General features: G+C 39.6%; 41 protein-coding genes and 1 pseudogene (1 of these 42 running past the window's edge). 21 read left to right on the top strand and 21 right to left on the bottom strand.

The genetic code is table 11. From position 1 onward, the window contains the following. Positions 1-298 (top strand): annotated as a pseudogene (locus tag LEP1GSC202_RS19375) (hypothetical protein); the annotation flags it as partial. Next, positions 279-3485, top strand: a complete 3207-nt coding sequence (locus LEP1GSC202_RS19370; RefSeq protein WP_015679451.1) for an efflux RND transporter permease subunit — start codon at positions 279-281, stop codon at positions 3483-3485. The pseudogene LEP1GSC202_RS19375 and the gene LEP1GSC202_RS19370, both read left to right, overlap by 20 nt. Positions 3486-3518: 33 nt before the next feature. On the opposite strand, the gene LEP1GSC202_RS19365 is transcribed toward LEP1GSC202_RS19370, so the two are convergent. The 3 genes from LEP1GSC202_RS19365 to argB are packed head-to-tail and all read right to left on the bottom strand — an operon-like array spanning position 3519 to position 6755. After that, entirely contained in the window at positions 3519-4109 is a 591-nt protein-coding gene (locus LEP1GSC202_RS19365; RefSeq protein ID WP_015679243.1) for a hypothetical protein, read from the bottom strand. 15 nt (positions 4110-4124) lie between these two features. Then, a complete protein-coding gene (locus tag LEP1GSC202_RS19360) occupies positions 4125-5870 on the bottom strand; it encodes a SpoIIE family protein phosphatase (protein WP_015679346.1) in 1746 nt (581 codons plus the stop codon). A 6-nt stretch (positions 5871-5876) separates the two neighbouring features. Further along, positions 5877-6755 (bottom strand): acetylglutamate kinase, encoded by an 879-nt coding sequence (gene argB / locus LEP1GSC202_RS19355; RefSeq protein WP_015679416.1) that lies wholly within the window; start codon positions 6753-6755, stop codon positions 5877-5879. A gap of 20 nt (positions 6756-6775) precedes the next feature. Between argB and LEP1GSC202_RS19350 the strand changes: the two genes are divergently transcribed. Beyond that, positions 6776-7585 (top strand): carbon-nitrogen hydrolase family protein, encoded by an 810-nt coding sequence (locus tag LEP1GSC202_RS19350; RefSeq protein WP_015679427.1) that lies wholly within the window; start codon positions 6776-6778, stop codon positions 7583-7585. A gap of 2 nt (positions 7586-7587) precedes the next feature. Here the strand turns inward: LEP1GSC202_RS19350 and LEP1GSC202_RS19345 are convergent, their stop codons facing one another. Both LEP1GSC202_RS19345 and alr read right to left on the bottom strand, forming a co-directional pair. Beyond that, positions 7588-8481, bottom strand: coding sequence for an alpha/beta fold hydrolase (locus LEP1GSC202_RS19345; RefSeq protein WP_015679300.1), 894 nt, complete (start codon positions 8479-8481; stop codon positions 7588-7590). Positions 8482-8489: 8 nt separating this feature from the next. Then, on the bottom strand, positions 8490-9620 hold the full coding sequence (gene alr / locus LEP1GSC202_RS19340; protein ID WP_015679289.1) for an alanine racemase: 1131 nt from the start codon (positions 9618-9620) through the stop codon (positions 8490-8492). A gap of 55 nt (positions 9621-9675) precedes the next feature. Here alr and LEP1GSC202_RS19335 point away from each other — a divergent pair, with 55 nt between their 5' ends. The 5 genes from LEP1GSC202_RS19335 to LEP1GSC202_RS19320 all read left to right on the top strand — a co-directional run bounded on the left by LEP1GSC202_RS19335 (position 9676) and on the right by LEP1GSC202_RS19320 (position 14929). Further along, a complete protein-coding gene (locus LEP1GSC202_RS19335; protein ID WP_015679360.1) occupies positions 9676-10878 on the top strand; it encodes an aminotransferase class V-fold PLP-dependent enzyme in 1203 nt (400 codons plus the stop codon). A gap of 147 nt (positions 10879-11025) precedes the next feature. Continuing rightward, on the top strand, positions 11026-11970 hold the full coding sequence (locus LEP1GSC202_RS19330; protein WP_015679440.1) for a bile acid:sodium symporter family protein: 945 nt from the start codon (positions 11026-11028) through the stop codon (positions 11968-11970). A 34-nt stretch (positions 11971-12004) separates the two neighbouring features. Further along, the gene (rpmG, locus tag LEP1GSC202_RS19810; protein ID WP_081431684.1) at positions 12005-12166 is read left to right on the top strand and encodes a 50S ribosomal protein L33; all 162 of its coding nucleotides are present in this window, start codon (positions 12005-12007) and stop codon (positions 12164-12166) included. Positions 12167-12174: 8 nt separating this feature from the next. Next, positions 12175-12639 (top strand): TraR/DksA family transcriptional regulator, encoded by a 465-nt coding sequence (locus tag LEP1GSC202_RS19325; protein ID WP_015679276.1) that lies wholly within the window; start codon positions 12175-12177, stop codon positions 12637-12639. Between the two features lie 211 nt (positions 12640-12850). Beyond that, entirely contained in the window at positions 12851-14929 is a 2079-nt protein-coding gene (locus LEP1GSC202_RS19320) for a hypothetical protein (protein ID WP_015679385.1), read from the top strand. Here the strand turns inward: LEP1GSC202_RS19320 and LEP1GSC202_RS19315 are convergent. After that, positions 14926-16161, bottom strand: a complete 1236-nt coding sequence (locus tag LEP1GSC202_RS19315; RefSeq protein WP_015679316.1) for a methyl-accepting chemotaxis protein — start codon at positions 16159-16161, stop codon at positions 14926-14928. The genes LEP1GSC202_RS19320 and LEP1GSC202_RS19315 overlap by 4 nt on opposite strands. A gap of 75 nt (positions 16162-16236) precedes the next feature. Between LEP1GSC202_RS19315 and LEP1GSC202_RS19310 the strand changes: the two genes are divergently transcribed. Both LEP1GSC202_RS19310 and LEP1GSC202_RS19305 read left to right on the top strand, forming a co-directional pair. Next, a complete protein-coding gene (locus tag LEP1GSC202_RS19310; protein WP_015679415.1) occupies positions 16237-16641 on the top strand; it encodes a hypothetical protein in 405 nt (134 codons plus the stop codon). A 25-nt stretch (positions 16642-16666) separates the two neighbouring features. Further along, positions 16667-17038, top strand: coding sequence for a PAS domain-containing protein (locus LEP1GSC202_RS19305; protein ID WP_015679238.1), 372 nt, complete (start codon positions 16667-16669; stop codon positions 17036-17038). A gap of 1 nt (position 17039) precedes the next feature. Here LEP1GSC202_RS19305 and LEP1GSC202_RS19300 read toward each other — a convergent pair whose 3' ends face one another. From LEP1GSC202_RS19300 to LEP1GSC202_RS19290, 4 genes are all read right to left on the bottom strand, one after another. After that, positions 17040-18449, bottom strand: a complete 1410-nt coding sequence (locus tag LEP1GSC202_RS19300; protein WP_015679236.1) for a non-ribosomal peptide synthetase — start codon at positions 18447-18449, stop codon at positions 17040-17042. Positions 18450-18512: 63 nt separating this feature from the next. Next, the gene (locus tag LEP1GSC202_RS20330; RefSeq protein ID WP_244147784.1) at positions 18513-18848 is read right to left on the bottom strand and encodes a DUF4842 domain-containing protein; all 336 of its coding nucleotides are present in this window, start codon (positions 18846-18848) and stop codon (positions 18513-18515) included. Beyond that, positions 18734-20278, bottom strand: a complete 1545-nt coding sequence (locus LEP1GSC202_RS19295) for an LruC domain-containing protein (protein ID WP_244147783.1) — start codon at positions 20276-20278, stop codon at positions 18734-18736. Before LEP1GSC202_RS19295 ends, LEP1GSC202_RS20330 begins: the two co-directional genes overlap by 115 nt. A gap of 169 nt (positions 20279-20447) precedes the next feature. Next, positions 20448-21176, bottom strand: a complete 729-nt coding sequence (locus LEP1GSC202_RS19290) for a ubiquinone/menaquinone biosynthesis methyltransferase (protein WP_039929619.1) — start codon at positions 21174-21176, stop codon at positions 20448-20450. A gap of 16 nt (positions 21177-21192) precedes the next feature. On the opposite strand from LEP1GSC202_RS19290, the gene LEP1GSC202_RS19285 reads away from it, so the two are divergent. Continuing rightward, positions 21193-21657, top strand: a complete 465-nt coding sequence (locus LEP1GSC202_RS19285) for a MotA/TolQ/ExbB proton channel family protein (protein ID WP_083930054.1) — start codon at positions 21193-21195, stop codon at positions 21655-21657. Beyond that, positions 21654-22049, top strand: a complete 396-nt coding sequence (locus LEP1GSC202_RS19280) for an ExbD/TolR family protein (protein WP_039929600.1) — start codon at positions 21654-21656, stop codon at positions 22047-22049. Before LEP1GSC202_RS19285 ends, LEP1GSC202_RS19280 begins: the two co-directional genes overlap by 4 nt. Here LEP1GSC202_RS19280 and LEP1GSC202_RS19275 read toward each other — a convergent pair. Beyond that, a complete protein-coding gene (locus LEP1GSC202_RS19275; RefSeq protein WP_015679334.1) occupies positions 22046-24040 on the bottom strand; it encodes a PAS domain-containing sensor histidine kinase in 1995 nt (664 codons plus the stop codon). The two genes, LEP1GSC202_RS19280 and LEP1GSC202_RS19275, sit on opposite strands and share 4 nt — an antisense overlap. Continuing rightward, positions 24037-25170 carry a PP2C family protein-serine/threonine phosphatase gene (locus tag LEP1GSC202_RS19270; protein WP_083930053.1) on the bottom strand — a complete coding sequence of 378 codons (1134 nt, stop codon included), beginning with the start codon at positions 25168-25170 and terminating at the stop codon, positions 24037-24039. Before LEP1GSC202_RS19270 ends, LEP1GSC202_RS19275 begins: the two co-directional genes overlap by 4 nt. A 74-nt stretch (positions 25171-25244) precedes the next feature. On the opposite strand from LEP1GSC202_RS19270, the gene dinB reads away from it, so the two are divergent. The 3 genes from dinB (at position 25245) to LEP1GSC202_RS19255 (ending at position 27862) form a co-directional block, all read left to right on the top strand. Next, positions 25245-26327, top strand: coding sequence for a DNA polymerase IV (gene dinB, locus LEP1GSC202_RS19265; protein ID WP_039929598.1), 1083 nt, complete (start codon positions 25245-25247; stop codon positions 26325-26327). Between the two features lie 3 nt (positions 26328-26330). Next, on the top strand, positions 26331-27032 hold the full coding sequence (locus tag LEP1GSC202_RS19260; protein WP_015679369.1) for an alpha/beta hydrolase: 702 nt from the start codon (positions 26331-26333) through the stop codon (positions 27030-27032). 71 nt (positions 27033-27103) lie between these two features. Continuing rightward, the gene (locus tag LEP1GSC202_RS19255) at positions 27104-27862 is read left to right on the top strand and encodes a DUF547 domain-containing protein (protein ID WP_015679304.1); all 759 of its coding nucleotides are present in this window, start codon (positions 27104-27106) and stop codon (positions 27860-27862) included. A gap of 68 nt (positions 27863-27930) precedes the next feature. Here LEP1GSC202_RS19255 and LEP1GSC202_RS19250 read toward each other — a convergent pair whose 3' ends face one another. The 3 genes from LEP1GSC202_RS19250 to LEP1GSC202_RS19240 form a co-directional block, all read right to left on the bottom strand. After that, the gene (locus tag LEP1GSC202_RS19250; protein WP_015679251.1) at positions 27931-28347 is read right to left on the bottom strand and encodes an OsmC family protein; all 417 of its coding nucleotides are present in this window, start codon (positions 28345-28347) and stop codon (positions 27931-27933) included. A gap of 46 nt (positions 28348-28393) precedes the next feature. Continuing rightward, positions 28394-29029, bottom strand: a complete 636-nt coding sequence (locus LEP1GSC202_RS19245; protein ID WP_015679389.1) for a peroxiredoxin — start codon at positions 29027-29029, stop codon at positions 28394-28396. A 119-nt stretch (positions 29030-29148) separates the two neighbouring features. Next, a complete protein-coding gene (locus tag LEP1GSC202_RS19240; RefSeq protein ID WP_015679442.1) occupies positions 29149-31938 on the bottom strand; it encodes an adenylate/guanylate cyclase domain-containing protein in 2790 nt (929 codons plus the stop codon). Between the two features lie 173 nt (positions 31939-32111). Between LEP1GSC202_RS19240 and sthA the strand changes: the two genes are divergently transcribed. From sthA to LEP1GSC202_RS19220, 4 genes are all read left to right on the top strand, one after another. Beyond that, positions 32112-33515: a Si-specific NAD(P)(+) transhydrogenase gene (sthA, locus tag LEP1GSC202_RS19235; RefSeq protein WP_015679353.1), complete on the top strand. Its 1404-nt coding sequence runs from the start codon at positions 32112-32114 to the stop codon at positions 33513-33515. A 123-nt stretch (positions 33516-33638) separates the two neighbouring features. Further along, positions 33639-34136: an RNA polymerase sigma factor gene (locus LEP1GSC202_RS19230; RefSeq protein ID WP_083930052.1), complete on the top strand. Its 498-nt coding sequence runs from the start codon at positions 33639-33641 to the stop codon at positions 34134-34136. 7 nt (positions 34137-34143) lie between these two features. Beyond that, entirely contained in the window at positions 34144-35181 is a 1038-nt protein-coding gene (locus tag LEP1GSC202_RS19225; protein WP_015679436.1) for a FecR domain-containing protein, read from the top strand. 79 nt (positions 35182-35260) lie between these two features. Then, a complete protein-coding gene (locus LEP1GSC202_RS19220) occupies positions 35261-35800 on the top strand; it encodes a HAMP domain-containing protein (RefSeq protein ID WP_015679347.1) in 540 nt (179 codons plus the stop codon). Positions 35801-36175: 375 nt separating this feature from the next. Here LEP1GSC202_RS19220 and LEP1GSC202_RS19215 read toward each other — a convergent pair whose 3' ends face one another. The 5 genes from LEP1GSC202_RS19215 to LEP1GSC202_RS19195 form a co-directional block, all read right to left on the bottom strand. Then, positions 36176-37372, bottom strand: a complete 1197-nt coding sequence (locus LEP1GSC202_RS19215; protein WP_015679384.1) for an integrase core domain-containing protein — start codon at positions 37370-37372, stop codon at positions 36176-36178. Positions 37373-37762: 390 nt separating this feature from the next. Then, the gene (locus tag LEP1GSC202_RS19210) at positions 37763-38038 is read right to left on the bottom strand and encodes a hypothetical protein (RefSeq protein WP_015679229.1); all 276 of its coding nucleotides are present in this window, start codon (positions 38036-38038) and stop codon (positions 37763-37765) included. 110 nt (positions 38039-38148) lie between these two features. Then, positions 38149-38478 carry a hypothetical protein gene (locus LEP1GSC202_RS19205; protein WP_244147782.1) on the bottom strand — a complete coding sequence of 110 codons (330 nt, stop codon included), beginning with the start codon at positions 38476-38478 and terminating at the stop codon, positions 38149-38151. A gap of 22 nt (positions 38479-38500) precedes the next feature. Further along, positions 38501-40555, bottom strand: coding sequence for a S8 family serine peptidase (locus LEP1GSC202_RS19200; RefSeq protein ID WP_015679395.1), 2055 nt, complete (start codon positions 40553-40555; stop codon positions 38501-38503). A gap of 19 nt (positions 40556-40574) precedes the next feature. After that, positions 40575-42080, bottom strand: coding sequence for a choice-of-anchor D domain-containing protein (locus LEP1GSC202_RS19195; protein ID WP_039929596.1), 1506 nt, complete (start codon positions 42078-42080; stop codon positions 40575-40577). A 302-nt stretch (positions 42081-42382) separates the two neighbouring features. Here LEP1GSC202_RS19195 and LEP1GSC202_RS19185 point away from each other — a divergent pair, with 302 nt between their 5' ends. Further along, entirely contained in the window at positions 42383-43123 is a 741-nt protein-coding gene (locus LEP1GSC202_RS19185; RefSeq protein ID WP_015679382.1) for a lysoplasmalogenase family protein, read from the top strand. Here LEP1GSC202_RS19185 and LEP1GSC202_RS20415 read toward each other — a convergent pair. Next, complete coding sequence (locus LEP1GSC202_RS20415) at positions 43091-43987, bottom strand: methylated-DNA--[protein]-cysteine S-methyltransferase (protein WP_015679419.1); 897 nt, start codon at positions 43985-43987, stop codon at positions 43091-43093. The genes LEP1GSC202_RS19185 and LEP1GSC202_RS20415 overlap by 33 nt on opposite strands. Before the next feature lie 118 nt (positions 43988-44105). On the opposite strand from LEP1GSC202_RS20415, the gene hrpB reads away from it, so the two are divergent. Continuing rightward, positions 44106-45838, top strand: the 5' portion of a protein-coding gene (gene hrpB / locus LEP1GSC202_RS19175) for an ATP-dependent helicase HrpB (protein WP_039929617.1). It continues 745 nt past the right edge of the window; only the first 1733 of its 2478 coding nucleotides appear in the window; it begins with the start codon at positions 44106-44108; the stop codon falls past the right edge of the window.

Genomic DNA, 45838 nt, shown 5'->3' with positions numbered 1-45838 from the left:
GGATTCAAACCTCAAATGTTTGTCCAAGGATCTTATGAAATCCAAAAAATTAAATGTTTTACGGATTCCAAAAGATTCCATTTTGCCAACTGGTAAGTCGGATTTGGTGTACCACAAAACTGGCCAAAATCAATTTGTTCCAAAAAAAATTAAAACTGGTTTTTCTTCTTCCGAGTGGGTCGAAGTCATCGACGGTCTCAAAGAAGACGATGAAATTGTTTCAAAGGCAAGTTTCCTTTTGGATTCTGAATCAAAATTAAAGTTAGGTGGAGACAAAAATGATCAGCACAATCATTAAATTTTCAGCAAATAACCGTTATTTGGTTCTTATCTTCACATTGTTTTTAGTGTTTTTGTCTCTATTTGCAATGAAAAACATTCCTTTGGATGCTTTGCCAGATATGTCTGACACACAGGTGATCATTTATTCTAAATGGGACCGCAGTCCCGATATCATCGAAGACCAAGTAACCTATCCAATTGTCAGATCATTACTCGGTGCTCCTAAAGTAAAAGCAATCCGTGGGTTTTCTGATTTTGGATATTCCTTTGTGTATGTGATTTTTGAAGATGGAACGGATTTGTATTGGGCACGTTCACGAGTGAATGAGTACATTTCTCAATTGCAGAATAATTTACCAACGGGTGTGAATTTAAGTTTAGGACCCGATGCAACAGGTGTTGGTTGGGTGTACCAATATGTTTTGGTTGATGATACAAACCAAATGGATTTAGCAGAGATTCGATCCTATCAAGATTTTAAATTGAAGTATTTATTTAATTCGGTTCCAGGTGTTGCGGAAGTGGCAACGGTTGGTGGGTTCAAAAAACAATACCAGATTCAAATTGATCCGTTAAAACTCCAAATCTTTGGCATTGATATGGATAGGGTCATTGATACGGTACGAAAATCCAATGATGATGTTGGGGCAAGGTTACTCGAAATTGGTGGAGCCGAGTACATGATCCGTGTGCGTGGTTATGTGCAATCCAAGGAAGACATCGAACAAATTTCGTTAGGGGCAAGTCCTTCTGGTACCCCCATCTATTTGTCACAAGTGGCAAAGATTGTGGATGGACCAGATTTACGTCGGGGTGTTGGCGATTGGAACGGTGAAGGAGATAAAGTTTCAGGGATCATCATCATGAGGCATGGAGAAAATGCTCTGAAGGTAATTGAATCCATCCAAGAAAAAGTGAAATCCATCGAATCTTCTTTACCAAAAGGATTAAAGATCATACCAGTTTACGATCGTTCGGTGCTCATCAAAGAAACCATCCATTTGTTAAAGGAAAAGTTAACGGAGGAGATCATTGTTGTATCCATCATCATCCTGATTTTTTTATGGCATATTCCTTCTGCCATCGTACCAATTTTAACGATACCCATTGCCGTACTACTTTCATTTTTGCCAATGTATTTAGCGGACATTGGTTCCAATTTGATGTCTTTGGCAGGGATTGCCTTATCCATAGGTGTGTTAGTTGATGGTGCCATCGTAGAAGTGGAAAATGCGTATAAAAAATTGGAAGAGTGGGAGGCAAGTGGTCGTATCGGTGATTTTCATGCAATTCGTTTGGAAGCTCTTTTGGAAGTGGGACCATCAGTCTTTTTTTCACTTCTCATCATTGCAGTGGCATTTTTTCCCATTTTTACATTGGTGGACCAAGAAGGACGACTCTTTCGTCCACTAGCGATTTCCAAAAATTTAACCATGGCAATTGCTGCGATTCTTGCCATCACTGTGGATCCAGCGTTTCGTATGTTATTTACGAAGATGGATCCGTTTACTAAATTCACTCCAATCCTCAATCAACTTTTCACACATATCTTTGTTGGAAAATACTATTCGGAGAAAAACCATCCCATCAGCAAACGATTGTATGCAATGTATGAACCAATTGTTAAAAAGATTTTGGTACATCCGAAGAGAACTATCCTTGCGGCTGTTATGTTGTTTTTTGCCACAATCCCAATTTACTTTCAATTAGGAACTGAGTTTTTACCACCGCTGAATGAAGGATCCATTCTTTATATGCCAACCACTCTTCCTGGAATCAGCATTGGAGAAGCAGAACGAGTTCTCAAACTTATGGACCAAACTTTGGTAAAAATTCCAGAAGTTTCATCGGTGTATGGAAAGGCAGGTCGGGCAGATACCTCCACCGATCCATCTCCAATTTCCATGTTTGAAATTGTAGTTTTGTTAAAACCAGAATCAGAGTGGAGGTCTGGGCTTTCCAAAGAAGATCTGGTTAAAGAAATGAATGAGAAGTTAGACATTCCAGGATTTTCCAATGCTTGGACGCAACCTATACGCGCCAGGATCGATATGTTGTCAACGGGGATCAGAACTCCAATAGGGATCAAAGTACAAGGGGAAAATTTGGAGGAAATCCAGGAGGTTGGGATCCAAATTGAATCGGTGTTAAAAAAACAAAATGGTGTTCGGTCCATTTTTGCAGAAAGAACATCAGGTGGATATTACATTGATATCAAAATCAAAAGGGAACTTGCTGCAAAATATGGACTAACCGTTGAGGACATTCAAAAAACCATATTATCTGCATTAGGTGGAGAGAACATATCAACCACAATCGAAAAACGAGAAAGGTATTCGATTCAAATTCGTTACCCCAGAGAATACAGAGATAGTTTGGAGATGATTTCAAAGGTTCTGATCCCGATAAAAAATGGAGGGCATATCCCTTTGAGTTTTCTTGCCACATTGGATTACAATATTGGGCCCACTATGATCCGAGATGAAAATGGATTTTTAACAGGTTATGTGTATTTGGATACCACTGAGTCCGATTTGTTAGGGTTTGTGAACCGAATGAAAACCATTGTGGATACGGAAGTCCAAATTCCAAAATCAGTGTTTTTGGAATGGAGTGGCCAATATGAAAACATCATCCGTGTGCGTAATCGTATGATGATAGTGGTTCCCATCACACTTGTCTTGATTTTCTTTTTATTGTATATCAATACGAAGTCTGTTACGAAAACTGCGATTGTATTAACAGCAGTTCCGTTTTCGATGATAGGAGCTTTTTGGTTTTTATATCTTTTGGATTACCAAATTTCTGTTGCGGTTTGGGTGGGAATTATCGCCTTACTGGGATTAGATGCGGAGACGGGAGTTTTTATGCTGATGTATTTGGACCTTTCCTATGAAAAACACAAATCTCAAAATCCAAATTTGACAATTCCAGAACTGAAATTAGCCATTATCGAAGGCGCTGTACATAGGATTCGCCCAAAAATGATGACGGTTTTATCTGGTTTCATTGGACTTTTGCCCATTATGTGGGCCACAGGGTCAGGTTCTGATCTGATGAAACGAATCGCTGCTCCAATGGTTGGTGGGCTTGTGACCAGTTTTGCTTTGGAACTCATCGTTTACCCTGCGATTTATTTTTTATGGAAACAAAAGGAATTAAAAGTAGGGAATGGGGTTAGTTCAGAGAAATTTGCAAATTAAAAACAAAAGGTTGAAGCGCTGATTTTGATGGAATCAGCTATTCTCCACTTTCTTTTGGAACTTGAGGATATTGTCTCGGATCTCTTCTTCTTTTTTATGGAGTTCTTTTAGGAATTCCGTATCCAAAATCATTTCTGGTTTTTTGATAAACTTACTTTCGTCGTAATTGTCAATTTCGTACAATAGGTCTTCAATGTTGGATTCTACTTTGACCAAACTTTGGATGGACTCCACAACCTTTTTATTCACAAAGAGAATTTCTTTGAATCGTAAAATATAATGTTGGAATCTGTTTTCGCGGATCATGGCTTGTCTTTGCATTTCTTTCACCACTTCGCGTTCCTTTAGTACTTCCTTTTTCTCTATCAGGATTTGGTTTTTGAAGATACGAATCAGATTTTCCGTTTCTAGTTTATAATTTTCAAAACTACTGTTATGGTTGTTTTGAAGGTCTTCTAATTGTTTGCGAAATTCTTTTTCGCGCAATCGGTCTTGCTCTTTGCGTAATTTATCAGATGTTTGGAGTGCGTTTTTGACCCTTGTTTCGATGACAGCATCTAACATCGCTTTGTGCAGTTTGTCCAATCGCAAAAACACTGCCATTGCATATAGAATGCGTTTCATAAAATCTCCTTATCCTTAGTTTAGACGGATGATAAAGAGGGAAAGGTCATCATGTGGTTCTGCTTCTCCCACAAATTCACTTACTTTTTGTAAAATTGCTTGTCTAATCACTTCTGGAGGATCGTTGATATGTGATAAAATCACAGATTCCAACCGTTCTTCTGAAAAGAGTTCTTCTTTTAGATTCATCGCTTCTGTCACTCCATCAGTATACAATACCAGTAAATCTCCTGGTAAATAACTCACAGTGTGTTCAGAGAATTCACATTTACCGATTCCCATCGGTTGGCCTTTCCCAGATAAATGTTGGATCTTATGGTGTTTTTTACGATAGATGATTTGTAAATTATGACCAGCTGATGAATAAGTTAATTCTTTTTTTGTCATATTGATGCGCACAAGCATGGCTGTGACAAACATAAGGAAACCAGATTTATCTTGTAAGATCTCGTTTGCATTGAAGAGGGCTTCACTTGTCGAAGTGGTTTTTGACACTTCTTGTTGCAAAACAGTTTTGGAAAATTCCATAAAAAGTGCTGCGGGAGTCCCTTTCCCAGAAACATCCGCAATGATGACAGACACTTCGTCCTTTCCGTGAACGACCATATCATAAAAGTCCCCACCAATTTCACGGGAAGCCTGGTAATAAGTATCAAATTCAAGCAGTGAGTATTGTTTGGGAATGATGGGAAGCGAATGTTTTTGGATCATGGCTGCCACTTGCATATCACGATCAATGTTTTTCAAGCGTTCACTTTGTATCTTTACTTGTAAGGCAGTGTAGGCTTCACCAACTTGGTTTGTCAGAGTTCGAAGGATACGGATATCCATTTCATCAAAACGAGTGCGAGAAGTTTTATCCGAAACGATAAGAGAACCTAACCATTCTTTGTTTTTGAGAATGGGGAATAAAATCATACTGTGTTGGAAAAGCCCTCGATGGGTGAGTTGCATCCCTTGGGGAGAATTGGCGGTGATAATTTTAAAACCTTTAAACATCCAATCGGATCTGTCATTGAACAATAATGCTTCAACATCTTCGTCATGGATTTGATCGGAAAACCCTTTGGACTTGGAACGAGGTAGGCCTCGTTTTTCAATTTTTTCAAAGTTGAGGCAAACTCGGTCCACTTGCAAAACCTCGGAAATTGTTTTCACGGCAAGATCCATAAATTCATCAGAACTTTGGATATTGGCTAGAGCTTGAGAGATTTGGAAGAGGCAATTCAGTTCGTTTGCTCTTAAATTTAAATTATCGATTAGAAGACGGTTTTTCACGGCAATGGCCGCTAAGTTGGAAAGGTAACGTAAAATTTTAATGTCAGTTTGGTTGAAGTCACGATTGTCTAGCGAATTGACTGCTTCGAGTACCCCTTGCACTTCCCCTTGCGCCACCATAGGAACACAAATTAAGTTTCTCGTTACATACCCAACTTTTTGGTCAATGGCTTTAAAAATCCTTGGGTCATTGGCAGCATCATTTACAATTTCAGGTTTGAGTGTTTCGAGCACCATTCCCGCAATCCCTTTCCCCCTAGGAACTGTTAGGTGGGCCAAAGATTCTTCTTTAAGTCCACTCGTGGTATTAAAAACTAATTGGTCATTTTCTTTGTCATAAAGTAGTAAGGAAGAACCTTCGGTGTGTAACACATCACGAGTGATGCCCATAATTTCACTAAGAAGGGTATTTAAATCTTCCTGTGAATTGATTCGACTCGTAATATCTGAAATCAGACTTAATGTTAATAATTTCGTAGGCATCCAAATCTATCCTTGTTCGATCAAACTTCCAATTCCTTGGTTTGTCAAAATTTCAATTAAGACGGAATGGGGCACTCGACCATCGATGATGTGAGCACGTTTGACTCCAGAATCAATCGCTCCCAAACAACACTCCACTTTTGGTATCATGCCACCAGAGATCTGTCCAGTTTTTATATACCGGTGAATATCCACTTTTTTGAGACCGGTTACCAATTGGCCATCAATTAGGATGCCAGGAGTGTCTGTGAGTAAAATGAGTTTGTCTGCATGGAGTGCTTGTGCAATCGCACCTGCCATCGTATCGGCATTGATATTCAGAGTTTGTCCTTCTTTTGACATCGCCACTGGGGAGATGATCGGAATAAAACCTTCACGTTGTAAGGTGAGGATGATATTAGGATCAACAGATGTGATCTCACCCACAAGACCTAAATCAATTTTTTGTGTTTTGCCTTCTTCTGTTTCCACTTCCATCAGGTATTTTTCTGCGATGGCAAGGCTACCATCTTTTCCAGAGAGCCCAACAGGTTTTCCTCCTTTTTCTTGGATGAGGGAAACGATTTGTTTGTTGACTTTCCCTGTGAGGACCATTTCCACCACTTCCATCGTGGCTTCATCTGTCACACGGTGGCCACGGATAAACTGGGTATTCAGGTTGAGTGACTTAATCAGTGAGTTGATTTCTGGTCCACCACCATGGACAACAACTGGATTGATTCCTAAGTATTTGAGTAAAACAATGTCTTCAGCAAAAGAAGCCTTGAGTTCTTCTTCCACCATAGCGGCTCCACCATATTTGATAACGATGGTTTTCCCAGAATAATTGATCAAATAGGGAAGTGCTTCTAAGATATGATTGATTTTTTCTGATTGGTGGTTCATAAAAGTCCTCATTTATGATAATGAATTTTAAAGCCGCCGTTGTGCAAGTCACAAGTACCGCTAGGGTTTCAAATAACCTAACTAAGTGTAGGCAATTTGTAGAAGAAGCGTCAAAAGCAGGTGCCAAGGTAGTTGGTTTACCTGAAAACTTTTCCTTTATGGGAAGTGAAGCTGAAAAACAAAATCTCCTTGGCCAAATCGAAGAGGAAACCTATTTCTTTTTAAAAGAAACGGCAAGTGAACTCGGAATTTATCTTTTGGGAGGAGGTTTCCCAACAAAAGCACCATCAGGGAAAGTGTACAATACCGCAGTCATCATAGGTCCAAATGGAGAAGAAGTTTTCCGTTACCACAAAGCCCACTTATTTGATGCGGTGGTAGGAGATGGATTCCCCTATAAGGAATCCAATCATACAGAAAGTGGGGAAGCCGTTCCTTCCGTGGTGCAAACCGAATATGGAAAGATTTCTTCTGCTATCTGTTATGACCTTCGTTTCCCGGAACTCTTTCGGGCACTCTCTAAAGAGGGGGTTGACCTGTGTTTTCTGCCGGCAGCGTTTACGGTACCCACAGGCGAAGCCCATTGGCATGTACTCCTTCGGGCAAGGGCCATTGAAAACTTGATGTATGTTTTGGCACCAGGGCAAACTGGTACCCATGACCCACATGGCAAACGAAAGACCTTTGGCCATTCGCTGATCATCTCACCGTGGGGAGAAATTTTGGCTGAGTTAGACAGTGATGAAGGTTTTGCGATCGCAACGATTGAAATGGAAAAACTTTCCGAAATCCGAAAAACCTTACCGAGTTTACAACACCGAAGGTTTTGAATTTAAAAAAATGATTTTTTCGTAGAGGACGATTTTTTCATCAAAATAAAATCCTTCATTACCTTTTCTGCTGCTTTTTGTTTTTCCATGTGTACAAAGTGTCCGCATTCAGAAAATAAAACTGCTTTTACATGAGGAGTGGTTCGTTCCAATTCCATCACATCTTTTCCGGGGATGATCGGATCCTCTTCTCCACGCATGATAAGGGTTGGTACTTGGTTTCCAAATACAATGGGTCGGATGTCTGTGCGATCGAGCATCTCGAGGATCATTAAAATTTGCCTTGGGTTTAAGCATTCAAATTGAGGGTTGTATTCTTTTAAGAATTGCTTGATGTCTTCTCTTGCATGAAAAGCTGTCGAATCATACACCCCATAGGAAAATCCAATCTGTAACGCTTTGGGTAATGACTTTCCAATTTTAAAACCAAAGTCAAAAAAAGTTCCAAAGTTCGCACGGAGTCCCACAACCCCAATCTTCAAAATACCGGGAACCGGGCCATGCACATACGGAGCAATCGCAATCACTTGTTTGATGCGTTGGGGAAAAAGGGAAGCGATGGCAAGGACTGCCATTCCACCAGTTGAATGGCCAACAAGAGTGATGTCTTTTTCGCCGGCACTTGCCCAAATCCCTTGGGCCTGGGTTTCTAAAAAATCTTGTAGGGTGAGGCCTTTTTTTTGGTCAAAAATTTCTGCTGGGTAATGACCAACTAAGTCAAGTTCGATGACGTCTCCCAATGTACGAAAAAAAGGAATGTTGAGTCCCCAATACCCAGCGGCAGAACACCAACCTCCAATCAGAACAATGATATCCTTGGATTTAGGATTGAGGGATTTATGCCTAACGTATGTTAATCTATGATTTTTCCAGTTGTATGTTTGCCTTTCTGACATATGGTCCTCTAGTCTTCAATGATACGAGGGAAGGATCCCAAAATTTTTGTTACGACTTCGTAATTGATAGTTCCTGTCCACGTGGCATGGTCATCGGCAGAAATCACTTCATTCCCAGACTTTCCTAAAATCACAACATCGTCACCAATTTTAGCATTGGGGATATGGGTGATATCGAGCATTGTCATGTTCATACAAATCCTACCTAAAATTTTTGCCCGTTCTCCATGGACTAACATATAACCGTTGTTTGATAGTTTTCGATCTAGTCCCTCATAATAACCAACAGGAACCACAGCAAGCCTTGTTTCATGAGTTGTTTTGAATGTGGATCCGTACCCTACAAAGGTTCCCGGATTCAGATTTTGGATGTGTTGGATTTGGGTTTTCCAAGTCAGTGCCGGTTTTAACATCCCCACATCTTTTTTCATCAAAGAAAGTGAGAGTTTGGTTTCCAAACTTGGCCAAAGACCGTAGAGTGAAATTCCAACCCGAACAAGGTCCATCCTCGCTTCTGAAAATAACATAGCAGATGCAGAAGAAGCACAGTGGCAAATGAGATCGATAAACCCGTGTTTAGCGAATGTATCTATGGTTTCTTGGAAACGACTCAGCTGTAACATGGAGTGGCTATGTTCTGTAAAATCTTCTGTACTAGCAAAATGAGTGGCGATTCCAGAAAGAGGGAGTTTTTTTTCGGCGATCTCTTTTGCAATCACCTCGGCATTTTGGTGAGGAATCCCAAGACGGCTCATCCCTGTGTCCACTTTCAAATGGATTTTGGGAGTGGGGGAAAGTTTTGCCAGTAGTTCCATTTCCTCTATCCGAGAGACCATTACCCAAAAGTTTTCATCGGCAAGATCGGCGACCCTTTCCTTTAAATGAGGGATACTTCCCATGATGAGAATGGTGGTTTTGGGGAATACACGGCGAATCGAAATCGCTTCTTCAATGGAATTCACCCCTAAATAATCAGCTCCCGCATCGAGGGCAATGGAAGCCGTTGCCAAAAGCCCATGGCCATAGGCATTTGATTTTACCACAGCAGTGAATTTTGATTTAGGACCTATGAGTTTACGGAAAAGGGCGATGTTATGGCTAAAAGCTGAACGGGAAAGGTAAACCTGAGAAGATTGCACGGTCCCATTTTTTTTTACTTTTCTCTTCTGTCGCTTCAGATATTTCTAATTTTACATGTCTGAATCTCCATCTGTTTTCCCGTCCTTCCCAAAATTTTCCAACTGGAAAGGCATTTCCGAGTATTTCCCCGTACAAAAAGAATCGGTTTGGTTGAACTATTGTGGGACCACTCCGATGTCTACCTATGCCATTGAAATGATGAATGCCTACTTCCTAGAGTATGCAAAGTTTGGGATCTTTGCTCCTAATTTTTCAGAACCACAAATCAAAAAAGAAATTCGTAACTACCTCTCTCAGATTTTACATTGTGATCCTTCTGAAATTGGGATCGTACATAACACTAGTGAGGGGATGAATTTTTATTCTCATAGCATCCAAATTCCGAAAGGCAAACGAATTCTCGTTTTGGAAAATGAGTACCCAAGTAATGTTTACCCTTGGGAACATTGGCAATCCAAAGGAGTATCCCTTTCCTTTGTGAAAGTAGGCAAAACTCCCGATGAGTTTTTAGAAAACCTAAAATTTGAACTTAATAAAAACGACGTATACCTCCTTAGCCTATCACCTGTTCACTGGTGTACGGGGGTGGTATTTGATATGGACGCTGTATCCAAACTTTGTGAAACATACAATACCAAATTGGTGATTGATGGGAGCCAAGCAGTGGGGCACATCCCATTGGATTTTTCCAAAACAAAAGTTGCCTTTTGTGCCTTTGCTGCTTGGAAATGGTTACTTGGTCCTCTAGGGCTTGGGGTGATTTATATTTCCAAAGAAGAATCCAAAGGATTCCAATTGGTCTTTAAGGGACAAGCAAGTGTTGTGAATGATTCCAATTATTTTCCATATCGCGATGAATGGAAACCGGCTGCAGAACAATTTGAACAAAGTACAATCAATTTCAATGATTGGATTTATTTTTTCGCTTCCCTAAGAATGTTATCCACTCTTGGATTTGACCGTGTACAAGAACGGATTTATGAAGTGGCAGGGATGCTAAAAGACATTTTGCACGAGTTAGGCTTTACTCTTGAATCTGATTTGTTTCCACATGTAAAAACTGGGATCCTTGCCATCACAGGTCACAAAAACCCAAATCAATTCCAACCTGAGGCCATCCAAGCCCACCTCAAAGGGAAGGGAATCATAACAGCTGTTCGTTTGGGACGACTCCGAATGGCCCCACATATCGGCATTGAGGGAGAACACATCCAACGTGTGAAAACCCATTTACAAACCTATCTAGACAAATTGTAAAGAAAGGGATTTTTGAATTTGTTTTTTCATCATGTAAACATTCCTTAGTGATTCTTTTTCATCGACATACAATGATATCTCAATGGATTACGAATGTTGGGAACCGAAACGTGCAGTTACAATTCCTAGGATATAAAAAGTAAATTTATGTTAGGTAATCTTTCCAAACAAATTGTGAATGCTTTTCCTCTCGTTTTACTTGGTATTGCAGGACTTGGTTTTGTTTCACCAGAATGGATTGTCTGGTTTAAAGGAGCTTGGATCACTTATAGTTTAGGCCTTATCATGCTCGGGATGGGTCTTTCTTTGCAGGTAGAAGATTTCCTTCGGATCTTTCGCCAACCAAAACCAATTCTCATTGGAACTGCATTGCAATATTCCATTATGCCATTGCTTGGTGATGCTCTTGGGTATTGGTTTGGATTGCCAGAAGCCTATGCTGTCGGACTCATCCTTGTCGCTTGTTGCCCTGGTGGGACGGCATCAAATGTGATCACATTCCTGGCAAAAGCCAATGTCCCACTCAGTGTTACGCTCACTTCTGTTTCCACAATCCTTGGAATTCTATTCACACCTGCACTTGTTGCTTATTTCATCGGAAGTCGTTTGGAGATTGACCGTATGGGACTTGTCCTCACCACCTTCCAAGTGATCCTTTTGCCTGTGGGACTTGGTCTTTTTCTCAAATCCTTTTTCCCTAGGGCAACCGAAAAAACAAAAGATGTATTCCCCGTACTATCTGTCCTTCTCATTGCCATGATAGTGGCATCAATCATTGCTAGTGGAAAAGAAACGATCCTCAAATCTGACTACCGCATCTTTTTGGCAGTGGTTTGTTTGCATGTTGGTGGGTTTGGACTTGGGGGAATCTTTGCCTGGGTCCTCACTCGTGAAACAAAGATCTCACAAACGATTTCCATTGAAGTGGGAATGCAAAATTCTGGGCTTGGGGCAGTGCTTGCGAAAACCCATTTTCTTGACCCAAACACTGCCATCCCGAGTGCTTTGTCGAGCCTCACTCATTCCCTCCTTGGAAGTCTCTTTGCGACCTATTTTCGAAGGGAACCGAAAAAACCGGCTATTGTGAATTGACTATATATGGGGTCGGTACGTCATGGCATAAATTATGAGAGAAATCATAAAACTAACCTGTGTCCCATGTGCGATACCTGGGCGGTCAAATTACTTCCAGACTAAAAACAAAAAGACAAAGTCGGAAAAACTTGTGACAAAAAAATATTGCAAATTCTGCAAATCTCACACGGATCACAAGGAATCCAAAGTCTAAGGAATAAGATGCCGAAACCAGCTGCAAAATCCTCCGCCGAAAAGGGAGTCGACAAGAAGTTCATCGAAGAGGTGCGTGAGCTCCTCCAAGAGAAAAAAGAATCTCTTCTCATCAAACTCAACCAGTGGGAAGACACGAGCTCTCCCTCTGGCCTTAAGGAAATGGGAGACATTGCAGACATCGCATCCGAACTCAATTCAGAAGCCCTCACTTCTGTTTTGACTGAAAACGAAATTGAGACTCTTCGTGAGATCGAACTCGCTTTAGAGAAAATTGAAAACGGAACCTATGGGATCTGTGAAGGGACAAAGAAAAAAATCCCGATTGCCAGACTCAAAGCGATCCCGTGGACAAGATTCACTGTAGAATTCGCGGAACAAATGGCGAAAAGCCGTAACCGCGCTGGTGGTTACCGAGTGGATACCCTTTCGGCTTACCCCACAACGGGAATGGATGTAGATTCTCTCGACTAGAGAGGATCAAATTCTGATTTAGGTTCCTTCGTCCTCGCGTTTCTCACTTCGCTCCCATAGTTCTCTTTCTTCAATTTTGTTTTGATCACCACGTAAAAATCTCTCTTTATCCTTCTGTTACCTGAAACACCACTCCTTAAGACGATCGAATTCTCTTTTCCCCTTTAAATTACAATTGATTCGCCATACCATTCCTTAAACTCTTTCTATCGTGAGATTATTAGAGCGGTTCCGATCTTTACCCATTGCCGATATCATATTTTTCTTTTTGGTGAGTTTTCTCGTTTGGAGTTTACACCGGTATGTGGAACCCGTTCCCCAATCGATTTTTTACCCGTCTTTCCTTCTGCAATTTTCACTCGGATTTTTCCCACAACTCTACCAAAGGAAGTGGGGAAGGGTATGGACCAGTGCCTCTGCCATCACGATGGTGCGACTCCCATTTTTATCGGGACTGCCAATGGTTGGTTCTTACCAATTGGTGGGTTTATTTTTAGGATCGATCCTCGGGATATGGGTTCGGGAAACCTTACTCGTGTTACTTGGTAGAAATGAAACCGCTTTACCAAAACAGTCAGAGCAAATCATCACAGATTGGATGATCCGCAATCCAACAGGGAAATCCAATCTTCCCATTTGGTATTCAACATATTTTGGATTTTTATTTTTTATCTTTTGTTTAACGCTATTGTGTTTTGTACGTTACCAAGGTTTCGGAATGTTGACAGGCCTTGGGATCCAAGAATTTTTATATTACCCTAATCTCTCTTCAAGAGAAGCGATGGGGCTCTCTTGTAAAATCTTAATACCATTAACTCTTGTGATTTTGTATTTTTTTTCGGAAGAAAGATCCATGCCCACTCCTTCCAAGGACAGTTTGTCAGAACAAATTCGTTTTGGATTGTTTTTAGGATTTGGTATCAATATCTTCTTTATGACCATCCAATCCATTTGGAGTTTGGAGTTTTTTTCTCTGGGAACTCATTTAAGTGTATCCGCTGGACGGACTACAGGATTATTCCAAGATTCAGGTTCTGCTTCTTGGATTTTACCGGTTGTAGGATTTCTTTGGATTACTAAACTAATTCATGTTTGGCGAATATCAAAAGAAAGATTTAGTTTGGTGATGGCCATTATCTTTTTTTTAGTGATCACATGGCTTGGGATCAAACAAGGGAAAGCTTTTTGGATCATTTGGAGTCTCACTATATCGATTGGGTTTATCCAATTTAGCACAAATTTATGGATCATTTCGAAAAGGAACCAACTCCTCACAAGGATCGGATTGTATGTATTATTACCAGTGATCGGCTGTTTTGTGATGTATGGAATCAGTTTGATCCCAAAAGAATGGGACCTTGTGGTTTTAGCAAAACGGTTTATCTTATTTTTAAAATCATTTCCAACAAATCCAAGTTTGGCTTTCCAACATTTAGATTTGGTTCGGTTTGAACTCATCCGTTTTGCAAACCTTGGAATTCAAAACGCTCTTTGGATGGGAAATGGTATTGGTGCGTTTCCTTTACATTTATTATCTCCTTCCCGGAGTGGAGTTGCATCTGCCATCCAATTTGTCGATTTTCCACCTACTTTTTACCATTGGATATTGTATGATTTGGGAATTTTGGGAAGCCTTGTGTTTTTATTTTACATTGGGATTTTTCTTTGGGAAAGAGGGCTTTGGAAACAAACGATTTTACTCCTTCTCCCATTTTTATTTGGGGTCCAAATCCAAAATGCAGATGGGGCCTTTGTTTGTTTTTACCTAATCTTATTGGGTGAAAAGGGAACTGGATTTTCACCTAGTTTTGATAAATTTAGGAAAACAATTTGGTTTTCGCCTCTCCTCCTCATCTTATCCCTTGGGCTTCCACTCAACTACGGTTTGTTTGATTCACAAAACTATCTGACTTACGGAATTGGGTCTGAGTATCGCAAAAACGAATTAAAAGAATACCAAATTGCATACACTCTCCCTCCAAAATCACCCAATTTTGAATACGAATTCCATGGGAATCGTTGGGAATGGAAACTTGTTGATTCCAATGCACAAAGGTCTGGACGAATTTTTTTAGAATCCAATTCGAAATCATCCCTGGTTGAAATTTATTTTTTGAATGGTGAAAGAAATCTCATCAAACAAGAGTTATTTGAGGAATCAAAGTCTGGTTTCACCTGGTCGGGAGAAGCTCCGAAAGGTGCAATTTACATACGAATTCATTCGAGATCGAAATTAGAATTTCGATTGCCCAGATCCCAATTTGATGGTTTGGGAAGGATCCAATTTTAACTAGATGCTAAAATCATTTTGTCCGTTTGGCTATGAATGGTATTGATCTGATTTCTTAACACTTCCGTTGTTTTTAGAATTCCTTGTTGGGCAGACCGAATGTCTTCACATTCTTTTTGTATGGTATCGGACAAAGATTGGATTTCTTCCAAATTGGAATTGATGGTCACAATCTCTCCATACACTTCCCCAGAAGTATCCCTCACTCGTTCCGCCACATCATCTAAGGTTTTGGCTTTCGACAGAATGGCTCCCCCTCGAGCCTTCAATTCTTGGATGGATTGGACTACTTCTGCGATGGTTCCATGTACCACATGAATTTCTCCTGCGATGAATTGAAAGGCGTCACCTGATTCAATTCCCAATCGTTCCGCACGTTTGTAATCACTTACGTTTTCGTTTAAGATTTTTGAAATCTGTTTTGCATTATTGGCAGTGACTGTGGATAAATTTTTGATTTCTTCTGCAATCACAGTGAATCCTTTCCCTTCGGAACCAGAGTGTGTTGCCTCTATTGCCGCATTGATGGCAAGTAAATTGGTTTGTTTGGAAACACCATTGATGAAATCAATGAGTTTTAAAATATTCCCCGAGGATTCACTAATTTTTTGGATTGTTTTGTTGGTATCATCCACCTTACTCCTTCCGTCTTTACTCAAGGACACAAGGTTTTCCATTGTTTCATTCCGACTTTGGATTTCTGCAATCACTACATTCACAATTTCAAACATGATATTGATTTCTTCGGAAGTTTTTCCTACTGCTTCCATCAACCTCACTTCTTCCGTGGCCAATTGGGAAACAATTTGGTACACTCGATCAATGTCCTTCCCTGTGAGTTGGATTTTTTCGTTGAGTTCAATGATATGACCCCCGATGGCGTCGAGTCTGTTATGGAGGTCGGAACAAGTTTTGAGTAAGAGTTCCGAGTACTCATGCATATCAATTCCATAACCTGAGAGGAGTAGGACAGGGTCGGTATTTGTGACGGTCGGCTCTAAGTAGCGTTTCAGAATATTCTTATGTTTTTGTTTTCTGATCAAAAAAAATACAAATGGGATGAGAAGTCCTCCTTGCAATGCGTAAGAAAGTGGCAAACCGATAGGGCCAAAATGAATTTGATAGAAGATGATCGCCGAGAAGAGCAAAAAGAAAACCAGATAAATGGAATCATTCCAAACCAATTGGTTGTAGAGTCTTTGTTTTTCCTTGTCCACACGTTCTTGCTGCATTGGTTTTCCTAAAAATCGGGGATTTCTAATTTTTTTGACGTATTTTTTAGAAAAAAGACATCTAATACTTAGACTATGATATTCACGAAAAGGGAAATCGAAGAACATTATCCACTTTCTGAACGTTTGCGTTTGGAAAAAACAAAATCACAAAATTCCGTTATCTATTGGATCAACGAATTGGTGAGAAATCAAGTCCGTGGTGCAGAAGATGTACCAAGCCTTATCGAAGTCACCAAAGACTTGGTCATGCAAGTGGAAGACTTGTATGCAGAGAAAGAAAATTCTGTGACCAAAACCACGGAAACGCAGTCCAATTCAATAGAGTTAGATTCGATTGAGGAGCAAGTCTCCGATTTGTATGCGGAAAAAGAGATGTTATTTGCGGAAACGAAAACCCATTCCATTGCTGAGGTAATTTCCCTCATTCGTGGTATGGAAGAACAGCTAAACTCTATGTATTCGGAATACGAAACATAAAAACATTCGACTAGGAATCAAATTAATGAGCAAATTTATAGACCCAAATATTTTAGGAAAACTTGGAACCCTTGGCCAAGCAGATGCAGATTCTTACCCATTTGGAATTGTAAAAGTGGATGAATCTGGCAAAATTTTATTGTACAATAAATACGAATCCGAACTTGCCAATGTTCCCATCCAAACTGCGGTAGGGAAAAACTTCTTCACTGAAGTTGCCATTTGTACAAACAACCGTATTTTTTACGGCAGGTTCAAAGAGGGAATGATCTCTGGGGATTTGGACATTGCATTCAATTATGTGTTCACCTACAAAATGAAACCAACCAATGTTGTGATCCACTTGTACCATGACAAAGGAACAAATACCAATTGGATTTTTGTAAAACTAAGATAATTCACTGTAAATAGAGTTTTTCTTTTACATACTCCTCAAGTCCAGAAAGGCTAACAAAATAACCTGTTTGTTTGTCCTCTTCTGGAATTTTGGCTTCCAGTTTTTGTTCCAACTTTATCACCATTTCGGTAAACAAAATAGAATCCATTCCGCAGTCATACACGAAATGATCATTTGGTTTTGGTTCATATCCTAAAATTGATTTTAGTATCATTGGAATTGTTGTGTTTGCATCAATTACTAATGAAATATCATTATTTTCCTGTAATGTTTTGAGTCGTAAAAATTCCTCTAAACAAAGTTTGGTGATACTACCATAATCTGTTTTCCCATTGGGTAACTTGGGAATACTCTTTTGGATCACAATCACTCGAGGTACATGGCTTGTGGGAAGTTCATGCCTCAAAGTACGGTAAATTTGGTCAATGGGGGTGGTCGAATCGGTAAATATCCCAATTGTGTCACCTGATTCCTGTTTTATGGGAACCGATACAAATTGTCCAGGAAGTCCAAGTCCTAATATTTCTGATTCGATCCGGTCTAAGGATACTCGTTTCCCTTTGTGTTTGATGATCCGATCTTTTCTACCAAGAAGGTAAAAACCCAGTTCACTGAAATCACCCAAATCTCCTGTCGCATAATACCCGTCTTGTGGAATGGATATAACTTCCCAAACGTTGTTTTGGAAACTATAAAACTGTTTGGAAAGATAAGGGCTTTGGATTTGGAGTTCTTTTTCCTCTGCTTCGCTTGTGAATCGGAACTTTACGTCTTGCAACATTTGGAATCGATTTTGCCGTAAAGGATCTCGGTATCCCATTCCTCCTGTTTCCGTTGACCCATAAATTTCCAAAATCGAAATGCCTTCTCTCTCTCGTAGTTCACGAGCCAAGGGAACTGGGAATTTCATTCCGGAAACGATGGCTCGTTCTGGAAGGGTTTGTCCTTGTTGTAAGGCCATTTGGAGTTTTGGGGCAGAGGTGATCCATAGGGATCTGTCATTTGTGTTGGAATTTGTTTGTACTGTACGAATGGGGACTTGTAAAGCCTTGGGCAGTAAATACCCCCAAATCAGTCCATACAAATGGCAGAAAGGGACTTCCACATAGACTTCCCGAATCCCTTCGGATAGGTTTTGGAATTCCGGAAGGGAAAGCCAAGCATGGATTTCATTTTGGATTTGGTTTAGTTCCTTTGGAACCAGTTTCGGAAGGCCTGAGGAACCCGATGTGACCAAACTAAAGGACCGAGGGTTTGTGATTTGGGGCAAAGGGAATTCGGTAAGTTCTCTTTCCAGTTTCGTCCCTCGCCATAAGGGATCGACAAGGATGGGATGGCTGTGGTTTAAATCCTCTTCAAAATTCCCAGAAAGGAAGTAATCGTTGGAAGCAAACTGTAAGAGGGGGGCCATAAAACAAAAATCCTCCCCCCAAGGATTTGGAGGAAGGATTTCTTTTGGAAGGTAGGTTTGTTTTTAAGCGGCTTTTGGATTCCCCATTCGTCGTTTCATTAAAAAACCTAATGCAGCTCCTACCACAATCAAACTCGCTGATACTTCCAAAGCGTTTTTGCGAACCGCTTTGATTAAGTAGGCAGTAAATCCATTGTCGGTATAGAAGTCACTCACTCGAACCACGTAGGATGGTCTGTTGGGAGCTGGGATTTGGTCTATATGTAAGTACCAATCTTTATGTGCTACACCATTTGAGTGCATCCAAGAGTTGAAGAAAATGTAACCAGACGTAGACGGTTTTCTGATATCAGCACCTTCTGTTGGGTGGTTGAATACACCTGGGACGATGATGTCCAAGGGAAACCATTTTTGTCTAGGAAAGCATCTTTTCCTTTTGCATCTTTAAAGTAACCAGGACGGAAGATTTGTCTAAACACACCATCTGTCTTTTGGTTGATCGCAAGGAAGTAATTGAGGTGTCCCCCAACAAGGTTCTTCGTTGCATTGAGATCCACTGGTTCTTCGAAAGTGATGGTCACTTGCGCAGTCACACCACGCACAAAGTCATTGATGGTAAAGGTTGATCCAGCAGCTGGAGCATTCTTTTTCCCAAACAAGGTTTTGTCGGAACTTGGGAGGAGTAATACACCACGTTTCAATTGTGCAGGAGTGAGTGTTCCTCCAGTACAATCTCCGGAAGCGTTGGCAGTATACTTAGGAGCACTTGCACAACCATCCCATGGATTACCACTTCCATCTACATAACTCACTTGGACAGTTGCATTTGTTGGCACATCAAGGGAAAGTCTCAGTTCGTGGTTGTATCCTGCACCTTTAGCAACGTGAGTGTAGGTTCCACGGATCGTCTTCACCTTGTTTGCTGGTGTTTTGTCCATCTCTGTGCTAAACACAGTAGAGTGGTCGTTTAAGTCAGCATCCCCAGCTGATGGGAACATATCCTCAAAAGCAATTGTATACCGACCAGATCTAGCAATGGTTGCTAAACTTGGATCATCTGGGTATTCATCAAAATTGTTTGCAATTCCATCACAATCGGAGTCAACGGCTTGCACACAACCATTTACTGGTTGGAAGTTTGTTGTGTCTACGTTGACAACAGGTGCCACCACAACAGTTCCTTCTGAGTTGTTACCTGTTGCAGGTTGTTGGACAGGAGCCGAACCAACAATCTCTACGACTTCACCGGTAGTAGGGTTTACACCAACAATGGTGATGTCCACAGAGACAACAGTGGGAGGAACGCTGATTGGAATTGTTGCTTGTCCATTTCCATCAGTGGTTCCCACACCCACAACATTTGGTTCTCCTGTTGTGACAGATTCCGAAACAGTCACAGGAGCGTTGGCAACCGGACCAGATTCGTTTTCTACCACCACAGTTACGGGAACTGTAATATTTGTTTCAAAGTTAAAGTCGCCACCGTTTGTTTGGTCCACTACATTGGTTGTGGTTTCATTGTTCACGGTAGTTGGTGCCGGAGTAGGCGCCGCAGGAGTGGGAGTAGGTGTGACAACTGATCCTGTGTCCCCATTACTTGTATCGCCACCTGTCCCTTGGGTTGTGTCAGGAGTGGTCACTTGGCTTGGATCTGTTGTTTCCAATCCAACCACAGTAAACGTTCCACTGCCTGTATCTGTAGAAGTTGTATTGGCTTGGGTTGTCCCATCGCCTAGCCCTAAGAAGGGGAGTAATAACATTCCTTTTTTCTTGTTGGAACAATCCACCAAAAAGAGAGGAAGCACCAAAAGAATGATCCATCGATTCATATTTTTTTCCTACCTGTATAGGGGATTAAACGACAAAGACTGAAAATAATCAACATAGTTTTCAAAAAAATTAGGGGAATCCATGGGAATTCTGGGGGGTAGTACGAACAGAATTCAAAAAAAAGTACAAAGTCCAAACAGGATCAGACATAACTTGCTTAAAATGAGATCATTCTCCCTTTTTTGCTACGTGAGCCACCGCATTTCCGAAAACAAAATTTTGAAACCTGACATCGGTAAAACCCACTTCCTCTAGGATTTTTTGCAGAGTTTCCTGGTCGGGATAGGTTTTAGATGAATGAGGAAGGTAATCAAACATTTCATTTTGTTTCCCATACAGTAGATACCCAAAAAGAGGCACAATTTTGAAAAAATAGAAATCAGCAAAAACCTTAAGAAAACGAGGGCGGACACGACCAACATCTAAGTTGACATAGACTCCACCTTTCTTTAACACACGTTTGATTTCGAGTAAACACAAACGCAAATCGGAAACATTCCGAAGGCCAAAACCCATCGTGACGATATCAAAACTTCCATTCGCAAATTGTTTTAAGTCCATCGCATCACCCACAATGAGTTTTACTTGTTTTCCTTCCACCTTGGGAAAGGCAAATGACAACATTTGTTCTGAAAAATCAAGGCCCACAATGGTTTCTAAGTTTGGATCTTTGGAAAGCCGGTAGGTAATGTCCCCTGTCCCACAACACAAATCCAATGCTGATTTGGCACCTGGGACGGCTTTTTTTGCTTCACGAACCACCCAATCCTTCCATTTACGGTGGAGGAAAAAACTATTCCAATCATTGAATCTGTCGTAGGCTTTTGCAATCCCATCAAAATTTTGTCTTACATATTCCGGTTTCTTTTCTTGGGAAGGCAGTTGGTATTGGTTCATAGAGGTCGATACATCCATGAATTGGACATTTTCAATTCCCGCAATTTTGATTTTTGTTCTTCTTTTTGCTTTTTCTGTCCTTTCCTTTGCCAATTTCATTCGGTTGTTCCTGGGATTTCGCAAATTAGATGCTAAAAAAGAAAGGGAAACAATTTTCCCAAATGAACCTAGCGAAGAAGATTTGGAATTGTTTTTTTCTCCCATCGAGCGAACCATCGATTGGTTTCCTACCATCGCTTCTGTTTCCATGTTACTTGGGCTTTTAGGAACTGTTATTGGAATTAACACTGCTTTTGGAGAAATGGAAGCACAAGGGAAAGTCAGTTTAGAGGTATTGGCTGGAGGCATCAAAGATGCCTTAAACACTACCATTGCTGGATTATTTGTAGCGATCCCATGCCTTTTGTTCCACCGAGTGTCTGAAAATAAAGTCCGGCATCTATCTGAAAAAATTGTTTTCGATTTTTCAAAATCCAAATGAGAATTCGTAAACCCAAACAGAATACTAACATTGATATCAGCAGTTTAATTGACGTTTTGTTCATTTTACTTGTGTTTTTGATGTTAGCAGTTCGATTTACAGAACCAACTTCTAATATTTCTTTAGATTTACCCAAATCCAAAACAGATAGTTTCGGAAGCCAAACCTACATTTATAAAATCCAAATGAAGTCCTCTGCGGAAATATTTCTCAATGGAGAAAAAGTGGACTTGGGTTTTTTATCAGATAAAATAGAGAAAAACAAAAATCAATTCGATGCAGTGAGTTTGGAAGTGGACCAAAAAATTGAATTTGGAAATTTTGTGACCATTACTGACTTACTAAAATCGAAAGGTTTTGAGAAAATTGATATCAAAACTAAAAAAGACTAAACATTGTTAGATTGCAGTAAATCTATCAAAAACTTGTATCGTTTGTTTTTTACTTTTTCGACAAGTATGGATTTCCCCTTGTGATCTAAAGGAATATTCGTTAACAAATTGAGTAACTGGCCAAAGTTTTGGATTTTGATGAGCTGCAAGATCTCAATTTTAAACTTACTTGATTCCATATTCAAAAACGTTTGTACAAATTCTTTTTCAGTATCTTCCGCTTTCGTCAGATGCCAAACATCTTTAGAGTTTGTGGGTCCAAGTTTCGATTTTTCCTTTAAGTCAGTAGAAATTTCATTCACTTTCGTCAGTGGTAATTCAAAACGAAAAATGGATCCTTGGTTTAAATCACTGTCTACTTGGATCATTCCTCCTAAAAAATCAACTAACTGATGTGATATGGAAAGTCCAAGCCCTGTTCCTTCTTTGTAAGAACTTCCTTGTTCTGTTTGTTGGAAGGCTTCAAAAATGGAATGGAGTTGGTCTTTTGGAATTCCAATCCCAGAATCTTTTACAATAAAATGTACCCTATCAAAGGAGGGATCAAGTCCCGGTTGGATTTGGAATTCTATTTGAACGAATCCTTGGTTTGTAAATTTTAAAGCATTTCCTAATAAATTCACAAGGATTTGTTTTATTTTTTGTAGGTCTGCCTCGTAGAAATGGTTTTCAATCACTTCTGGATGAACTAATTCAAATTGAATTTGTTTTTCTGCAAATCGGTAGGAAAACATGGAAAACAAAGTATCCCATAACTGGACGAGGGAAAATTTTTCTCGCATCTCCGTCATTTTCCCTGCTTCAATCTTTGAAAGATCCAATATATCATTGATCATTCCAAGCAAATGGACACCATTTTCATATAAGGAATGTACATATCCTTTTAAGTGGTCTGGTAAATTGGGATCCTTTTCTAATATTTGCGAAAATCCTATCACTGCGTGTAAAGGAGTTCTTAATTCATGTGTGATTTTTGAAAAGAAAACCGACTTGGATTGGTTAGCTTTAATGGCTGCTTCCACAGCTTTTTGGAGTCGTTTGTTTTGCAATTCGATTTTTTGAGAATAATCGTTTAACTTATCTTCAGCGATCTTTCGATCAGTGATATCAAAAACTGTTGATTTGCTAATTACAAAGTTTCCATTTTTATCAAAGGTAGGAATTGAGTTTAAACTAACAAAAAAAGTAGATTTGTCCTTACGAACAAATTCTAATTCAACACCAGTTAGTGTCTCATGTGGAAATGAATTTACAATTTGTTGGAATTTATCATAACTACTTTCCGTTAACAAATCATTGATTTTTAAATTTCCAACAATTTCTTCCCTTGTGTAACCCAACCAATCAAGTTCTGTATCATTGATCGAAACTAACACATTGTCTTTGTCAAGGGAATGGTAACCACAAGGTGCATTGTTATATAAATCCAAAATCCTTTCATAGGATTTCATTAAGTTTTCTTCTGCAATTTTACGATTGGTGATATCAATTCCTATCGACAAAACTTCGTAAGGATAACAAAATTCGTTTTTTAAAATTCGGTTAGACCAAGTGACAGTTCGTTTGTCATCATTACCAATGTATACATCAAATTCTTGTCTTATGTTTTGTTCTGGTCTATGGAAAATATTCCATAATTGGCTTTTGATTTCGTTGGACTTTTCAAATGGAATCCGAAATAAATCAAGCACAAGGTCTTTTCCTTCTGCTATATCTTTCCCCATCTGAAAAAATTCTTCCGCGTATGGGTTCACCGAATGGATCCGAAAATCAGGACTCCATCGAATGATGATTGAATTGGCCGTATCGTATATATCTTGGTATTGTTTTTCTTTTTCTCGGATGATCCTTTCAATTTCTTCTGCATTCGATAGGTTTTTACGAAATAAAATTAATCTTAGTTTTTTTTCCCGTCTGTAGGCATTATGATAATAATAGGCATAAAATAATAAAGCCGAAGCAATCAGAATGGCAATGATTTCGTCTATCATTTCACTTCTAATAATAACATCGTCATATCATCGGCAACTTTCCCAAGAGAATATTGTAATACTTCTTTTGAAATCGTGTCCAAAAGTTCTTGGGACGGAAGTTGGATGTATTTTTCTACTAGTTCGGAAAATTTTTGGTCACCTAAATACTGTTCTGTTTCGTTTGGGACTTCAAACATACCATCAGAAAATAAAAACAATCGATCTCCTTGTTTTAAAATGATATCTTCATTTGTTGTGTTTAACTGATCTGGAAACATCATCAAACAAAATCCTTTGGTCCCAAGTTTTTGGATTTGATTGTCACGTAATAAAAAAATATGATGGTGCCCCGCCATAGAATATGATAATAAATTTTCTTCGGCACGGTAACGAATGTAAACAGCACTGATAAAATGGGTACTAATTAGCGGAGTTAAGGTATTATGAATCCAATACAAGCATTCGCTAGGCGACAAAAACGACTTGTTCATGGTTTTGAAAGTGATGATGGCCATAAGAGAAACCATGGCCGCAGCAATTCCATGTCCCGTAACATCACCAAATAAAATGTCTAAATCTCCAGAAGGTAATACGTCATATGTTATCAAATCCCCACCTACTAAATCCATTGGTTTGTAAGAAGTATAAATTTGATAGAGAGGAGAGGGAGGGAATTGGAAGGTGACTAATTTTTCTTGGTTAGCCTTTGCCAATTCTAAATCTTTTTGGATTCCATACAATAAATCGATCCGTTCTTTTTCTAAATTTTTGATTTTGATGTGAGTGCGAATTCTTGCTAAAACTTCAGATTCTTGAAATGGTTTTGTGATGTAGTCTACGGCACCTGTTTCTAATCCTTTTACGATGTCAGATGTTTCATTTAATGCAGATAAAAATAAAATGGGAGTGTTTTTTTGTCGTTCCATTCCGAGCAATCGATTGGCAACTTCTAACCCACTGATGCCAGGTAAAAGTATATCGAGTAAAATCAAATCAAAATCCAAAACTTCCGCAAGTTCTAAGGCATACTCACCATCATAAGCCACTGCCACTTCATATCCTTGGCCAAGTAAAATATGGGTGATGATTTCCATATTGGTTTCATTATCATCAACGACTAAAATTTTTGCGGCAACTTTGGAATTCACTATGCAAAAAGCATGTGTTACAAAATTCTTTTGGCAAGGTTTTTTTGAAACATTAGGTTTCTCCACTTCTTTAAATGAGAAAGATTATCCACATTGATATGGATGCGTTTTATGCATCAGTGGAACAACGAGATTTCCCAGAAATGAGAGGGAAACCGGTAGTTGTAGGTGGATCTCCGCATTCTCGAGGTGTGGTGTGTGCTGCTAGTTATGAAGCTCGGAAGTTTGGAATTCGTTCCGCTATTTCTTGTTACCAAGCCTATAAACTTTGCCCGGATGCGATTTTCACTCCACCTCGTTTTGAGGTATACAAAGCAGTTTCCAAAAAAATCCGTTCCATCTTTTTCGAATACACTGACTTAGTAGAACCACTTTCTTTAGATGAAGCTTACTTAGATGTCACACAAAACAAAACGAATCTACCCCTTGCCAGTACGATTGCAAAAGAAATCCGAAAAAAAATTTGGGACCATACAGGACTCACTTGTTCGGCAGGTGTGGCAACAAACAAATTTTTAGCGAAGATGGCCTCTGAGAAAAACAAACCAAATGGAATGTATGTTGTTTTACCTGGGGAAGAGATTTCATTTTTAGATGAACTGCCTTTGTATCAATTTTATGGAATTGGGAAAAAAACTTTTGAAAAATTACAAAGGATGGGTTTTACAAAAGGTAAAGACTTACGCCAAGTTGATGAATCCATTCTTATAAAAGAATTTGGAAAAATGGGAGCCGTTTTTTACAAGATGGCAAGAGGTTTGGATGAGAGGGAAGTGATTCCTTACCGTGATCCAAAATCAATTGGAGTGGAAACTACTTTCAGTCACGATTCAGATGATTTTTCTTATTTTTTACTCACACTGGAATCACTCGCAAAAGAATTAGAAATGCGAATGATGAAAAAAAGTAAAAGGGGAAAAACACTCACCCTTAAAGTGAAATTTGAGGATTTTACGGTAAAACAAAAATCAATCACATCGGAAGCCTTTTTCTACTTGGCAGACAATCTTTTGGAGCAATCCTCGAATTTGTTGGCAACTGTTTGGAAGGAACATATTGACCCTCCCAAAAAAATTAGACTTTTAGGTTTATCGGTTACCAATTTTAATGAAAAGGAAACAAAAGGAGACGGCGACCAACCCTCCTTATTCGGATAATATATGTTAGATGACGAAAATGATTTAGAATCTCTCGGTCCCTTAAAAGTATTGCGGGTGAAAGGGGACCCCGATGCCCCAACAGTAGTTTTATTTCACGGTTACGGTGCAAGTGCTTTTGATTTATATCCAATTCATGAAGTTCTCATAACGGATCAAAAGTTCAATTGGGTTTTCCCACATGGTCATTTGAGTATTCCACTCATGCCTGGTTATAACGGAAGGGCCTGGTTTCCTATCGACATGGCAGCTTTAGAAGAAGCGATTCGTAAAAACGATTTTAGAAATTTTGCAGACAAAGACCCAGAAGGAATGGATATCGCAAGGGCATCCGCCTATTTGATGTTAGAAGCTCTTGGAGTTCCTTGGAACCAATTGATTTTAGGAGGGTTTTCACAAGGAGCCATGCTTGCGACAGACATCACATTACGAAATGAACAGAATTCAAAAGGGCTTATGATCCTTTCAGGTGCTCTTGTCAACGAATCTCTTTGGAAAGACTTGGCTCCTAAAAAATCTAACTTACGATTTTTCCAATCGCACGGAGAATTTGATCCAATTTTAGGTTATGCAAATGCCAAAAAACTCGAAAAATTACTTCGAAATTCAGGAATGCTTGGAGAATTCATCGCTTTCTCTGGTGGCCATGAAATCCCAGCACCTGTTGTCCAAGGGATTAGTCGGTATTTGAATAGTTTGTCGTAAACAAAACAGGGTAAAATGAATTTCCCATCATTTTTAGGAATCAAACTGGTCTAAAGATTTGGGTGGTGGTTATGAAACGGTTTTTCTATTTAGTTTTGTTTTTAGGAATTTCACAAACTCTTTTTACACAGAGTTTTGATCACAAACATAACGTTTGGGATTCATTACTAAAAAAACATGTGAAAAATGGTCTCGTATCCTACAAGGGATTCAACTCAGATGTAACAATTCTGAATGGGTATCTGAATCAATTAACAAAAGTATCAGATGCTGAGTACCAATCTTTTACAGAAAAGGAGAAAATGAGTTTTTTAATCAATGCTTATAACGCATTCACAGTCAAACTCATCCTCGACCATTACCCAGTAGAAAGTATCACTGACATTGGATCTCCTTTTTCCAAAATCAATTTGGCCCGGGGCATCCCTTGGAAAAAAGAATTCTTTCAGTTACTCGGTAAATCTCGCCATTTGGATTGGATTGAACATGAAAAACTTAGAAAAGAGTTTAATGAACCAAGGATTCATTTTGCCATCGTTTGTGCTTCAATCGGTTGTCCAATTCTACAATCCGAAGCATATACCTCTACAAATTTAGAAAAACAATTACAAACAGCAAAACTAGTTTTTCTAAAAAACCCAAAGAAAAATTCGTATGATAAAAATACGAACACTCTGTACTTAAGTAAGATTTTCAATTGGTTCCAACCTGATTTTACAAAAAAATCCAGTTTGATCCAGTTTGTCCAAGATGGATTTGATGAAACGATTAAACCAGATGCAAAAATTATTTATAATGAATACAATTGGGACTTAAACGAATTGAAGTAATCTACTTTGTAATTCCGTTTGTATTATGTAAGTACTAAGGTTGTTCGGATAACATTGGCTTTTTAAAATTAGGAAACCAGTGTTAGTTCGTACGTAATGGTAGCAGTTTTTTCTAATGTTTTTGCGACGGAACAATACTTTTCTAAACTTAAATCAATGGCTCTTTTCACTTGGGATTCTTGAAAATCCCCTTTCACAAAAAACTTCATATGAATTTTTTTGAAAAGATTTGCTTCTTCCACTTTTTCGCGGTCTGCTTCAACATCCACTGAGTAATCTTTTACTTCGATGCGATGTTTGTTTAGGATCATTAATACATCTATGCTACTGCAACCAGCAAGTCCCATGATGAGAAGTTCCATGGGTCTAGGGCCAGAATTTTTTCCACCAATCTCAGGTGAGGCGTCAATCTGAATGGAATTTCCAGATTCGTTCGTTGCTTCTAGGACAAAAGGGGATTCAATTCGTTTTAAATGGATGTGCATGGTATCTTTTTCCAGAAGCGGGGGGTGGTTCCCCCGCCGATATCCACTATTTATTTGGCTGTGGTGTGTAACGTAAATAAGGTTTGATGGTTCGAAATCCTTTTGGGAATTTTTTCTTTGCATCTTCATCTGATACAGACGGAACAATGATGGTATCTTCTCCATCTTTCCAATTGGCAGGTGTTGCCACGCTGAATTGAGAAGTCAGTTGTAAGGAATCGATCACACGTAGTAATTCATCAAAATTCCTTCCAGTTGATGCCGGGTAGGTAAGGGTGAGTTTCACTTTTTTATCGGGACCAATCACAAACACAGAACGAACGGTTGTGGTTTCGCTTGCATTGGGGTGAATCATGTCATAAAGATTGGATACTTTTTTGTCAGCATCTGCAATGATTGGATAATTCACCTTAGTGTTTTGTGTTTCATTGATATCAGAGATCCAACCTTTGTGGCTGTCCACCGGGTCAACAGAGAGTGCGATCACTTTTACGTTTCTTTTTTCAAACTCAGGTTTGATTTTCGAAACATAACCTAATTCAGTCGTACAAACTGGCGTATAGTCTTTAGGGTGAGAAAATAAAATCCCCCAACTTTGTCCTAAATATTCATGGAAGTCAATTTTACCTTCCGAAGTTTCTGCTTGGAAATTGGGTGCTTCATCGCCGAGTCGTAATGCCATTTCGTTGTTCTCCTAATGGTTCAATTACTTCCCAATATTGAAATTGTCCCCGCTAAAGCAAGCAAATTATACAATTTATTAGATATTTTGTCTAGTTTAGCGGATAAAATCCCGGGTTTTTACTTTTTGGTTCTGGTGAAGGACCCATCCCAATCCAATTCTGGAGGTGATTCCATATAGTATTGGCAACGTTCGAGCAGGAGTTTGCAGGCATCATCTTTTGTTTTTTTGTACAAGGTTTCAAACTGCGTTTTTGCATCTGAAAACTTCCGATTGAAATAAGAAAACAAAGCGGTTTCGTAGGCAGTTACAAACTTTTTGTCTTCTTCTGTTTCCTCTCCCTTTTTACACCTCACTTCATACAAAGTAACTGGTTTTGATTTTCCTTTCACTCGAACTGTATCCAGTTTTCTTGTAAAAAAGTGGTCTTTGATTTCATCGTGAACGAATTCAGAAATTAAGATACAAACTCCATAATCTTTTCCAGCTGCCTCAAGCCTTGCTGCAAGATTTACTGTGTCACCCATCATGGTATACGAGGCGAGTGCATCTGTTCCCATAAAACCAACTTTCGCATAACCTAGGTTAAGTCCTATTCGGAATGTCATTTGATGGGCTTCGGGGATATAGGAATTTTTTTGGATCCAAACTTTTTTTAGTTCTTCTAACTTATCTCGCATTTCCACACTGGCGGTCACTGCTTTTAAACAATGGTTTTCTACATCCAGAGGTGCATTGAAGATTCCTACGATGGCATCCCCTATGTATTTATCCAAAACACCATCATGTTGTTTTAAGATGAGTGTCATAGCAGACAGATATTCATTGAGTAAATCAGCTAACTCTTTTGAGTTTAATTTTTCTGAGATGGTACTAAATCCAGCGATGTCTGAGAAAAAAGCGGTGATGACTTTTTCACTCCCTTGTTTCAGTTTCTCCAAATCTTTTAATGCTTCACCAACTACAACCGGGTCCACCATACTACCGAGTACCCCACGCATCTTTTCTCTTTCCTTCAGACCAGAAACCATTTGGTTTAAGGCAACGGTTAAGTTTCCAAACTCATCGTTACCACCATCATCAAAATGTACGTGTAAATTTCCTTGGCCCACATCTTCGGCACTACGGATGATCTTTCTGATCTTTTGGACCACAACTCCTGAGATGAAAATTGCAAAAATGATTGCGACAAGACAGATTGTGATGGCTGTAAAAACAATTTGGTTACGGTTTTCTTTTATGGCTTGGATTCCATCTGTTCTATCAACTAACGTGCGTATAAGACCGGAAAAATTATCACGTAACACCATCAAAGGAACATTTTCAGACTCAAGTAAATGAGTGCCATCTAACTTCCACATGATCTCTTCTGATTCACTTCTGGAGTGACCAAAACTCCCATCAGGGAACAGTCTTTTTAATTCTTTTGTAGGTGTTTCTTGTTCAGCAGAAACAATCCATTTACGAATCGCTTTCCAACGATTCCTTTGATCTTCTCTGGCATCCGGATCTTGGTAGTACTTTTCGTATTCTAATGGATCTGTTTTGAACTTTAACAAAACCCAATCTTCCAAAGTTACATCTCGTAAACTTCTTAGGGAATCAATTTTTTCATTTAGTTCTTTGTTGGCGATGGGGTACCGTAAGGAAACTTCTTCATAAATTTTATCCCGTTCTGCTATCAAATCATTGTAGGATTTGTAGAAACTTGTGAAAAGTTTATCCTTTGCGGGTGGAATGGGGGGTCTTGCATTTTTTAGAAATTGAATTCGGTCTCTGAGTTTAGGAATGAGTTCTGATAATTCATTGGTGATTCGGTAGTCTTCTTTGATCACCTCCCTATAATCTCCTAACTTTGTTTTGACGCTGATTAAGTTAAAGGCACGTTTTGTTGAGTTTTGGTGCCTAAAAAGGGGAGAGTGTAGTGCTTGGATTTCCCGATCTTGCCATTCATAAACATATTGTTTTTCATTTTCATCAACAGCAGTGATATCATCCGAGAGTTTTTGAAACGAATCCACCAAACTGTTTTCCATTTGGTCAAAACTATCAATTTTTGCTAATGGAGAGGTATTATCGATGATTTGTGTATCAAAGGAAGCAAGAGATGTTTCCCCTTGGATCATCGCAGACATGGGGAAAGTTTGGATACGGAATAATTTTGTATCAAGCCCAAGCTCTTCTAATTTTCTTTTTTTGGAATCAGCGTAAAATTTTGCAATGTAAAGGTCTAGTTTTGATTTTTGATTTCGAATTTCTTTTTTGATGTTTTTAACATCTAATTCCCATTTTGCTTTGGCTTCTGTTTCTTCAGGGGTTGGTTGTTTGATGACCTCCAAATACTTCTCTTCATTTTTTACATAAGAAGAAGCAAGGCCAACAAGGGTATTCCATTCCTTTTCACTGATATTTCGATTGGAAGCTTCCCGTAATTGTTGGCGGATTTCACGTTCCAGAACATTTACATCATCTTTTGTAAGATACACAGAAAAAAATGTATCTACTTTCTTAAACACTCGCGAAGTTCCAAGGGATCCAAATAAATTGGTTTTGAAACCGAAAACAGAAACTGTTTTTTTCTTGGTTACTAGTTTTTTGGTTTGGTATTTTTTAAGTTCTTCTTGTTGTTTTTCTATCCTTGTTTTAAACTCTTCAATACGAATTAAATTTTGGGCAATGGATTCAATTTCCATCACAAGCCCTGCAATGAAGTTTTTAGAAACCGCTGCTTGTTTTTCATAACTTTCAGAAAGTATCGCAGTTTGTTGTCGGACAGTGATGATAGACAAAAGTAAGATCGTGAGGGCAATGAGTGTACCTGTGAACCAAGCAAGTTTGGCACGAATCCCTTCCGAAAGGATTTTCCACACAGATAAAAGACCAGACTGGATGAGTTTTAAAAATTTCATGGGCTTGTCAAAATCTTGGACCGCCAAGAACAAAAAGCAAGATTTTTTGTCTTCCATTTTTCTCTTTGTTAGGTGGTAGCGCTGAGTGGGTCACAACTCGTATTTCCCTCGGCTTTGATTTTGTTCAATTTTGCTTGCTATTTTTCACTTTCTTAGTAGCGTTCTTTTATCCAATGTCTATCAATCGTTTTGATTTAATTGCTATCGGGGGCGGTCCTGCCGCTCAAAAAGCTGCCATCCAAGCAAGCAAACTCGGCAAAAAAGCCGCCATCATCGAAAAAGATCCTTACTTAGGTGGAGGTTGTGTCCATTGGGGGACAATCCCTTCCAAATCCCTTCAAGAAACAAGTCGGTTCTATCGAAATCTAAAACTATCGAATCTACATGGCTTGCAGTCTCCACAAACCACAAAGCTCACTTTACAAGAATTGATGTTTCGTGCAGGAACTGTCATTGAAAAGGAAGAAGATGTCACAAGAGAACAAATGATCCAAAACCGTGTGACAACCCTTACAGGCTGGGGAAAAATTATCGACAAAAACCAGGTAGAAGTCACCGACTCAGCGGGTCGAAAAAAAGTCTACGAAACAGAAAACATTCTCATTGCCACAGGAAGTAGCCCGAGGCGTCCCACAAATGAAAATATTCCTTTCGAAGATGGTCTTGTGTATGACAGTGATGGGCTCTTTGCGATGAAAAAGATGCCAAGTTCCCTTGCAGTTGTCGGTGCAGGGATCATTGGTTCGGAATACGCTACGATTTTTTCCCATATCGGTGTCAAAGTACATCTCTTTGATTCACAGAGTCGCATTTTAGGATTTTTAGATGAAGACATCTCGAGTGAGATGACACGGATCATGCAAAATGTTGGAATCCAAATCCATGTTGATTCATCGATTACAAGTTATCAAAAGATTTCAGAAGAAGAAGGTTTTGAACTCACAACAAACAAGGGTGAGGTGATCCGTGTCAACCAAGTGTTGATTTCGCGTGGGCGGCTTGGCAATGTGGACAATTTAGGATTGGAAACAGTTGGGATTGTCCCCAATGATCGAAAACAAATCCAAGTGAATGAAAACTACCAAACAAATATTCCCAATATTTACGCATGTGGGGATGTGATTGGATTTCCAAGTTTAGCTTCTGTGTCCATGTACCAAGGTGCCTATGTCGCAAAACATATGTTTGGTTTACATTCTGTCCCAGTGGATGCGGAAGAATTCCCGATTGGGATTTATACATTACCTGAAATTGCGACCATTGGCCCAACAGAAGAGGCCCTCAAAAAAAGAGGGGTTCCTTATGGTGTGGGACTTGCTAAATTTGATACGATCACAAGGGCCCAAATTAGTGGAGACCAGGTGGGTTTACTCAAGATTTTATTCGATAAACAAACAAGAAGAGTTCTTGGAGTGCATATCATTTCTGATAAAGCCACAGAACTCATTGCCCTTGGGCAATGCGTAGTGAACCTAAAAGCACCCATCGAATACTTCACAGAACACATTTTCAATTACCCAACGATGATTGGTGCGTACAAAAATGCAGCCAATGATGCCCTTTTGCGTGAAAAATAATCTGAGTTTCTGAGAATCGGAGGTTTCCCAATTGTTTTCTTTTGCAGAGAGGAATGGGATTTTACTTGTCAGAGACTCGGTTTTACGAACACATACAAGATTGTGTCCGACAATTCTGTCTCCATGAGTCAAATCTACGAAAGAAGTCATAAACGAATTTTTGACTTTCTTTATAAGTACACTCAAAATGCGGACACAGCAATGGATTTGATGCAAGACAGCTTTTTAAGTTTTCACAAACATTATGGCAATGCTGGTCTCTCGGAAGAGAAGTCTGTCATGGTTTTGTATACCATTGCTCGCAATTTATCGATCAATTATGCGAAAAAGTTTTCAACCTCTAGGGAAATTGCGTCTGACGAAATTGAATTTCATAGCCATAACCCTAAATTGGAAACCAAAGCCGAATACCAAGATTTAGAAGATCGTTTGTATTCATTTTTAGGGGAACTTTCCGAAGACGAAAGGTCTGCCTTATTGTTGAAGAATGTTGAGGGATTCCAACTCGTCCAAATTGCAGAGATTTTGGGAGTTTCTGTTTCCACCGCCTCAAGGCTTGTCATCAAAGCCACTGAGAAAGTTTTGGCCATAGCAAAAAGGGAAAATCTGGTTCCAGATTAAACAAAGAATGAACGAATTTGACAAAGAAAAACAGATCCAGTCATTAGAATCCCTTTTGCAAACGCCTTCAAAGGTAACCGAGAAACGAGAGTTCCCGAAGTGGGAAGACATTGCCAACCGTCCTATCCGTTATGAATACCAAGTTCCAAAACAAAACAATGTGGTTTCTTTTTTTCGAAAACCCATTGGTCTCACCGTTGTAGGTGGTGCGAGTTTTGCTTTGGCAGCAAGTTTGTTCTTTGTCTTTTCCATCAACCAAGAACCCAGTGAATCGGGACAAGTGGCCAGTGCGGCTCTTATGGAAGAAAAAAAAGTCGGTTTTAGTCCCCTGGATGTTTCAGTATCACAAGTCAAAGGGAAAGTATTTGTTGTTCCCTCAGGCAGTGCAACACCTGTTCCATTGGTGGAAACATACAAACTGGCATCTGGCGATTTGGTCCAAACAGAAAAAGGATCCCAAGTGGACCTCCATTTTGAAACTGGTTCCTGGATTCGAGTCACCCCAGAATCACAAGTGGCAGTGGATCTCATCCAAAAAACAAATGATGGTACTTTGAACCAAAGGTTTACTGTGAAACAAGGTAAACTTTTTGCATCCGTTACCAAATTATCCAAAGATAGCGATTTTATTGTGCAAGCTGGTGAACACCTTACGCAAGTTCGTGGAACAGTCTTTAGTGTCGCTTACGATGGAAAGTCCGAAACCGTTGCGGTCAGAGAAGGGAGCGTTGCCTTGGGAGACTTGATCCTGAATGCAAAGCAACAAGCAGTTGTTAAAGATGGGGAACAGGTCCCAAATTCAGCTTCGATCGTCGCCCCAAAGGAAGAAAAAGAACTCAAAGCATTTTATACACAGACCTTACTTGCCAAGGAATCGATGTTGTACAAGGAACATGCTAGGCTAGAACTTGTACGATTGGATAACGGAACTGAATACCGGGGAGTGATTTTAGGGCAATCGGAAACACATTTGCACTTCAAAGGTTTGGACGGAGATATGGAAATTCCCATCCAAAACATCCTCGAAACAGAAAAAATCCGTTAAATCTCAGAAGTTTTTTGACAAGATTTCCTTTTTCTGAAATTCTTTTTTCGGAAGCACCAACGCCACTGCAAAGGAAACTATGCCAGAGAATCCCAAAAAAACATTTCGATTCCGTTATCTCATCGATAAAGAATTCCAATTAAAATTTTTAGCCCATTATTCTCTATTGTTCATATCCGGGGTACTGGTAACCTTAATTTTCTTATACTGGTTAAACCAATCCAAGTATGATGGGGGGGCTGTGTTTCGTCTCCGCCAAGATGCCCAAACGGTATACTGGAAGGTAGAAAACGAAGATCCAGCACCAGGGGAAGCAAAGGAAAAATTTGTCCCAAGGGAAATTTACCTTCCAAATTACGACCACCAACTCAATCTCTATACCATTCAGTTTGATGCGGTCGTTACTCTTTCTGTATTGTATCTACTCCTCATCACTGTATTTTCCATTTTTAAATCCCATAAGATGGCAGGACCTGTTTTCAGCATCAAACGATCCCTCCAAAGGATGGCAACAGGAGAACCCATCGAAACCATACGCATTCGTAAGGGAGACGAGTTCCAAGAGCTTGTGGAAGTGCTGAATGAAGTGATCCAAAAGCGGATGAAAGAAGGAAAATAGGAAAAGAGAAATTAATTTTTCTATGTCGCATTCGATCTGAAAGGGCGGCCCCCGCCCTGAATTGGGTGGTGGAGGCGGGCTTGTGGGCTCCCTTCGCGGACTTTCCACCTAACACAAAATACCGAATATCGCAAGCCTTTCTCAATATCCCCGATTTTTTTAAAAAATAAGTTCGTATTTCCTACAAGTAGCGACCTTGCAACTTCGAATACTTTTACTTTTGAAGCATTATTTTGATTTCAGATACTATCTATTTTGAAGCAATATGTTACTTCCCATAATGAATCTTATGTCGCATTAAGTGATTGCTTGGTTTGAGTGTACTCGTACATCCTTTACAGTTTTGTCTTAATACATACTTTACAAAAAGTATGATTAAAATCCTGATTCAGACGTTAAAGAAGATGGCATTGGGTTTTTAAATTGCAACAATTTTCCTGTATAAAGATCAATTACTCCAAGACTGACTCCATAAAAATGAATCTTCGCATGTCTATCAGAGATCTCTTCCAGACCGACTTCCTCTAATGCAAGTGCGGAAGATAAAAAGATCCGATGCCCTTCAAAATGTAGATTCCCTAGATCATTCACTTCACCAATCATTATGTTTGTTGGATAAGAAGCTTTAACGATCCGTTTCGGAAACTTTCGTTTGGACTTCTGATAATGCTGCGCTGGAAATGAATTTTGGATTCCTTCATGGGGTCTTAGATAGTTGAACTCCTTTTGAAACTCCCGAAATGCTTTCTGTTGGGCTTCTAAACTCGACCTTGGTGGCAAAGCTGTTTCTTCTTTTAACGTTTTATGCATCCTTTCATGCCTACCATTCTGTTGGGGTTTGCCCGGTTCAATTCGCTCATATTTGATCCCAAGTTTGATCCACCAAACTGACAGTTTACTTAGCCCAGCAAGTGCATTGGATGCAAACGGTGGTCCATTGTCCGTTCGAATCGCAAGAGGCATTCCGTACTCCGTGAATAACTTCGTAAATTCATTGATTACATTGGCGGTATCCGCCTTTGCCACAATCTCACAACAGAGTAAAAATCGACTATAAGCATCCGTTACCGTAAGCGGAGTGCATCTTTCTCCATTCCCAACAGTGAAATGACCCTTAAAATCCGCACACCAAATATCATTCGGACCAAGCGCATGAGAAAACGGTTGTTCGATGCTTTCTCTCCGGATCCTTCGTTTGGGAGGTTTGATTAAATCATTTTGTTTTAAGATACGACCAACAGTACTTGGATGAGGCCACTGCTTAATCATATGAATCCTCGCAGATAAAGAAGCCAAGAGTTTCCTTGCTCCCCATCTCGGATGTTCTTTCCTTTCTTGTAAGATCAGTTCAATGATTTTCTTTCGGGTTTGGTGTGGGTGGCGTTTGGGTTTTCGACTTTTATCTTTTAAACCATCAAGACCATAAAGCTCATACTGTTCTAAGTATTTATAGCCAGTGACTCGACTAATATTAAATTCATGGCAAAGGTCTGTGAGAGACCAACCTCCACGTTTCCACGCTACAACAAATTTCATTCTTTCTTCAAACACGTTTGTCTCCTTCCAAGCCATGACACACTCCTGGTGTGTACATCGTGTTCTGAATCGAAGAATTAAATTCTAGTGTGTAAAGGATGTATTGAGATCAATTTGTAAGGGAAGAAGCAAGTACAGACCGGTTTGTATAGAAAGGCACATCGGTAACACATTAGATCACTCACATGGGTTACACTTTGATGCATATCCTAACGTAAGCTATGCGCGCCTCGAAATGCAATGATCATGCAACATGATCGTTGGAACGACGGCGCTTTCCGCTCCCAATCTTTCCTGATACGAATCGATCATTTGGAACTTTCGAAAGTGGAAAAGATTTCCGCTTCAATCGCTACTTCGACAGGCTCAGCATAAATGCCGCAGGGATTTATTGCAACGCACAACTCAAATCGTGAAGGACTAAACTCACTTTGTCCCGCAGGCTTTTTTCTTTAAGTCTTCGCAGAAATACGATCCCACGAGTCTTTCTGCATCACACTTAAATTTAGCTGCGGCTTTTGTCTCGGTACTTCCTGAAATATTGGCAGCAGATTCCGCACAGTAAGTATAGGATTGGTAAATCACGAGAGAACATGCCAAATAATCTAAGTCAGCACGCTCACATTTTTCATAAGAGGGGTCTGTTTTCGTACAATGAATCACAGTGAATAAAAGGATGAATAAAAAACAAAAACGAATCATTACCACTAGATTTTAGACAAAATATGGATCGTAAACATTTGTTTTTTTTGAAGCGAAAGTATGGATGGATCTGACCTATAAACTTATTTTCTTTGGATTTTCAATTGGCCTCAAGGTTTGGATTTGTATTTTTGCATGATTTGGTTTCGTTCGATGTACCGAATTTTACCAAATTGTTTGGTTTTTGCTTCTAAAATGGGAAGGCCTGGGTCTTTTTCCAAAACAACTTTATAACTCCGATCACGAATGATCAACAGTTCTAGCGAAATGATTCCAAATTCATCGAAGAGAGATCGAATTTCCTCTAAGGGAACGTCTCCGTTTGTCGCGAAAAGATACTCTCCTGATTTATACATCTGTCGTTTTTCCGGAATCGTAGAAAGTGTTGGATTCGTTTTTTCCTTACCAAACAAAGTACAGCTGGTCATGGCGATTGCCATAACCAAACTGAGTACAATTGTCTTATTGTAATTGAAGTGTAACACCAGTGACTTGCTTCAAATGTTTAAGGGAGTTATTGGCATTGATTGCTGTCCCATATTGAGTTGTACCACTCAAAGCTGTTTCGGCAACGCCACCTGCGATCAGTTTTGTAATCACGTCCTGATAGGTGAAACTCGGGTTGTAAGAACGGATCAAAGCGGCAACACCAGCTACGTTAGGAGTTGCCATAGAGGTTCCATTTAAATTGGTGTAAGCAGTTGTTGATGGTGCCCATGTATACATAGAAATTTCTGTTACAAGTGCTCCTCCGTTGTTTACACTTCCGTCAGAAGTAAAGCGATAACCGACTGTGCAGTTTGATGAACCGATACAAGCAGTTAAGATTGGTGATTCAGTGCTAATGAAAGAATATTCCGCAGAATTTTTCCTACAAAATTTCGTCATGTAGGTACTTCGCAACCTATCTACAAGCGAAATCGCAGTTCCACCAGAAAATGGATTACCTGATGTAGCAGAATGATACATCTCTGTATAATCATAGCAATTCGTTGAGTCATAACCTTCTCCATCGGAAATTAGTATTTGGTTAAGCTTAACATTTGTTGCATTACTATTAATCGAAAAATTTTTATAAACCGATCTGCTCGAAAAGGCTGGCATTGCAGTCGGGTTATTATAAGGCGCCGTGTAATTCCAACCAATCACTGAACAATCATTTGGCAAAAAAAGCCCGGACAATGTTAAAGGAGTCCCATTTGCAGAAAATGAACAGGAGTGGTAACTCCACGGATTCCCACTTTCACCTAACCCACTAATCCAGTCATTTTCATAAGAAGTTTGAGTTTCCGCGACAGTAGACTCATTACCATAACCACTGTAGATATTGGTACCAGGTGCACCAAAGTCAACAGTTCGACTGGTAGAAGTGGCATTGGAATCATAATTGGAAAAATTTGCAAGGGCATGCTTTTGGTCTAAAGCTGCGATACAAATTAAGTTTGCATTAGAATTTTCGCAAGGATAAGAATTCTGACTAATGCCTGTCCCATTTAAATTGGATCCGTCGTTCCCAGCCGCAACCACAACAAGTACATCATTGGTCCTTGCAAATTCGATCGCTGTATTGATCGTGGGGCTATAATTTGAACCACCCAAACTCATATTGATAATTTTAGCCCCATTGCGAACGGCAAAATAAATACCATTGGCAACGGAATCGTTTGTTCCACCACCCAATCCAAGTACTCGGACTGCCATAATTTTTGCGGATTGGCAAACTCCAGTAATTCCCACTCCGTTGTTGCCAACAGCGCCAATCGTCATTGCAACGTGTGTTCCATGCCCTTCTTCATCTTTTGGATCATTATCACTGTTAACAAAGTCGTATCCATGATTAGGACAACCACCACCAATTGCTGTTCCGTTTTGGTTTACGCAACCGGCAGAACCATCCCACATATTTCCGACGAGGTCTTCATGGTTATAGGTTACACCAGTATCCAATACTGCAACGATCGCATTGGCACCTGTACAATTAGTTGTTACATCCCAGCCACCAAGAACATTCATATCTTTTCCAGATGTACCAGGATTACTTGAGTTAGCTGTATAACTTGGAGAAGCAAGTGTTTGCCCAGTATTGCTAAGTCCCCATAATCTGGAAAATTGAGGATCGTTAGGTGCAGATGCTTGTTTATAATACAAATAACGAGGTTCAACCGTTTCAACATTTGGATCTTGTTTGATACGCCGAATTCCTTCTTCCATCGTTTCGGATTCCAGAAGTTTCGCAGTTGTAAAATGACCTTTTAAATTTAATCCACCAGTGATCGTTGCAAGTTTTGAAGTTTGGCGAAGTAACTCAGAGTCCGGAACATTTTTTTTGAATGTAATGACTACTTCACCCGGAAGGTACGGCAACTTTTTCGAGGATTTTGATTTTGCCTTTAGAGCTTCAATATCCAACTTCGATTCACCGAATTTCCATATAGGTTCTGAGACCAAAAGATGAGAAGAAACTAAAATAGTAATAACAGTGAAAGCTTTTAAGATAAATTTTTGATTCAATTTCATATAGGTTTTTCCTCTTCTTTTATGTACTAGGCACTGTGACAGATACTTGGCTTGAGGGAGTACCACCGGTTGTATTGTATTTACCGTAAGAATAAACTTTAAAGTACCAAGTTCCAAAAGTCGTAACAGTAATCACTTTCGAATTTGAAGTCGTACCACCTGCATTCCCTTGGTTTTCGCAGATGACAGATGGTGGATTATGACTAGGAGTGAATCCATTTGTTTGGCTATAACAGATCCGGTAGCCTCCATCCGTATCATTGGGTGCCTTTTCATTCGTAGCATTCCATGTCACGAGAACATCCGTGCCAGTTTTCCCAGTCCCAGTTACCGCTAAGTCCGCAATCGAAGCTGATCCATTATTTCCATTACTTGTTGCGATTCGCACGACTGCATTTTTCGCTCCCGAAGTTGACGGATTAAACTGAATGGTAAAAGTACCGGAAGCACCTGCAGCAAGGGTTGCTCCCGTACTAAATGCACTTGTTGTAAATTGAGAAGTATCACCAGATTCTTTCGTTATCGTAATCCCAGTCATTGTCGCGGTTCCCGTATTGCTGATCGTCACGGTTTTTGCTGTGGAAGTTAATGTCGGCCAAACAATTCCAAATGTTGGAATGGTGCCTCCACTCGTGTAACTTGTGGAATTATGCGAAATGGAAATCGTTGGAACCGGTTTCGGAGTTCCAGTTGCAGATGCAGTAAATAAGAAACTTAAGGCACCATCATAGTTCACAGCAATACTTGAGTTTTGGGCTCCTGTTGCTAATGGGGAAAATTGGATCGTAAATGTTGCCGTTGCGTCAGGCGCGAGTGTTGCCGGAAATCCAGCAAGATTCAGCGCAAACCTTACGTTGGTTGATGTCACAGCTGGTGAATCCAAATTCGCAGTTAAACTTCCTGTATTTTTAACAGTGAATACAATTGCACTTCCACTGGAATCCACTTCCACAGAACCCAAGCTATAACTTCCGTTTGCTGAAATTTGTGTTGAACCTACAGACACTGCTAGACGTGGAGTCGCAGCTTCTGCTGTTCCTGTTAAATTCATCTGAAATGAAGACACAGCTGGGTCACTAGATTGGATTTTCAAAATTGCAGATCTAGGACCAATTATTCCTGTCGGTTTAAAATTAATCGTAAACGTTACCGATTGACCTGCGGCAAGAGTGGAACTGCTTGGTTGTGTGATTGTAAATTCAGAAGCGTTCGTTCCAGATTTCTCAATGATATTAGGAGAACCTGGTAATGTAATAGAGGCAGTACCAGCATTTTTAATCGTGACCGTGCCTGTTTTCCCATCTGTTGTATTCACTGGTTCCGATCCAATATCAATCGTTGCCCCACTCTCCCGAACAACACCTGAATACCATACTTCCAATTTAGGTGCTGGTACATCCCCTCCTCCACCACCACCTAAACCTAAAAGAGCAAAGGCAGCGCCGCCGCCTCCACCACCGCCTCCAGGACAGGAAATAAACGTGAATAAGGAAATTAAGTGTATTAAAATGTTCTTTTTTTGCATAAATTTGGGACCAAAACTACGATTTTCGACCACTATGATTTCCCTAAAGGAGTTTCGCAACTAAACAGCATTCTGCGAGAGAGGTTTCAAACCGTTAAAAACGGTGCAAAGGTCGTTTTAGAACGTTCATTCTGGTTTGTACGAAACATTTTTATATTTTTGGAGAGTATCTCGCAAATAACAAACATTCGTTTTGAAAAGAATTGGTATGTTTGCAAGGCAATTGGCAACAATGTAAAGGATATAACTACACCAAATCAGTTAATGTTTGCTTTTGTTTTTCCAACATGGTAGTATACCATATGGTATATTATCTCATTCTCACAGCCGTTCCCTTTGCGATTGTCTCCGCGTTTTGTATCCATTGGTTCACCATTAGCGATGAAGAAAATCCAGAAACTCGTTTGCAAATTTCCCGAGGGGTGTACTTAGGATTCTCCTTTCAGATGTTTGTGTTTGCTTGGTTGTTATTCCAAATGGGGCATGCAAAGTTTGTGTATCCATTATACGCTATCACATTCTCAATGTTAGGTGATTGGTTCAATTTACAATTCCCGTTGGCAAAAAAATACATGAAAGACCCAGTGCTTGGTGGGATCTTTAATTTTGCCATCGCACAGGTGTTTTTCATTTTAGCGTTACACCAACTCATCACTTGGAATGAATTGTATACCGGAGTCCAACCATACCTGATCACTGCTATCCTACTAATTTTACCTGCTGTGATTTTTTACTTTAGAGTGTATCATCCAGAAAGATCAAAATGGGTGATGGCATCCGCTTTTTTTTATGGGCTTGTGTTGTGTTTTTTTGTATCAATTTGTATCAACGCTTATCTTTTGTATGGCGGTGTTTGGATCTATTTGGCAATTGGTGCTTTATTTTTTTTGTTATCAGATGCAGTGATGGGAGAGACAACCATCAATGGCACAAGGCATCCGAAATGGGAATTCCAAGTCCCTTGGGTCACCTACCTCATTGCACAAAGTTTATTGCTCATTGGATTCTTTTTAGTGTCTCACACTCGACTCATCACCCATTAAATGGGAAAGGGATTCAATGGAGTTTGTTTTAGCATTTTCCCAAATGAGAAGGATTTCTTTTCGTTTGGGATCCCACCGGTAACCTCCGAAAAGTCCAGAGGATTGGATCACCCGATGGCAAGGGATCAGGAATGCAATTGGATTTTTACCAATCGCTGATCCGACTGCTCGACTCGCCTTTGGTGCTCCGATGGACTTTGCGATCTCCCCATAGTTTCGGTTTTCACCCATGGGAATCTTCAAGAGGGATTGCCATACTTTCAGTTGAAAGGGTGTTCCAACAAGTGACAGTTGTATCCTTTTGTTAGGTGGACTAAATGTTTGCAAATATTCTTTTACCGTTTTATGTAAGTCTCTATTCCCATCAGATTCAATCCAATCAGCATTTGGAAATTCCTCTTTAAGAGACTGGAGTAAGATCTCTTTTTCTTCGTGTGACGAAACAAACTGAAGGGATTGAACCCCTATTTCGGAAGAAACTATGAACATTTCTCCAAATATCGTTTGGATCGTTTCATAAAATAAACTAAGTCCTTTCCCACCAGATTTGTACACACCAGGTGTCATCCCTTCCCATTTGATAAACAAATCATATAACCTTCCCGTACCGGATAATCCTAAATCATAACTTGTATCAAGGATTGGCCTTTTTTTTACAATTCGCTTAGCATGCGTTATGGTAACTGATGCCAAAAATTGTTTCGGAGAAACACCCACATATGACAAAAATAATTTTTGGAAGTGGGAAGGACTTAGCCCAGAAAGACTTGCTAAAGTTTCCAAATTTGGCTGGGTTTCGTAGTGATTTACGATGTACTCAATGGAATTTTGAATGAGTTTGTATTGTTTTTCTTGAAAAACCACATTTGAATTTTAATCCCAAAATGAAAGGGAGGAAACCCGATTCTTGTGATTTTCAGAAAAAAATACATTTTGTTTGCATTTTTTACAAGGAACCAAAAGTATTTTTTTATCCCCTATTGTGAATTCTAACGAATCAAAATTCCCAGTGCTTACCGCCTTACAGGCGATATCCGAATCTATCCATCAATTCCCCATCACCATTTTAGATGCACCACCAGGGTCAGGGAAAACCACTGCTCTACCCATGGAATTATTAAAAAAAGGGTTGGGGAATGGTAAAAAAATTTGTATCTTAGAACCCCGTCGGATTGCCGCTAAAAATGCTGCCAAACGCATCAGTGAATCGCTTGGTGAGGAGGTGGGACAAACCGTTGGTTACCGAGTGCGTTTTGATTCAAAAGCCAGTTCCGAAACAAAAATTGAATTTGTGACGGATGGTATCCTTACAAAATATTTATTATCCGATCCAGAACTTTCAGACTATGGACTTCTTATTTTCGATGAGTTCCATGAAAGGAGGTTGGAGTCGGATCTTTGCTTTGCATTGGCAAAAAAGTCACAAGAAATTTTTCGTAACGATTTAAAAATCCTGATCATGTCCGCAACCTTAGAAGGACAAAACTTTTCAAAACTTGGAATCCATAATCCTACCATCGAAGTGGTCACAGAAACCTTCCCACTTGAAATCTTTTATATGGGAGAGTCCAACCTAAATTCACAAAAAAGATTACAAGACCTTGTTCCAAAGGCAGTGGAACAAACATCAGGTGACATTTTAGTATTTTTATCGGGGAAAAAAGAAATTTTAGATCTCAAAATGGCATTGGAATCAAATCCAATATGCCAAAACCATTCGTCCATATTTCCATTGTTTGGTGACATGAGTTTACGAGATCAAGAAAAAGTTTTTTTGCCTCTAAAAGATGGGAAAAAGAAAATTGTCCTTTCCACAAATATCGCTGAATCCTCTGTCACCATCCCTGGGGTTCGGGTTGTCTTTGATACTGGATTTTTTAAACATTCAGTGTTTGATCCCGAATCGGGAATCCAACACTTGGTAAAAGATCGCATCAGTTTGAGTAGCGCCAAACAAAGAGCAGGACGTGCGGCAAGAGAAGGCAAAGGTATTGTGTATCGGCTTTGGTCCAAAGAAGAAGAAACTAGTTTTTATGATCGTACAAAACCAGAAATTCTTGAGGGAGATTTAGATCGTTTGGTCTTAGAAGTGAAATCGTTCGGAGAAGATATCGATTCACTTCCATTCCTCGATCCACCAAACAAAGGCTCACTCCTCCTATCCATGGAACGGTTAAAACGACTTGGATGTTTGGATACAAATCTCAATTTAACTTCACTTGGCAAAGAAGCCTTGTTATACCCTTTACCCATCCGTTTGGGAAGGATTTTAAGTGTTTTACCGAAATCAATGGAACCTTTCGTAGAAAACATTTTTTCGATATTAGGAAAGGAATCATCCGGAAGAGAGGCAAAAGAATTTCCACTGAGAAATTCTTCCAACCAAACCCTAACCAATCCTGAATTAAAACAGATCTACAAACAAATTTTTGGCATATTTCAAGGGAAAAAGGAAGGGATTTCAAATATAGAAAAAAGCCAATCGCAAAGCCCGGAGTTTTACCTTTGCCAAGGTTACCCTGACAGGATCGCCAAACGAAAAGCAGATGGGAATGATTACAAACTTTCCAACGGGAAAATAGGAGTTCTAAGTACAAACTTATTAAATTTACCAGAGTATTTGATTGCGATTGACACCATTTCTTTTGGACAATCCATTTTTATCACTCAGTACTTACCTATCTCTCTTGAGACAATAAAAGAAAGCCTAAGTAA

This window comes from Leptospira yanagawae serovar Saopaulo str. Sao Paulo = ATCC 700523 (assembly GCF_000332475.2).
Classification (GTDB): Bacteria; Spirochaetota; Leptospiria; order Leptospirales; family Leptospiraceae; genus Leptospira_A; species Leptospira_A yanagawae.
The sequence above is the reverse complement of the archived record's forward strand: the minus strand, read 5'-3'. Positions and strand labels throughout refer to the sequence as shown.

Bases quoted from the DNA above. Each gene is read 5' to 3' on its own strand.
- LEP1GSC202_RS19370 (WP_015679451.1), top strand. From the start codon at position 279: ATGATCAGCACAATCATTAAATTTTCAGCAAATAACCGTTATTTGGTT.
- LEP1GSC202_RS19365 (WP_015679243.1), bottom strand. From the start codon at position 4,109: ATGAAACGCATTCTATATGCAATGGCAGTGTTTTTGCGATTGGACAAA.
- LEP1GSC202_RS19360 (WP_015679346.1), bottom strand. From the start codon at position 5,870: ATGCCTACGAAATTATTAACATTAAGTCTGATTTCAGATATTACGAGT.
- argB (WP_015679416.1), bottom strand. From the start codon at position 6,755: ATGAACCACCAATCAGAAAAAATCAATCATATCTTAGAAGCACTTCCC.
- LEP1GSC202_RS19350 (WP_015679427.1), top strand. From the start codon at position 6,776: ATGAATTTTAAAGCCGCCGTTGTGCAAGTCACAAGTACCGCTAGGGTT.
- LEP1GSC202_RS19345 (WP_015679300.1), bottom strand. From the start codon at position 8,481: ATGTCAGAAAGGCAAACATACAACTGGAAAAATCATAGATTAACATAC.
- LEP1GSC202_RS19335 (WP_015679360.1), top strand. From the start codon at position 9,676: ATGTCTGAATCTCCATCTGTTTTCCCGTCCTTCCCAAAATTTTCCAAC.
- LEP1GSC202_RS19330 (WP_015679440.1), top strand. From the start codon at position 11,026: ATGTTAGGTAATCTTTCCAAACAAATTGTGAATGCTTTTCCTCTCGTT.
- rpmG (WP_081431684.1), top strand. From the start codon at position 12,005: ATGAGAGAAATCATAAAACTAACCTGTGTCCCATGTGCGATACCTGGG.
- LEP1GSC202_RS19325 (WP_015679276.1), top strand. From the start codon at position 12,175: ATGCCGAAACCAGCTGCAAAATCCTCCGCCGAAAAGGGAGTCGACAAG.
- LEP1GSC202_RS19315 (WP_015679316.1), bottom strand. From the start codon at position 16,161: ATGCAGCAAGAACGTGTGGACAAGGAAAAACAAAGACTCTACAACCAA.
- LEP1GSC202_RS19310 (WP_015679415.1), top strand. From the start codon at position 16,237: ATGATATTCACGAAAAGGGAAATCGAAGAACATTATCCACTTTCTGAA.
- LEP1GSC202_RS19305 (WP_015679238.1), top strand. From the start codon at position 16,667: ATGAGCAAATTTATAGACCCAAATATTTTAGGAAAACTTGGAACCCTT.
- LEP1GSC202_RS19300 (WP_015679236.1), bottom strand. From the start codon at position 18,449: ATGGCCCCCCTCTTACAGTTTGCTTCCAACGATTACTTCCTTTCTGGG.
- LEP1GSC202_RS19295 (WP_244147783.1), bottom strand. From the start codon at position 20,278: ATGAATCGATGGATCATTCTTTTGGTGCTTCCTCTCTTTTTGGTGGAT.
- LEP1GSC202_RS19290 (WP_039929619.1), bottom strand. From the start codon at position 21,176: ATGAACCAATACCAACTGCCTTCCCAAGAAAAGAAACCGGAATATGTA.
- LEP1GSC202_RS19285 (WP_083930054.1), top strand. From the start codon at position 21,193: ATGAATTGGACATTTTCAATTCCCGCAATTTTGATTTTTGTTCTTCTT.
- LEP1GSC202_RS19280 (WP_039929600.1), top strand. From the start codon at position 21,654: ATGAGAATTCGTAAACCCAAACAGAATACTAACATTGATATCAGCAGT.
- LEP1GSC202_RS19275 (WP_015679334.1), bottom strand. From the start codon at position 24,040: ATGATAGACGAAATCATTGCCATTCTGATTGCTTCGGCTTTATTATTT.
- dinB (WP_039929598.1), top strand. From the start codon at position 25,245: ATGAGAAAGATTATCCACATTGATATGGATGCGTTTTATGCATCAGTG.
- LEP1GSC202_RS19260 (WP_015679369.1), top strand. From the start codon at position 26,331: ATGTTAGATGACGAAAATGATTTAGAATCTCTCGGTCCCTTAAAAGTA.
- LEP1GSC202_RS19255 (WP_015679304.1), top strand. From the start codon at position 27,104: ATGAAACGGTTTTTCTATTTAGTTTTGTTTTTAGGAATTTCACAAACT.
- LEP1GSC202_RS19250 (WP_015679251.1), bottom strand. From the start codon at position 28,347: ATGCACATCCATTTAAAACGAATTGAATCCCCTTTTGTCCTAGAAGCA.
- LEP1GSC202_RS19245 (WP_015679389.1), bottom strand. From the start codon at position 29,029: ATGGCATTACGACTCGGCGATGAAGCACCCAATTTCCAAGCAGAAACT.
- LEP1GSC202_RS19240 (WP_015679442.1), bottom strand. From the start codon at position 31,938: ATGAAATTTTTAAAACTCATCCAGTCTGGTCTTTTATCTGTGTGGAAA.
- sthA (WP_015679353.1), top strand. From the start codon at position 32,112: ATGTCTATCAATCGTTTTGATTTAATTGCTATCGGGGGCGGTCCTGCC.
- LEP1GSC202_RS19230 (WP_083930052.1), top strand. From the start codon at position 33,639: ATGAGTCAAATCTACGAAAGAAGTCATAAACGAATTTTTGACTTTCTT.
- LEP1GSC202_RS19225 (WP_015679436.1), top strand. From the start codon at position 34,144: ATGAACGAATTTGACAAAGAAAAACAGATCCAGTCATTAGAATCCCTT.
- LEP1GSC202_RS19220 (WP_015679347.1), top strand. From the start codon at position 35,261: ATGCCAGAGAATCCCAAAAAAACATTTCGATTCCGTTATCTCATCGAT.
- LEP1GSC202_RS19215 (WP_015679384.1), bottom strand. From the start codon at position 37,372: ATGGCTTGGAAGGAGACAAACGTGTTTGAAGAAAGAATGAAATTTGTT.
- LEP1GSC202_RS19210 (WP_015679229.1), bottom strand. From the start codon at position 38,038: ATGATTCGTTTTTGTTTTTTATTCATCCTTTTATTCACTGTGATTCAT.
- LEP1GSC202_RS19205 (WP_244147782.1), bottom strand. From the start codon at position 38,478: ATGGCAATCGCCATGACCAGCTGTACTTTGTTTGGTAAGGAAAAAACG.
- LEP1GSC202_RS19200 (WP_015679395.1), bottom strand. From the start codon at position 40,555: ATGAAATTGAATCAAAAATTTATCTTAAAAGCTTTCACTGTTATTACT.
- LEP1GSC202_RS19195 (WP_039929596.1), bottom strand. From the start codon at position 42,080: ATGCAAAAAAAGAACATTTTAATACACTTAATTTCCTTATTCACGTTT.
- LEP1GSC202_RS19185 (WP_015679382.1), top strand. From the start codon at position 42,383: ATGGTATATTATCTCATTCTCACAGCCGTTCCCTTTGCGATTGTCTCC.